We start from the raw sequence: 57,671 nt of genomic DNA, 5'->3' as shown, positions 1-57,671 counted from the left end.
TCGAGAACGATCATCCATAATGCTCCGATCATATTGAATGAAACTAACAGCAAAGTTAGACAGACGATGGCATAGGACATCCACTTTTCGATATTCATGAGTTTTAAAAATGACTCATCCTGTCTAAACCTATCTTTGACAGAATATTTTGGACCCATGATCTTTTCAATATTCGTCTGTATAGCTTTAAGGTTCTTTGTTGAATCAAGCTTTATCTCTAAAGCGCTGATCTCATGAGTATAATCGAATAATTCCCGGGCGAATGGAAGCGAGGTAATCGTATATTCCTGATCAAATTCTTGTTGTATAGCAAAAACGCCTACAGGATCCATGAATTTTGTAATAAATGGGGCTTCCATTAAAGAGGTTTTTTGCCTTTTTGGGGTATACACCCGCAATAAAGATAACTTATCTTCTACATCAACGGCTAGCCTTTGAGCCAATCCTGCCCCCAGAACTATCGGTGGAGGCTCTGAATTTCTAAGATCAAATCGGCCTTCTATGATAGAGCTATTGATAGAGGTGACATTTTTATAGTTGTCATCTACACCTTTGACCACACCAAAAGTCTGGCTATTTTGATATTCAAATAATGCAAGATCTTCAAGTGTCTTACTTACCTTTTTCACACCACTTAATTTGTACAATTCACTAATTAAAAGTGTATCCTCTCTGAAAGTTTTACCTTCCACTGGCGTAATCTTAACATCAGGATTGAACTTCTGAAATAAGCCTGAAATAAGGTCTTCAAATCCATTGAAAACTGACAATACTAAAATCAATGCTGCAGTCCCAATAGCGATACCAAAGACAGCAATGGCAGAAATGATATTGATGACATTGGAAGATTTTTTACCGAATATATATCTCGTTGCTAATTTTGCAGAAATATTCAACTTTAAGGATTTGGCGTAAAGATGGTAAAAAAGGTCATTATATTGAAGAAAGGTTTTTACCTTGAAATGGTAGATGTTGAATATAATTATCAAAAACGATCAAATAAATACAATAGATGCCATTAGAATTATTAATTTTCGACTTGTAAAAAGTTTATATGGATGACTTAATATTTTATTTCAATGAAGGTTGGCATCACATAGTCAGTATGGATGCGCTGGACCACCAACTCTTCATCATTGCTATGGCAGCTTTATTCTTGTTGAAGGATTGGAGAAAGGTGCTTTGGCTGGTGACTGCATTTACAGTAGGACATTCACTTACCTTAGCACTCAGCGTTTATGATTTGATAAGATTTGACAGTAAGTGGGTTGAATTTTTAATTCCATGTACTATTGTTTTGACATCATTAAATAACTTCAGATATGTCCGAATGAAGCAAATCAACGTGACCCATATTTACTACAATTATGTTACTGCGCTATTATTTGGACTGATCCACGGTATGGGTTTTGCGAACAGCATCAGGATGATGCTTGCAAGTGACCAAAGGATAGCCGGGCCACTATTCAGTTTCAATGTAGGGCTTGAAGTAGGACAGATTGTTTTGATCCTGATTTTGTTATTTCTAAGTCAATTAATAGTAGTCAAATTGAAATTCAGTAGAAATTATTGGATAATTATTTTGAGTTCAATTACCTTAATTATTTCTTTGAAAATGGCAATAGAGAGGATTCCATGATGTAGTAGAGTTAATTCAACCCACTCCGGGGTTGGGAGCAACCCTTATCTTTCCCCGGGTTACACCCAGGGCTATTTTTATTCAACCCCTACCAGGGTTTTGTTTAGAATCACGATTGGGGGTTAAAAGTGTAATTAATCTCGATTTAATTATAAATTAGTTAACCTGGAATTCTTTGCTTCCAAAATCAAAATAGATAACTTGATGAAAATGGAACGGAGATGACACTAATTTTTATAATAGATTAAAACTCCATATATTTTAGCCACTACCGCGAATCAGCATCGCAGATAATTTCACTAATTTTCACGAATAAATTAGTGTTAGATGCAAAGCATCATTCGTGAAATTAGTGGTTAATAATTCTTTTTTGGGCGAATGCTCAAATGAGCGTATAAAGTTTAAATCTAAACAACTTATGTCAAATACTTGAACTGTAAAAATTTAGTTTTAGTTATATAGAAGAATATAAGCATTCAATGAAGTGGCTATTAATAGCCAGATAAAGTATGGAAGTACAAAAAATACTTTAGCTTTCAACTCCTTATAATAACCAAACAGAAATACACCTATCAGAATGGTCAAAGATGTAATTAAAATCAAACCATTTGTCACCAAATGAAGCTTGAAAAAAGACAGGATTCCAGCTTACGTTGAGGATCCACTGAATGATAAATAATGTTATTAATCTACGTCTATTACCTACTATTTTATAAGCATATGCCATATAAAAGGCGAAAAATATCATGATGGATGTCCAGGCAGCTCCGAATACCCAACCAGGAGGCGTCCATGGTGCCTGATTCAAATTAGTATACCAATCACTGCTAACGCCTGCACTGGTAAATATGCTTCCTAATGCCAAGGCGGCGAAGTTGATCACCAAAAATATTATTACCCGGACAACCATAGCTTATTATTTTTTAGAGTTATTATAAAGTAAGATGACCAGAATACCGGCTAAAAAGCCAATTATAAATATTGACAGCATATCAACATTACGAATGTCAAGTGACGGATTGATGCGGAAAAAATTTCCGAGAGAGATGACTAATAATATTGCGGTTACAATAATTGCTTTGTTTTTCATGTTATTTTTATTTAAAACTAAGCAATATCATTCAAATTAAGATGAATATTTTTTAGACCCAGCTTAATTGTAAATAAACCTGGCTATAAAATTATATCAGAATCTAATGTTGTAACCAATATTGATATTTCTTTGAAGAAAGAAAAAGTGCTGTTTGGCTCTATCTCCATCACTTGCTGTGGTTAGAATGTCCGGCATGTTAATAAAACCTCCTTTCAGTTCACCTTGGATAAAAATGCACTTTAAGAAAGTGACATTTAATCCAAATAATACTGCTGTGCCATACCCAGCTAAATGCCACTGATCATTTCTATCAAAATTAATAAGGGTCACATCCGTCTTAGGATAAAGTATTCCACCGCCTACACCGGCTACTGAGTTTATTTCTAAATGATTATCGTAATATGATAATAGCCTGTCATGCCTTCTCAACTCCATATTCAGATAATTTAAGCCATTGGTATGCTCAAATAAAAGAAAGTTCTCAGTCAGTTTAATAGGCTGATGCTCATAAACACCGTCAAATTCAGTTTCAGAACTTGTTATGAACCCATCAATATCCACAGTTTGATTGTTCAGGACTACATACTTCATGTGATCAAATCCGAATGAAATGGAATATTTTGGATTGAGGAAGATGCCTACTCGGAAGTTATACTGAGGTTTTGTTGCTTCTGTGGGATCCACATATTTCCACCCTAATTGCGTCTGACGATCGTGGGACTTGACGTCGCTCAATGTAAAATCATAATCAGCTCCCTTAAAATGAATGTCTGACTTAGTATATGCAGCGCCATTCCAACCCCAACTGATGAAGAACCTGTTTTGTCTAGTCGTGCCGTATTCCTGAGCTTGCGCAATAGCAGGTAATAGAAAGAGTAGTACTAAAAATATATATTGAGTTGATCTCATAAAGCATGTTGAAAATGTGATGCCACTTTAACTATTGGCATTTAAAAGAGTTGCAAAAGTATAAAATTTAATGATTACAGTAAGTTTGGAAATCAAAGAAGTATGGAGTTATTGAGATAAGGGATAATTGTGGGGTAGTAGGGGTGTAAATTGTTCAACCCTTATCAGGGTTTGTGCCAAATTGATTATTAGCCACGAATTTTCACGAATAATTCGTGTTAGATGTGAAGCATCATTAGTGAAATTATCTGCGATGCTGCTGCGCGGTAGTGGCAAAAGAAAGTTAGATTTTGGCGAATACCGAAGCATAAGAAATCAAGTTGAACTAAACTTGATTTATTTAGAAAATTGTTCAACCCACTCCGGGGTTGGGAGCTTGAGCAATCTTCATCCCCGAGTTGCACACGGGGCTATTATTGTTCAACCCCTGCCGGGGTTTTAGGAGTTTTTAGCTACGACCGCATAAGCAAGATTGCAGATAATAAAACGAATTTGTACGAATAATTCGTGTTAGATGCGAAGCATCATTAGTGAAATTAGTGGCAAAAGAAAAATTCGCTTTGGAGGAATGAAGTTCAACCCTTATCAGGATTTCCAGGATTATTGAACTCTAAATAGACCATTGTAATAATTTAATTTTTAGCCACGAATTACACAAATTTTCACGAATTTTCACGAATAATTAGCGTTAGACACGCAGCAGCATCGAAGATAATTTCACGAATTTGTACGAATAATTCGTGTTAGATGCAAAGCATCATTAGTGAAATTAGTGGCAATAAAAAAATTGCTTTAGGGGAATGAAGTTCAACCCAATTTAGGGTTGGGGGGTGGCTTTTACTTCTTACCGAGTTGCACCCGGGGCTATTATTGTTCAACCCCTGCTGGGGTTTTATAGCAAATGATCATTCATTATGGAATTAATGGTCTGGCTAATAACTCTTTCAGAAATTACTATTTAAAGGAAGAAAGTATATCCCTTAACCTTTCATATTTCGTTCCATCTGTTATCACGGGTAACGTCACCGTCACATAAACTGTCATATCATCTTCACTGACACCACCCGCCATTTCCTGTCTGACATCTTTTTCTGAACCGAATTTGAATATAAAATCGGGAAGGCCTGAATTGCATGTGATTGATATCATACTCACTTTCATAGCCTCTTCCTGAACTTCTTTTAATTCTATATCGCCTATCACTTTTATAGGAAGTAAATACACGAATTCATTTTTCTCTGTTTCTGAAGACATCCATTTCATACAATGAATAACAACTGTATCCCGAACTATTGAAAACTCTACCGCTTCATTATAAGTATCTCCGTCTTGCTTCACAGAAGAAACAAAATTTTTTGATAGCGAGCGTAATTCTGCATTCTGTGCTGAATGTTGGCCAAATGTCATTGCACTTGCCATGCCCAGAAAAAACAAAACAATTATTATTCTCATGTTATTATTTAAAATTAGAAGTTAGAAGATAAAATTAGAAGTCAGAAGTCAGAAATTAGAAATTAGAAATTAGAATGGCGCTCCGTATGGTTATTGCCGATTACCGATTACCGATTACTGATAAGAAAGGTAGATGTTAGATGTTAGAAGGTAGATGGTCGTTATGTATATATCGTACATCACACATCACCCGATCACCCGATCACACATCACCTGATCACCCGATCACTCATTACCCATTACCTATTACTCATCACACATCAAAAATTAGAAGTTAGAAGTCAGAAATTAGAATGGCGTTCCGTATGATTTCATCGTTAGTATTAATCACACATCACTTATCGCTTATCCCACATAATTCGTCAATTATAATTCAATCAGGATTAAATCTAATTCTTCTATTTTAGTAAAACCTTTATCAGCGGTAACTAGGGGAATTTCATAAACCAAACCACTTGCAGCAATAATAGCATCAGGAATTTTTATACTATATTTTCTTTTCAACAGGATTGTTTGCTCTTTGATTCTATTGTTCCAATCAATTTGAAAGCAATCATTCAAAAGTGATTTAAGTTTTGTTTCATCTGAGATCGTGATTCCGGGAAAACCTAGTAATTCTAATTCAGAAATAAACGAAACACCAAAATTATATTCTAAAAAGGGCTCTATTATCTTATTCCCTTCGTGAAGGTATATGAGAAAATTCGTATCAGCAATGAAATCAATCTTCATTTTCTCTTGCTAAAATTTGATATTCTAAACCATCAATATTTCTTTTAAGCTTTCCAAAATGCTTGGTTAAGTTACCAGATTTAGTAGACTTCTTCAGTTTTTCACTTAATATTTTTGAAGTACTTTTTACATTTGATTTATCTATTACAATAGTCATTTCGATGTATTTTTACCAAAATTAATAAATTAATTGTCAAGTTTGCACAGAAGCATAGAATGTTTTTGTTCTATTTGATAAACGTAAATTTATTGATCGACGATCTTTGATTTGATGTAATTTTCAAAAAATATACACCTTCTGCAATATCCAGCTCACTTAAAGATATTGTAAAATTATTTCCATTAGGAATGAGGTCTAATTTCTTTGAAAGAACCGTTCTTCCAGAAACATTCAAAATCGAATAACTTAGCTCCTTTTCTATTCCACTATTTTGAAGTTTCACATTCAAAATACTATTTGTCGGGTTCGGATAAATGGCAGTTATAGCATTCTTATCTATGCCTTGGGCACTCAAAGGCGATTTGTAATTAGCCACCAATGTATCTCTTCCGAACAGCTCAATTTTGGTAGACAGCAATGACGAATCAGCAATAGTTATTTTCGAACCCTTCGATGACCAATGTGAAAATTCGTACGCATCATTGGTTCTTTTAGTTGAAATCAATTGATTCATATTGTCATAATAAGTCCCGGACCAAGGTAGTGAGGTGTGGTTCAAGGTATTTAGTTTGATTTCACCCACGTCAGGAGGATCTGTCATTATGGTTAATAAATAAGAATTCTCAGGTTCGTAGCATTCGGCAAGATTGTCAGCCAACTTAGTACATCTTATTTCAATAAAATCTTTCAATCTTTTAAGATTTTTATGCCATTCCGTCATATTGCCACCCCATCTTTCGACGTGTCTCGGCATATCAGGCTCTATATCGGCAATCATCCGGTCAAGGGTAGAAATCATGTTATCGCAACTAAATACGGTATTCATCAGATCGGCATATCTGCTATAATAGAGTTGGCGGAAATCTGCATTTTGATCCAACAATCTCAGCAGTATTTTCTCATGTTTTCCTAAATCATTTCCATTGAAAAAATTGTTTATAAATGTTGCTATCTGATTGATATCACAAGGTTCCGCATATGGAGAAATATCAGGAACACCACTGTAATTGATGTAGTAATCGAATGTTGCATCATTGTCCCACAGCGTATATCCCCACTTTTTATGTGTTCCTTTTTCGTTCAATCCTCTCCACCAACCTGTATTATAATTGAGCCAGTCAGAAGCGACTACATTAAGGTTCATGATAAAATAATCACTTAGGCTTACTAGGTCTATTGCTGCATCTACTTTTACATAATTAGAATCTATGCTCATATCTTTCTGAAGTACGAAATTCCTGATTTTAGTCCAATCTGAAAATGCTTTTCCTTCTCCATATTCAGCCCAACTGCCGCCCCATGTAGCGAGATATTGCAGGTCGTATTTGTCTTGCTTATAGTAAAAATCTGTATAATCATGATCATCAGGACGCTCTCTGACAGCATATACACCCCAATACTGACCATTCAGGAATACGATGCATCTTTGAGCTGTCCTTACATCCAGGCTCATATTTCCTTCTTTTGCGAGTGTATGCACATATTCATCTCTTAAGTGCGTACTTCCTTCATGGGCACCATCGTTGATGGCAGGATAATTATCATCGCCGGAAGCACGGAAGATGAATCTCTGGAACTCTTCTCTTTCTGATAGGTCAAAAATAGGTTGGTAAATTGCCGCAGAATAGCCCATTTCATCTCTGGTGATCCAGTCCAAACTTCTTTGGTTCAAGACCCATGAATCCTGTCCATGGCTATTTAGTTCACCATAGCCAATTGATTTCCTAGTCCTGGACTTATCAAAATACTCGATTGAACCGACTGGTCTCAATTCCTTCTCTCCTTCTGCCAGATCAGTTAATTTATCTGCGGCAACAGAAAATACCGGAACCGAAAATTCTTCATTAATAAAATAAGTGTTGAACTCACAGAAGCTGTGGAATATCGTAGTATCATCATCGAATGCGATGAGCTTCAATACGGTAGTAGCAGCAATTTCGATGCTATCCGGAAATAATGCTGATGTCTGGGATGGTGCATAACCATTCAGTGTATATCTAACTTTTACATTGTCCGGAAAGCTGTTTAATAACCGAACGACGACCGTATTATCGAAGTTGCCTGAAGTCACAGTCACTTGTGGCTTGGCGCTGTAAGCACTGAATTGATAACCTTCGGTAGATTGGTTATTGGCACCGGGTGTAGCGATGGTGCTGTAGACCCATGCTGCGCCGCCATCCATCGAACGGCAAACACTTTGTTCGACTTGTGTGATGGGCAGTTTTATTTTGTCAACAAGAGATTTGTCAGGTTTGGACAGAATGACATAATCTTTTTGTTCTGTTTGATTCAATTTGAAATCAGTGTGCACCTTACCATTTTTGAATTCGTCTCTGCCGGATGCGAATACGACCAGGTAGTCGTGTGCTGATATTTTGACACCTGTGGGAAAGGACCATTTGGTCGGCTTGGCGTCATTATCGGAGAGGTACCATCCTTCCAGATTCACTTCAGAATCGCTTGTATTGTATAGTTCTATCCAGTCTTCAGCTTTGGTATAATTGTCCATGTAGCTTGCCAGATTGGAGGCGGAGAACTCATTGACCACGACCTGGGCCTTGAGCATAGAAAAATTTAAAAGAAGAAAAAGGCATGTAAATCTGACTATCATCGAATGTTATTTAAAAATTTCGATAAATATAGTATTTTTTGGTTTGAAGATTGGAGATTGTTTGAGATTGAAATTTGATTTTTGAGGATGAAATTATAAATTAAGGGATATAAATGTGCACGATGAATAGACGCCAGCTTTAGCTGACGGATCACAAATGACAAGTGAATGGACTTTAGTCTCTGGAGAAAAATAAATCTTAGTAAAAATTGGATTGTATTATTAATTAATTACTTTTAAATTCATTCACCCATCAACCCCATCACCCGCCTCCCATCTTCACCATCGTCGCATGATTCCTGGTAGTCGCTTCTACCTTCAGCACTTTTTCGATGAGGTTGTTGGAGAATTTGGAATCACTGTACTTCGTGTTGACCAGAATGTAGATGATCTTTTCATGGACAGTGTATAAGTCGATGTCATTGGCGAGTGCCATGAGTTTTTCTACATTTTCTTTTGTTGGCTTTTCTGAAAGTAAGGTATAATAAAGTCTACCTTCTTCCGGCTTTTTAGATAGATATGGATTGGATTTCAGGTATTCATTGATCAAGGAAGTAGGCCAGACGAGCACCGGAACGACGAAATTAAACGTATCGAGAATGCCTTTTTTGATCTTAGCCTGCAACTTTCCCTCCTCTTTTTCCTTACTTTTAAAGAATATATTTCCACTCTGGATGTAGGTCTGCACTTCCTCAAATCCCAGATCTTCCATCATCGCCTTCAATTCGACCATCTTGATCGACTTCTGTCCTGCGACATTGATACCCCTCAGAAATGCTGCAAATGTCTGCATCTTATTTTTTTGTAAATTTATTCATCGCTTCTGTAATACCGATCGTCCCGAATGCAAAAACACCACCTGCCGCATGTTTGATGATGTCAGGAAGCGTTTCCTGTTCTTTTTTATCCCATTTACCCAGCACATAATCCACTTGTCGACCTCGGGAAAAATTGTCTCCGATACCGACGCGCATACGGGCATAAACATGATTGCCAAAGGTTTCATTGATATGTTTTAGGCCATTGTGTCCGCCATCAGATCCATTAGGACGGATGCGCACGCTACCAAATTTAATATTCAGGTCATCCGTCACTACGAGCAAACTTTCCTGCTTGAGTGACAATTTTTGCAACCAATATCGCACCGCCTTGCCACTGAGATTCATATAAGTGGATGGTTTGAGCAAATAAAATGTTCTTCCTTTATGTTTGACGATGGCGACATCACCCAGATGCTCATGTTTGAAGGCCGCTCCCGCCTCTGCGGCCATGTAATCCAACACTTCAAAACCTACATTGTGACGTGTACCATCATAATCAGCGCCCATATTGCCGAGTCCGGCGATCAGATATTTCATTTCGGCTTCCCCTTCTTTTTCCTTTTTTCTGAATAGATCAAATAATCCCATAATGGCTGCAAAAATAGGTGAGTACCGGCACATAATGACATTGAAATATATGTTTTTTATCATTTACAAATATCTTGTTATATGTTTGTGGTGTTTTTATGAGCGATCAGATGGACTTTTTATTGGTTGGAATCGTATGTTTTCAAGTAAAAAGTGAATTATCAAATGCGCTAATCACCAATGTCAGCAGCGAAAATGTGGCAAGATTGAAAGTGACATTGGCACCATTTTTCATTATTTCTAAAGGTACAAACCAAGATGGGTCAAAAATTATTAATCGTAGAGTCCCCCGCCAAAGCAAAAACAATTGAAAAATTTCTGGGAAAGATTTTGTCGTAAAATCTAGTTTCGGTCATGTTCGCGATCTGGATAAAGGCAACAATGGTATAGATATACAGAACAACTTCAAGCCAAACTATGTCGTCACTCCCGACAAAGCCCGCGTAGTCAAAGACCTCAAAGACACTATGAAGAAGTCTGAAGAAGTCTGGCTCGCTACGGATGAGGATCGCGAAGGGGAGGCAATTAGCTGGCACCTTTGCGAAGTTTTAGGCCTGGATCCACGCACCACAAAACGCATCGTATTCCGAGAGATCACAAAGAGCGCAATACAAAGTGCAGTGGCATCTCCCAGGAATCTGGATCTGGATCTCGTCAATGCCCAGCAAGCGAGAAGAGTCCTGGATAGACTCGTAGGTTTCGAACTTTCAGAGGTATTGTGGCGTAAGATCAAGGCATCTTTGTCGGCAGGAAGAGTTCAGTCAGTGGCTGTGCGACTCGTGGTGGACAGAGAAAGAGAGATCACAAAATTCGAAGTAGAGACTTTTTTCAAGGTCAAAGCATCCTTCCCTGTGGAAATGGGCAATGAGAAAAAGACCTTACTAATCGCTGAATCTGACAAAAGATTCGCAGTAGAAAGTGACGCACAGGCATTTTTAGAGAAATGTATCGGCACCACTTATAAAGTACACAACATCACTGTCAAACCGGGCAGCAGAAAACCGGCTCCCCCTTTCACTACTTCAACGCTACAGCAGGAAGCCAGTCGCAAGATGGGTTTTGGGGTAAAGCGCACGATGATCGCGGCACAAAGACTTTACGAGGCCGGTCTTATCACTTATATGAGAACGGATTCAACCAATTTGAGTGAAACAGCTCTTACAGAAATCGCACAAAATATCGAACAGACATTCGGTGCAAAATATGTAGAGACCAGAAGATACAAAACGAAGAATGATTCTGCACAAGAGGCGCACGAGGCCATCAGACCTTCGTATATAGAAAATAAATCCATCCACAACCAGGACAAGGACCAGGAAAAACTGTACGAACTGATTTGGAAGAGAACGATTGCTTCACAGATGGCAAATGCTATTCTTGAAAAAACAGATATTGATATCGCCATCGCTGCGCATCCGGGACAATTCCTGAGAGCATCCGGTGAAGTAGTTAAATTCGACGGATTCTTGAGAGTATATTTCGAATCTGTGGATGATGAAGAAGATGATACACTAGATACCTTGCTACCACCAGTGACTGTCGGTCAACCGCTTAAACTGAACGAGATGACGGCTACACAAAGATTTACTAAACCTGCTGCAAGATATACGGAGGCTAGTTTGGTAAAGAAAATGGAAGAATTGGGCATCGGTAGGCCATCTACATATGCACCAACCATCTCTAAGATCATGGAGGAAAACAGGGGCTATGTGGTGAAAGAATCCAGAGATGGCGTCAAACGAAATTATAAATTACTGACCCTCAAGGCTGATAAAATCACCGGTGATGTAATGTCTGAAAATACCGGAGCAAGCAAAAATCAGCTGTTTCCAACGGATATGGGTATGCTCGTGACAGACTTTCTGAATGAGCATTTCGATAAGGTCATGGACTATCATTTTACTGCGGAGATCGAAAAAGAATTTGATATCATCGCTGATGGCAATCTTGAATGGACGAAGATGATCAGTAGTTTCTATAATCCATTTCATCAAACTGTTGAAGAAACCAAAGAAAATGCTGCAAGGGCAAGCGGAGAGCGTGTTCTGGGAATAGACCCTGCATCAGGCAGATCTATACTAGTGAGACTGAGCAGATATGGTAAGCCAATCGTTCAGATCGGTAAAACGGAAGAATTGGGTGAAGACGAAAAACCCCAATATGCCAACCTTAAGCCAGGGCAGTCTTTGGAAACCATTGAATTGGAAGAGGCATTCGCATTATTTGCATTGCCGATGGATCTGGGGGAATATGAAGGTCTTGCTGTTTCAGTCAATATCGGAAGGTTCGGTCCCTATGTGAAATTTGGTGATGCTTTTGTGAGCTTGCCGAAAGGAGAAGATGCATATAGTGTAGATCTCGATCGTGCAATTGAAGTCATAGAAGCTAAAAGAAAGTCTGAAGCAGCTGTAGGAATGTTTGAAGGAAAAGGCATCACAAAAGGAACAGGAAGATTCGGACCATTCATTAAGTGGAATGACCTGTATATCAACGTTCCTCGTAGATATAATCTGGAAACAATTAGTCAGGCAGAAATGGAAGAATTGATCGAAATGAAGGTCAATAAAGAAGCCAACAGATACATCAGACAGTGGGAAAGTGAGAAAATATCCATCGAGAATGGCCGTTGGGGTCCGTTCATAAAATTTGGCAAAACAATGCTGAAGTTGGGTAAAAATAAAGATGGACAAAACTTTACTGATGACCAATTGGCAAATATCTCTCTTGAGGAAGTAATGGCCATCATCGAAACTCAGGAACCTGGCGCATTTGCAAAAAAAGCAAAAGCTCCTGCAAAGAAAGCTCCGATAAAGAAAGCACCTGCTAAAAAGGCACCGATAAAAAAATAATCATGCAGGCTATCATTCTAGCTGCAGGTTTTGGGACTCGTCTCAGGCCATTGACAGATCATACACCAAAGGCATTGGTCAAATGTGCCGGCAAATGTATGATCGATCATGCCATAGCCTACCTGGAGTCATATGGTTTCGATAGGATCATCATCAATGTGCATCATTTTGGAGAGCAGATCATTGAACATATTAACAATCATCATTACAAGGCTGAAATTCTAATTTCGGACGAAATGGCAGAACTAAAAGACACCGGTGGAGCGCTTGTAGCTGCTTTGCCATTGATGAATGAGGAAGACAGCATTTTAATCTTCAACACGGATGTGATAACGGATCTCGATCTTCAGGAACTTGCTTCAGCACACGAATCTTCAGACAGTTCAGCGACATTAATCGTACAGGAGCGGGAAAGCACCAGAAAACTTGTTTTTAATGCGGAAAACCATCTTAATGGTTGGTATAATTATAAGACAGAAGAAAGTATTGGCGACATAGAAAACGCACCAAACTCCTCTTTTTTCGCATTCAGTGGAATTCATATGATCGACAGGTCATTGGTGGAGAGATTTGCTGAAATGTATGGTGACAAACCTTTTCCAATGATACCTGCTTATTTGTCCTGTATAAATGAGGTCAATATTCAGGCTTATAAAGCGGGAAAGGATACGGTCTGGTTGGAGACGGGGAGTCAGGAGCGGTTGAAGGAGGCAGAGGAGTGGGTGAAGAATGGTAGATGGTAAATGTTAGATGGGTGTTTCGTAAAAAACTGTATTTATATCTTTTTAAGAAAATTAGAAATTAGTTAACCTGGAATTCTTTGCTTCCAAAATCAAAATAGATAACTTGATGAAAATGGAACGGAGGTGACACTAATTTTTATAATAGATTAAAACTCCATATATTTTAGCCACTACCTCGAAGCAGCATCGCAGATAATTTCACTAATTTTCACGAATAAATTCGTGTTAGATGCAAAGCATCATTCGTGCAATTAGTGGCTAATAATTCTTTTTTGGGCGAATGCTCAAATGAGAGTATAAAGTTTAAATCTAAACAACTTATGTCAAATACTCGGACTGTAAAAATTTAGTTTTAGTTATATAGAAGAAGCTAGAAATTAGTTAACCTGGAATTCTTTGCTTCCAAAATCAAAATAGATAACTTGATGAAAACGTAACGGAGATGACACTAATTTTTATAATAGATTAAAACTCCACATATTTTAGCCACTACCGCGAAGCAACATCGCAGATAATTTCACTAATTTTCACGAATAAATTCGTGTTAGATGCAAAGCATCATTCGTGCAATTAGTGGCTAATAATTCTTTTTTGGGCGAATGCTAAAATGAGCGTATAAAGTTTAAATCTAAACAACTTATGTCAAATACTTGAACTGTAAAAATTTAGTTTTAGTTATATAGAAAAATGAGTTCTTTCTTAACTAAATTACCCATTACCCATCACCCATTACCCATTACCCATTACCCATTACCTATTATAAAATTTCTAAATCAGCTCCGTAAATTCAGTGTACAAATTCCTGCTACTCCACCTTCTTCAAATCCTTTTCTACAATCGGCCATTTTAAGATCGCAGATTCTTTTTTAGCATGAAACTCCGCGGTTTTGGTTTTACCGGTCTCTGCAGCCGCATCAATTAGTTGGCCAGCTTTGGTTTGTGTCTCTCCTTGAATTTCTCTACTTAAATCTGTATAAATTTTACGTTCGTCTTTTTTGTGCTCTTCTTCATGAGCATTCAGACTGGCATATACTTTATCCCATGCTGCAATGATCCGAGTTTTGTAATCCTTTTCTTTTTCATCTTTTTCTCCAGCGATCGAGGCTTTGATTGTGGAATATTCTGTCCATCGTGGCATAGTTTTGACTATCTTAACGGTGAATGTCGTTGAAACAGTCTTTTTATCAGCGTTTTCAACAAAGTTGATGTTGGCAGGAACAACAGGCAGAATACCTCCAGATTCTGTCTTATTCGACAGCTGAGCCACTATCTCATCGTATGTGCCACTATAATCAATAAATTTATTGTCGTCAATTACGGTGATTATTCCACCTTTAACTTTTGGGCTTTCATCTTTGGGTTCTTCCTTTGTTTCCGGTTCATCTCTTTGAATAGGTTTTGTGCTATCGGCTTTTAATTGAAAGGGTGGTGAGTGAAAGCGGTTATTTTCCTTTTTATTGTTCTCATCCGCACTTCCACCGGAATCCATTATATGGTCTCCAAGACCAGGAAGCAGGTCGCTTTTCTTTTCTGATTCCCCTTCTGCCTTTTTTTGGATTGGTTGAGTGGTTACATTTGTGATCAAATTAAACACAGCAGCTTTTCTCTGCACGGTGACATTATTCTCTTGGACAAGATCATTTGAGGCATTGTCATAAGCTGCATTTATAACTGATTTTTCAGAATGGTCCGCTTCCTTAATGTAACTCATGATTTAAATTGTGTCCACATATTCAACAGATTTCTATGATGACTTTTGAATGGAATTTTCGGATAATTTTTTAGTTCTATCTCTGCACTTCTCAAGAACATTTTGTGTTTATATCACCATTATTCATTTTATATTGAGTGTCGCAATTATTGAGGATGTTACCGGGTAACTTCATCCTAATTTCAATACATAGAGGATGTATTTTACTTGAAAAGCGTTGGTTAAACGCAAAAAAAATCCAAACACACAGACTTGTATGTTTGGATATGTAACTTTCTATGAAGTAATGCTATACGGGTTCCTTCACTAACAACTGAAATCCATTTCCATGAATGTTTACGATCTCGATGTTTTCATCTTTTTTAAGATATTTTCTTAGTTTGGTGACAAATACATCCATACTGCGCGCAGTGAAATAATTGTCCTCACCCCATATCTTGGTTAATGCATCTGATCGCTGAAGTACAAAATTTTGTTTTTGGCAAAACATTTTTAACAACATTGCTTCCTTTGGAGAGAGTTTCTCCTCATCGCCTATTTCTGGTGTATAAGTCAGGATACGCAATGGAAAATTGAATTCATATTTTCCAATTGTGTAATCTGTAATTTCGTCGGCGACGTCCACTTTGGGTGCACTTCTTTTTAATAGCGCTTGTATTCTTAGCAACAATTCTTCAGAAGAAAAAGGTTTTGTCATATAATCATCTGCTCCAACTTTGAAACCCTGGATGATGTCTTCTTTCATGTTTTTAGCAGTGAGAAAGATGATGGGCAGTTCCTTATCCTTTTCCCTGATTTCCTTTGCTAATGTCAACCCATCTTTTCTGGGCATCATGACATCAAATATACCAAGATCATACTTCGCTTTACGATAATATTCCATGCCGGAGACACCATCCTTGGCTAGTTCTACCTCATAGTCATTCATCTCCAGATAACTTTTTAATACATCCCCAAAATTCTGATCATCCTCAACTAATAATATCCTTTGTGCACTTGAACCCATTCTTCTAAATTTTAACTTTTGTTAAGAGTATTTACATTTAACGTATTTTAATCGTCGTTTTGTTGCTTGTAAGGAAAAGAAAGTGTAAAAGTACTTCCTTTGCCTAGTTCTGTCTTGACATCTACACTTCCTTTATGAGCTGCCATCATGGCCTTTACATAACTTAAACCTAATCCGAAACCCTTGACGTCATGCAGGTTTCCACTGGTTGCCCTATAAAATTTATCAAATATATGTTTTTTCTGATCTTTAGACATTCCAATACCTTTATCTGAAACAATAATATCAATACCTTCAGCAGTATTTTTAGTAGTTACCGTAAGTTCCGGATATTCAGGAGAGTATTTATTAGCATTGTCAAGTAGATTATGGACCATACTTGATATATGAGTGACGTCGCCTTGAATTACGTCTGGATCTGCTTCATAGAAGGTTTCAATGTAACCATTTTTCTGTTCTACCTGAAGGTTTATATGCTCCACAGCTGTTTTTATGATGTCATGAAGGTGTAGATCAGAAATATTTAATTTCAGTTTCTGACGATCGATCAGTGCCATCTGCAAAACCTTCTCCACTTGATTCAGCATTCTATTGTTCTCCTGTTTTATGATCCCCAGGAAGCGCATGATCTTATCCGGGTTCGATATTATATTGACATTCTTAATACTATCTGTGGCTAGTGAAATAGTAGCAATGGGTGTTTTAAATTCATGAGTCATATTATTGATGAAATCATTCTTCATATTGGACAATTTCTTTTGTCTCAATATCTCATAAATAGTAAATATAAAAGTGAAGAGAATGATTGCGGTGAATATTGCTGAACTAATAATGATCCACCAAATCGGTTCAAAGTAAGACCTATTTGGAAAATAGATCATCAGCAGCCCATGTTCCAGACTTCCGCTATCGTTGAATATCGAAACTTTAAAATTAGTGTTAAATAAGCCCTTGTCCATTGAGCTGTGATATACGTTTTTATTGAAGCTTTCTACTGCATAATAACCGTTTAGAATAACAAAACTCTTAGCTGTCAGTGAATAGACGCCGTATGTAAATTCATCTTTAATGTCCTTATCGGCAAGACCGACCTTTATAAAGTTGTTTAGTTGATTTACTTTAATTCGTTCTGCAAGGCTAGTCTCATTGAACATACGACGAAGACTTTCATATTCAAATTCATCGGCCATAGTCTGACTGCTGGATTTAGACCCAAATGTCTGCTGGTAAATCCTGAATCTTTCTGCATTCCTTAATTGATCGGCCACTTTATTGAGCACATCGAATACATCTGTTTTGAATTTATCTTCAGAAGTTTTGATGGCACTGGCGATCCAATAGTACTGTATCGCACCGAGACCAATGAGTGCGATACTCATCAGGGTGATCAATAACCATATCGTTCGTCTGCTCATGGAGTAAATGTATAAAAATTATATTGGCAAGTCATTATTTCTATATTACCGGCAACGACTTTTTCCAAACTAAATATTTAAACGAATTTGCAAGTAAAGGTTTAATTTTTAAATGATAATATTTTCTTAAAATAAATCACCTCATTTTAGACATCATAATATTAGCAATTTTTAGGTGAGGTCAGAGATAATCTAAAATTTTAGTTTGTAATTAATTTGCTGAATTAAATCAAAGTAAACTAACAGATGTTCGCTAAGTATTATATTTAACTATATTTGCAAAAAAATCATAAACGTGAGTTATCAATTTTATCCATTGACAGTAGATTATCTTCATAAAGAAACGGAGGATAGCGTCATAATTGGATTTAACACAAATGGAGCAGCTAATTTTAAATTCGTCGCGGGTCAAAATATTACCATTAAATTATTTCATGAAGGGGAAGAGCTACGTCGGACTTATTCGATTTGCACGAGCCCTTCAGAAGGACGACTTCAGATAGGAGGGCCATTAAGGATGTTTTTTCACATTTTGCACTCAATAAGTTAAAAGTGGGAGATGTGCTTGAAGTCATGCCGCCCATTGGTAATTTTGTTGTCAATAATAAAGAGGCTGCATCCGGTCAGTTTGTTTTTTTTGCGACAGGAAGTGGTATTACACCTGTTATTTCTATGATAAAAGAAAAACTGGAAAGTGACCCGAATGCTCAATGTTTATTGTTCTACAGCAATAAGAACATTGGTTCTATGATGTTCAGAGATGAGTTAGATGGTTTGAAAAATAAAAATCTCACAAGGCTCCAAGTGGTAAATATTTTCAGCAGAGAGCAACTAGACAATGAGCTGTTCTACGGAAGAATGTCCTCCCAGAAATGTAATTCATTGATCGACCAGTTCATTAATGAACCAAAGTTGGCACAATATTTTATTTGTGGACCTGAAGATCTTACCTTGGTAATTAAAGACCTATTACTACAGACTTACGGTATACCTGCACCACAAGTTCATTTTGAATTGTTCCATACCGGAGCCGTCAAGGCAGTTGAACAGGCAACTGTTTCGACTACAGGACTAGCTAAAGTGACAGTTCGTCTGGATGGGAAGGAGACCACATTCGATCTGGCATATGATAAGCAAAGCATATTGGATGCGGGTATAAAAAATGGCCTTGATCTTCCATATGCTTGTAAGGGTGGCGTATGCAGTACGTGTAAAGCGCATTTGGGAAGAGGAAAAGTGCATATGGACCTAAACTATTCATTGGAGGAGGACGAATTGCAGGATGGATTTATATTGACTTGTCAATCACATCCAAGAGAAGATGAGCTGTTTGTGGATTACGATTATTGATGTCAGTGGTCAGTGGTCAGTGGTCAGTGGTCAGTGGTCAGTGGTCAGTGGTCAGAAACTAGAAATAAAGTGTAAAGGATGCTAAAATTAAAATTTAAGACAGGAACTTTGCAAAAGAAAAATAACTAAGCCTAAAGCTTAAACCCAACCAAATGAACCGAAGAGACCACATACTTTCAGAGGCAGCCAAGATCATCAAAGCTCATGGTTATGCCGGAGCAACGATGCGAGATATAGCTGAGGCTGTTGGCGTGGAGGTAAGTAGCCTATACAACCATATTTCTTCCAAACAGGAAATTCTTTCATCTATTTGTTTCTCTATTGGGCAGGAATATATTGAAGGGTTGACAATCCTATTGAACAATAAACTTTCTTACAAGAAGCAACTCAAAGGCATCATTCATCTGCATGTTGATTTGGCAGCTAAGCATCAGGCGAGTATGCAGGTATTTGAGGAAGAGTGGAAGCACTTGAAAGATGGGGAGATGGAGCACTTTAAAGAAATGCGCCAAAATTATGAAAATAAATTATTAGTTTTCTTTCAACAAGGTATAGAATCGCGCAAGTTCAAGTCCATTGATCAGAAAGTATTATTGTACCACTTTCTATCCTCATTAAAATGGTTGAATTTCTATTTTAAAGAAAATAAAACATTGGATATTGATCTATTAAAAAAACAGGTCAATCAGTTGATTTGCAATGGATTGATACTATAAACAATTAAAGCCGAACAACTGTTAGTTAACAATAATATTAAATCGAAGCATCATGAATGAATTAGAGGTTAAATTTGAAGCACGCATAGCAAAGGACGAGAAGATTGAGCCTAATGATTTTATGCCGGATCACTATCGGAAGACTTTAATTCGACAGATTGCACAACATGCTCATTCAGAATTGGTGGGAATGTTGCCTGAGGGAAATTGGATTACGCGTGCACCATCACTGAAAAGAAAAGCTATTTTACTTGCCAAAGTACAGGATGAAGCGGGTCACGGACTTTATCTTTATAGTGCTTGCGAAACGCTGGGCGTGGAGCGAGATGATTTATTCGAGCAATTACATGACGGCAGAGCTAAATATTCAAGTATTTTCAATTACCCTACACTTACCTGGGCGGACATGGGCGCAGTTGGTTGGTTGGTAGATGGAGCTGCTATCATGAATCAAGTGCCTCTTTGCAGAGCATCTTATGGCCCTTATGCCAGAGCGATGGTGCGCGTCTGCAAGGAAGAATCCTTTCATCAGCGTCAAGGCTTTGAAATAATGCTTACACTATCCAAGGGTTCTGCTGAACAAAAAGCTATGGCTCAAGATGCGTTGAACAGGTGGTGGTGGCCATCTCTTATGATGTTCGGCCCGGAAGATAAGGACTCAACACATACGGAACAAAGTATGCGTTGGAAGATTAAACGATTTAGTAACGATGAACTTCGTCAACGTTTCGTAGACATGACAAAACCACAGGCTGATCTTTTAGGTTTGACAATTCCTGATCCAGATCTGAAGTGGAACGAAGAAAAACAAGGTTACGATTTTGGAGAGATAGACTGGGAAGAATTCTGGCAAGTTGTCAAAGGCAACGGTCCATGTAATGAAGAGCGTGTAGAGGCAAGGAGAAAGGCATGGGATGACGGACAGTGGGTGAGGGAAGCTGCGATGGCGCACGCTGTTAAAATGAATAATTTACATTTTACAATGAATAATGAATAATGAATAATGAACAATGAATAATATTGCGAAGAATGGAAATTGTAAAGTAATTTGTTCTAAATTTCGCAGAAATAAATATTTAAAAAAAATAATATAAATAATAAAACTCAAATACCCATGAAAGAGAATATTTTAATTGAAAAATCATATAATTTTTCTAAGGAAATAATAATGGTTTACAAAATTCTTACAACTGACAAAAAGGAATATGTCCTAAGCAGACAATTGCTAAAGAGTGGCACTTCTATTGGAGCTCTAATTAGAGAGGGGCAATATGGTCAGTCAAAACCTGATTTCATAAATAAGTTTTCGATTGCTTTAAAGGAGGCAAACGAAACAGAATATTGGTTGATGTTAATGAAAGATACAGACTATGTCTCACCGCAATTATTTGAAAAATTAATTATACCATGTCAGGAATTATTAAAATTACTAACAGCAAGCATCAATACAGCAAAAGCAAACTTAAATAGAAAATAAAATAGCAATCAATGCCGAAATTATCAATATTCTACAAACCCAATTATTCATTATTCATTATTCATTATTCATTCCTTACAATATGAGTACGTGGCCATTATACGAAGTCTTCATCCGAAGTAAAAACGGATTGCAGCACAAGCATGTGGGAAGTCTCCATGCACCAGACGCATCAACTGCAATAGAAAATGCAAGAGATGTATACACGAGGCGAATGGAAGGAAATAGCATTTGGGTGGTGCCGTCCAAAGAAATTGTCGCTTCTGATCCGGAACAAAATGAAGAGTTTTTTGAGCCGGCAGAAAGTAAGATTTATCGACATCCGACATTTTATGATTTGCCGGATGAAGTGAAGCATATGTAGTCTTTAAAGAGCAAAGTATTATAGCAGATAGTAAAATAGTTCTAGAAGATATCTTTTTCTAACTTCTAACTTCTAACTTCTAACTTCTGACTTCTGACCACTGACCACTGACCACTGACCACTGACTCCTGACCGCTGACCACTGACCACTGACCACTAATTTCTAATTTCTAATTTCTAATTTTCTATGATAGCAAATGAAAGTCCTTTGTTTCAATACTTGATCCAATTGGGCGATGATGCATTGATATTGAGTCATCGGCTTTCCGAATGGTGTGGTCATGGACCGGTTCTAGAACAAGATATTGCATTGACCAATATTGCTTTAGATATATTGGGACAATCACGACTTTGGTATCAGTATGCTGCAGAACAAACAAGTGCTGAACTCGATGAAGACAAGTTGGCTTATCTTCGAAGTGATACTGAATACAGAAATGTCATCCTTGTAGAACAACCAAACGGAGATTGGGGGCAGACAGTGGCAAGGCAATTTTTACATGATAATTTTAAATTACTTTTATTTAAAGAACTAGCTAAAAGTAGTCAGCCTGTGGTTGCAGAGATTGCCCACAAATGTCAAATTGAAACTACCTATCATGTAAAATGGGCAAATGAATGGCTCGTCAGATTGGGGGATGGTACAGTAGAAAGTAACAAAAGAGTGCAGCAAGGACTTAATAAAATGTGGCGTTTTCATCTAGAACTAATACAACCAAGCGGAGTTGATCTTGAAATGCATGGACTGGGAATAGCTCCTGACCTCAATGAACTGAAAGGTCAATATGCATTTAATTTGGAGCAAATAATTAAAAGAGCAAACCTCCAAATTCCAAAAAGCCAGAATATCATTACCGGAGGAAAAAAGGGAATCCACAGCGAACATCTTGGTTTTATTCTTGCGGAAATGCAACACCTACAGAGGTCTTATCCCGGTCAAAACTGGTAATTATGCATTCAATAAAGCTCTCTGAAAAGGAATATATTTTAAATCTATTACATGAAGTAAAAGATCCTGAAATTCCTGTGTTAAGCATAGTGGACCTAGGAATTGTGGAAAAAATTGAAATAAAACAGGACAAAATATACATTGGTTTATTACCTACATATAATGGTTGCCCGGCGATGGACATCATCCAATTATTAGTCAGAGAGAAATTATACGATGCTGGTTACAGAGAAATTAAATTGGAATTATTACGTCAACCACATTGGAGCACAGACAGGATAAGTCAGCAAGGCATGGATGCCATCCTGGCTTATGGGATGGCAGCACCTGATATCTCAACCAGAATATCTGAATTAATCGACGGAGTTAGTCATTTGTCTTGTCCTAGATGCGGTTCAAAAAATACTTCCTTAATTTCAGCTTTTGGATCCACTCCCTGCAAGGCGATGATGCGCTGTGATGATTGTAAGGAGCCATTTGAGTACTTTAAATGCAATGGATTTAGGTGATAGGGTGATAGGGTGATAGGGTGAGAAGGTTAAAAGAACGCTCATATTTAAAATTTACCATTCACAATTTATCATCGAACAGCTTTCGCAATTCGCTGGATGGAAACGACCTTTCACGCCTCTCTATACCTGTGAAATTTTGGAATACAAGGAACTGTACTTATAATTCTAGACTTTTAATTACTGATTACTGATTACTGATTACTGATTACTGATTACTGATTACTGATTACTGATTACTGATTACTGACCACTGACCACTGACCACTGACCACTGATCACTGATACTGCACATACATCGGCTTAGGCCACAAGGTCAGCACTTCTTTAGGAGTCAACAGTTTCTTGCCGTATTTTGTATCATTATTATAGAATAATTTGAATCCTGTGTATTGAACAGGTTCTTTTTGAATATAAGCTCTATATGAGTGAAATTTCAGTTCTTTAGCACCCCAGCCATCCATATCCATTACAACTTGAACATAAGGTGTCTTTTTTATTTGATCAGCATTGGACACCATAAGTGATTTGAATCTATGGATGATAAGTACCTTTGGAGGTAAGTTTAATCTTTTGACTTTTTCTTCAAGAAAATCTATTGCAACATTAATATCAGCGGCATCCATTCTTCCCATGATAGTCCCCGGTACCTTTTTAGTATGCATAGCGAATTCAGGATCCAAGCCAAGATGCACTGAAGGCAAGCTTAACAAACTGTCCCAGGGTACAAGTTCTCTTGCTACGCTGCTATGGCCGATCTGCAGATCCAGAAAAGTCAATCCGTCAATTGAATCAGCCATTTTTTTAACTTTAAATACCATATCCTTACTCATGCGCAATCTGTACATCTTATCTCGTCCTGGCAGCCTTTGAGCAGTGGTAACTATCACATGTAAAGCGGGCACTAGGGGAGTTAATGGATCGGCTGCTTCCCAATTTTTCATCTCTTTTTTAAGTTGGGCGATCATTTCTTTCTCAGGCAATTCACCTAAAATACCCATGCGTTTACTGAATAGATTTCCGTAAAAAGCGATGATTCGATTTCGTGGTAAAATGGCACCGGGTAATACTTCAGGCATAGAAGTCCAAGCGCTGTCATATCGATATCTACGCATTAAGGAATCTATTGAAACACCAGAAGGATCTTCGGATTCTCCTTTACTTATTTGTGGCGAGGTATCTTTTCCGGCGACAACTTTTGAATCAGTAATGGTTGACGCATTTGCATTGGCATCATCCATTTTACATTGTGTAAAACTGAAGATTGCAAAAACTAAAGCATAAATCCAGATCTTATTTTTCATTCTGTAAGATCAAAAAATATTCTGAGATCATAAAAAATATTTTAACCAATTATGTTAGGCTGTCCTCTTAAAAGAAATATCATCCTTATTTCCAATATATAATAACAAATATTATCCTAATATTTAACTTCTAATATTTGACTTCTAATTTCTAATTTCTGACTTCTAATTTCTAATTTCAGAATTCTGCCTTCAGATTGAGTACTTACCAAACTTTTCAAGTTCATTTATAACTCCTGAATTTTTAATTAATAAAAAAAGGCAGCTGATTAGGCTGCCCAAATAAGTGTGTATAAAAGCTTAATATAAAATGTGGTACTAATATTCTTGTAACTTGTACAAGGACATTAATTAAATATGGGATTATTTATATTCTATTCAATGAATGTTTAGTTATTTTGATTAATTGCTACTTTTAGACAACACTTTATATTATTAGTCACATATTGGATCAAATTATTTTAGAACTATGAAGAAGAAACGAACTTTACTCATAATCTGATTTAACTCTTTATTACTTTACAAAAGTTTTTTAGTTTATTAATGCATTGGTAATCAATAATATAAATATTTAATAATTTGTAAATAAAATTATTTAAAACAATGTTTGTCATATAGTTAGCTCGGTTCCTAAATTTCTATCAGTATTTTCATTTGCTATTCTCAATCATCGAAGTCTGATTCTAACTTCTAATTTCTAATTTCTGCCTTTGATTGATTAATTGCAATACTTTTAGAGTTTATTCATAACGCCGTAACTTCAGTTACTTTATTAACCTTACTTTTCATGATACTATTGAATCCTAATTGTCTGCCCAATCTTTATACCTTCATCCCCAAGATTGTTTATAGTTTTTATTGAATCAACTGAAGTATTGTATTTTTTTGAAAGATTGTAGAGTGTGTCTCCTTTCTCTATTTGATGATATTGGAAAGCATTGCTATTTTTAGAAGTTGGATTTCCATCAGCGATAGTAACTGTCACTTCTCTTTTAGGTGTATGTGTCACATTCGGTTGAGCTTTTCCTGCTGAGTTATGATCTTCATCCTGCTTTATTGGCTTGCTCGGCTGCTTTGGAAGGATTGTTTTTTTCTCTTTACTCAAAACTGGTTTTTTATGAAATATAGCCCAACCTCTAAGTGCCAACCTTGAACCAATTGCCGGTTCTTCCTTCTTCTTCAAATTATTTTTTCGCAAAAGGTATGACTCCTTAATTGCATATTCCTTGGCAATAGAAGCGATGTCTTCTCCCTTTTTGACATAATGCCACTTTGTTTTTTCCCCTGTATGAGCCTCTTCTTGGAGAAAGAAATATCATGGTTTGTTTGTCGAGTTCAATAGTCTTGGACTTGATGTCTGAATTATAAGCCATTAGACTCTTTAATAGAAACATCATATTGCTCTGCAATTTCTGATAGACTAGAACCATCATTGACCATCAATACTTTGACATCATTTATGGAAGAAAGTTTGTTTATGTTCCGCTGTTTCTTTTGATCAGTTTTATTGTATATCGGAGGTTCCGGATTGGCAGGGTTGACATTGGCAGCGACGTCAAATGACGTCAATACATCGTATTCGTATAATTTATTCTCTTCTATGGATTTTATGAGCATATGAGCATACTTTGGATTAGTAGCGTAACCCGCTTTCTTTAATCCGTAAGCCCATTCTTTATAATCCCTTGGATCTAGTGCGAAAAAGAAACCCATATCTTGAATTCTTAGCAGGATTCCTTAGAAATTCCGAATGCGCGATATAACTTTCTGTAGCATCATTATAAACTCTGAAGCAACTTTTGGTCAAAACACCAACTGTGTCAAAATCATCATCTTCTAATGAGTAGCTTTGACCATTCCAATCTTTACCACACTTGATTCCAAAATGATTATTTGCATTGACAGATAGTTCACTTTTTCCTGCACCGGATTCGAGGATGCCTTGAGCAAGTTTTATGCTGGCAGGGATACCTGTTCTCTCCATTTCCTTCACTGCTATGTCCCTGTAGGTAAGGATATAGTTAGCTACATCTTGTTTGTATTGACCGATGGAACTGCCAGTGAGCGACAGCATAATAGCTAGACTAAAAAATATTTTTCTGAATATGTTATGTCTCATGTACAAATAATAAAGCATTTTAAAAACTCAAAAACCAGTATTAAAATTATTCCAACCTCTTTTTATTGGTTGAAAAAATTAAATAAAAGTAGAAATGCAAAACGAGCACAAACATATATAAAATAAATTTAATATGACAGAAATTAACATAACATTTATGTAAAAAATTACTTTATTTGAGTATAATTGTAACTTTTCGAATAGAAAACGTCTTAACATAACTCACCTTATTACTAACTATAAAAAAGAATTTAACATGAGTAACTTAATGGAAATACTCCAAAGCCAATTAGGTGGCGCCTTGATCCCTGAGCTAAGCAAGCAGGTGAATGCACCTGAAGATCAAACATCAGCTGCTACCAATGGCATTCTGTCAACTCTGATCGGAGCGTTGTCAAAAAATGCATCCACACCGGAAGGCGCGGCTTCATTGAATAATGCCCTTGAGCAGGACCATGATGGCGGAATACTTGACAATATTATGGGTTTGTTAGGTGGTGATGATGGAGGAAACCAAAAGGCTAGTAATGGTGCAGGAATCATTGGACATATCTTTGGAGATAAAGTAGGTGGAGTGGTAGAAGGCCTTAGCAAAAGTACTGGTATGGATACAAGCTCCATTGGTATGATGCTCATTAAACTAGCTCCTGTGGTTATGGGTGCTTTAGGTAAAGTTAAATCTCAACAAGGTCTGGATCAAAACGGACTAAGCGATTTACTACAAGGTACAGTTTCTGACAATTCAGATCAAAATCCTTTACTAGCTATGGCAGGTAGATTTTTGGATAAGGATGGAGACGGATCAGTTATGGATGATCTTGGAAATATGGGTATGGGCCTTTTGGGCGGTCTTTTTAAAAAATAAAAAGTACTTATATCGAAGGGCCGGTAGGATTACAGCAATCATTGTAGTAATTTTACCGGCTCTTTTATTTTATAACCAATCTCCTCAATAAATAATGGTCTTTGCTGAAATCGTATTACCACTTCCGATCAAAGACACATTTACGTTCTCTGTTCCGGACGAATTTATTGATAAAATAGAAATAGGTCACAGAGTAGAAGTTCAGTTTGGTCCCAGAAAAAAATATGCCGGTATTGTATTTTCATTGCATAAAAATGCCCCTGATAATTACAAAACGAAGCCTATCGTCCGAATGCTGGATGAAGCCCCAATTATCCGACCTAAACAGCTGGAACTATGGGTCAAAGTAGCTGATTATTATGCCTCGACACTGGGAGAAGTAATGAATGCAGCACTTCCCGCAGGTATTAAGTTAAATTCCGAAACTACTTATCTCGGACACGAGGATCTTAACAACTTTATACACGAGCTCACCGGAGATGAACAGCTTCTTGCCTCAGCGGTGCTATATCAAAAGGAGATCAAACACAGCGATCTTGAAAATATCCTGAGTAAAAAAAATATCTATCCTGTCATTAGTTCCCTTTTGGCAAAGGGCTTCATCGAACTTAAAGAAGAATTAAAATATACCTATAAAGCTAAAACTGAAAGGATCATTATTCCTAACTTCGATAAAAGCAATGAATCTCTTTCGTCGGTGCTTGAACAGGTTAAAAAGGCCGCCAAGCAGGCACAAGTTGTCATGTATTGTATTCAGCATTTACATTCCGGAGAAAAAATCAGAGCCAAAGCACTCGAAACTGCATTCCCGGGAAGCAATGCTGCCATCAATTCACTTCGAAAAAAAGGAATCATCACTGTAGAAAATCAAGTGATATCCAGATATGACGCTGATAATGATCTTGATCTGAAAGACATTGAATTATCAGCAATTCAAAGTAGAGCAAAGGCTGAAATTGAAAATCACCTAAAAGAAAAGGATATTGCCTTGCTTCACGGTATCACAGGCTCAGGCAAAACGCTGATCTATCTTAAACTCATGGAAGAAGCCATGTCAAAAGGTCATCAGGTGTTATTTCTGGTTCCTGAGATAGCGCTGACTACACAGTTAGTCCAGCGCATGGCTGCTTATTTTGGAAATGAAGTGAGCGTTTACCATTCGTCGATTGGTAGTAATCATAAGATAGATCTATGGCATGAAATAAAGAATGGCAAACCATTGGTCATAGGAGCAAGATCGAGTGTTTTCCTTCCTTTCAAAGACTTGAAACTCATCATCATCGATGAAGAACATGACTATTCATATAAACAGAATGAACCCACACCTAAATATCATGCTCGTGAAACTGCAATGTTTTTGGCTCAATTACATCAGGCAAAAGTCATTCTTGGATCTGCGACACCATCCTTTGAAAGTTATTACAACGCACTTCATGGAAAATATGGCTTAGTCAATTTATTGGAGCGTTATGGCAATGCAGTACTTCCACATGTCGAACTAATCAACAGAAACACTATTGAACATTCTAAAAATAAGGGAAGCCATTTCTCTCCGGTTCTGGTGAATGAAATGTTAGACCAATTAAAAAGGAGTAAACAAAGTATAGTATTTATCAACAGGCGCGGGTACAGCTCGATGTTAGTTTGCACCATGTGTGAATGGACTAAACGTTGCAAGAACTGTGACGTTGCCATGACATACCATAAGTATAACAATAGTTTTCTGTGTCATTACTGCGGCTGGCATAAGGAGGCGGACCCTGCATGTCCCGAATGTGGCAATGTGGATTTGAGTCATAAAGGCCTTGGAACTCAGCAGATAGAGGAGGAGTTAGTGGTATTATTTCCAGAGGCGACCATCGCTCGAATGGATTTCGATACAGTGCGCGGAAAGGCAGCTATGTCGGATATGATCCATCGACTGGAAACAGGTAAAATAGATATTCTGATAGGTACACAGATGGTCAGTAAAGGACTAGACTTTGAGAATATTGGATTAGTAGCCATAGTGAGTGCAGATCAATTAGCCAGATTTCCTGATTTTAGATCGCATGAGAGAGCCTTCCAGCTCATGGTTCAGGTAAGTGGACGATCCGGTAGATCGGAAGAGCAAGGAAAGGTATTTATACAATATGGAAGCATAAGACAAAGCTTGTTGGAAGATGTAACAAAGGCTGATTATGTCGGATTTTATACAAAAGAATTAGCAGAAAGAAAAGGCTTTATCTATCCTCCATTTTGCAGATTAATCAAAGTCGTCATTGGTCATAGAGACCCTCAAAAGGCTGCCGCAGCTATGGAGCAATTTGCCGCTATTATGAAGCAGCATTGGGGGGCAAGGGTCGTAGGTCCGGCTCCTGGATTGATACCGCGTATAAACAATCAGTACTTATTCGAATTAATGTTGAAGATCGAACGCAAAAATGAAATATTGTCAAAGATCAAGTCGGATGTCCGCGATCTTGCATTATTGATCAAAAGTCAATCAGATTATAAGGGCATCAGCTGTGTGGTAGATGTGGACCCGTATTAATGAGTAATGAGTAATGGGTAATGAGTAATCAGAGCGGGCATTTTCTCTTGATCCTAAGTACAGGCTATTTTTGAGCATTCCAAATCAATCCAATAATAAACGGAATTATGATGAGGAGCAGCTGTCCCTCTTTGGAGAGGGCCAAGGGAGTGGACTTTAATAATGAAGAATGAAGAATGAAAAATGAAGAATAAACGAGCCGGCATTTTCTCTTGATTCTAAGTACAGGCTATTTTTGAGCATTTCAGATCAATCCAATAATAAACGAAATTATGATGAGGGAGCTGCTGTCCCTCTTGGAGAGGGCCAAGGGAGTGGACTTTAATAATGAAGAATGAAAATGAAAAATGAAGAAAAAACGAGCCGGCATTTTCTCTTGATCCTAAGTACAGGCTATTTTTGAGCATTTCAGATCAATCCAATAATAAACGAAAGTATGATGAGGAGCAGTTGTCCCTCTTTGGAGAGGGCCGAGGGAGTGGACTTTAATAATGAAGAATGAAAAATGAAAAACGAAGAATAAACGAGCCGGCATTTTCTCTTGATTCTAAGTACAGGCTATTTTTGAGCATTTCAGATCAATCCAATAATAAACGGAATTATGATGAGGAGCAGTTGTCCCTCTTTGGATAGGGCCGAGGGAGTGGACTTTTGTAATGAATAACGAGTAATGAATAATGAATAATGAATAATGCGAGCGGGCATTTTCTCTTGATCCTAAGTGCAGGCTATTTCCAAACATTTCAGATCAATCCAATAATAAACGAAATTATGATGAGGAGCAGCTGTCCCTCTTTGGAGAGGGCCAAGGGAGTGGACTTTTGTAATGAATAACGAGTAATGAATAATGAATAATGCGAGCGGGCATTTTCTCTTGATCTTAACTTCAGGCTATTTTTGAGCATTTCAGATCAAACCAATAATAAACGGAATTATGATGAGGAGCAGCTGTCCCTCTTTGGAGAGGGCCAAGGGAGTGGACTTTTTTAATGAATAACGAGTAATGAACAATGAATAATGCGAGCGTGCATTTTCTCTTGATCCTAAGTATAGGCTATTTTTGATCGTTTAGAAGCAATTTAAAAAACAAAAAAGCTCTTTCAGCATGTTGAATTACTGAAAGAGCTTTTGGTACTAAGCCATAAAGTGTGTAAGTTATAAAAATGAATAAATTTATAACGAAAAACAAAAAAGCAAATGGATTCAAAAGATTTTATCAGTGATGAGATTTTAAAGCAATTTAAGACAGGAGATGAATTGATGAGTTTTCTAACATCGATTCAAAAACGAGGGATAGAAAAGATACTAGAGGGCGAAATGGATAGCCACCTTGGATATGAAAAGCACGATAAAACCGGTGCACCAAACTCAAGAAATGGGTTTAGTAATAAGAAGATTAAAACTAGTTTTGGAGAGGATAGTATTCAGGTGCCAAGAGATAGGGATGGTAGCTTTTCGCCGATGCTTGTTCCCAAGCGAAAGGGAATGGCTGAAGGTATAGAAAACATCATTATTTCATTGTATTCAAGGGGCATGAGTAATAGCGATATAGAAAACCAGATCAGGGATCTATACAATGTAGAAGTATCAACTTCAACGATTTCAAGAATAACAAATGCCATAACAGAGGATATTGTAGCATGGCAAAATAGACCGCTGGAAGATGTTTATTTGATTGTCTGGTTAGATGGAATTGTATTTAAGGTAAGAGAACAATCCAAGGTAATAAACAAGACGATTTATATAGCGATCGGCCTGAGGCAAGATGGTATAAAGGAAGTGTTGGGTTTGTGGCTAGGGAGGAAAGAGAGCTCCAGCTTTTGGATGAGTGTATTGACAGACATGAAAGCACGTGGTGTAAATGATATACTCATAACAGCTACAGACAATTTAAATGGTTTTACGGAAACAATCAAAACGGTTTTCCCACAATCAAACACTCAAATATGCATTGTCCATCAGATCAGAAATGCATGCAAATTTGTGTCATATAAAGACCGAAAGCCATTTACAGCTGATATGAAGAAAATATATGGAGCGCCAACGAAACAATCAGCAGAGGCAGCATTTAAGGACTTTGCAATGACTTGGGAAGATAAGTATCCGTATTCAGTACAATCATGGAGGACTAACTGGGATGAATTGACAACGTTTTTTGGCTTCCCTGTGGAGATCAGGAAGATCATGTATACAACTAATTTAATAGAGAATCTGAATGGAAAAATTAGAAAATATACAAAAAACAAGCTTTCTTTTCCAACTGATGAATCTGTTATGAAATCGGTCTATCTAGCAGTCCAGGAAGCCACAAGGAAATGGTCAATGCCTATTCATAACTGGGGCGTAATAACAAATCAATTTATTATTATCTTTGGAGCGAGATTAACCAAATATATGAAAGCTTAGGGGAGCCCAAAAAAACAACTTACACACTTTGTGGGACAGTGTCGAGCTTTTTTTAATAAACTCAAAAAGAAGGTTAAAATCCCCTACCTTCTCGAATATAATGTATTTAAGAAAGTTCTGATTCCTAGTTCACCGAATATTTTTTTACTTTCAAGCATATATCCACCTGAGAGATAATACTCAGAGTTCTTGTGCATATCCTTGATGAAAAATAATCCAAGTTCAGCGCCAACAAAGTAATCAAAATTCGCCTTCCTTTCGGCGATCAAATTTTCAGGATCAGCTTTTTTAGTGCCAAAATTATAGACCAGTCCACCCTTTGCCAACAAAGTATATGCATTAGAATTGGTCTTGGCGCATTTCTGTCCATTCGATCTCCATTTACCTAAACCGACCTCCAGCCTTCCGAAAGGATTTACGAAAATAGTTTTGTCAATTTTTTCTGCATCAAAATCAGCTGTTGCATTAACACCGGCAGAAATCTTTGTCATAAAAAAATGAGTTCCTATGGCATAGCCAAAGTCCAACCCCAGACCTTCCTGACTCAAGGCGTTTTCAATGTCTCGTGAAGTAAGATATACACTCGGTGCATCTATCATAGATCTTATTTGGGCATGTGTTGAGAATGCCATTAAAGAGCAAAAAATTAATGTTAAAAGTTTCATGATAAAAGAATTTAAAAGATTGACTAATTTTCCTCGGATTCTTCCTCTCCAACTTCGGCAGGAATACCTTTTTTCGATATAAATATAGAATAAAAAATCGAACCGGAAATACAAACAAGAATTACACCAAGTGAAATAAATACTTGTTCATTTTTAGTCAATATCATATTTATCCAATGTTCAGCCAGCATCTTGGCTCCGATAAAAACAAGAACGATAGCAATACCTTGCTGCAAATAATCGAATTTGGTCACCGCTCCTCTGAGCAGAAAGAAAAGAGATCTCAAACCCAGGACCGCAAAGATATTTGATGTATAAATGACTAGTTTGGCCACATCCTCATTTCCAGGTGAATTATCCACGATACCCATTACAGCAGGAATAGAATCCATAGCGAAAACAATGTCTATAATGGCAAGCATAATTACTACGAAGAAGAGAGTGGTATAATATTTTTTGCCGTTTTCAATCACTGTATATTTGCCCTCGCCATCGTGCGGCACCATGGGTATGAACTTTTTAATGATCTTGTAAATTTTTGAATCCTGCGGGTCATATGCCTCTTCATCATCTGAAGTGAACATTTTAATTCCAGTGACCAAAAGAAAAACTCCAAAAATATAAAGTACCCAGTGGAATTTTGCTACGAGGGCAACACCTACTGAAATAAAAATTATTCTAAAAACGATGGCCATTATGATACCCGCAAGTAAGACCCTTCCAAAATATTTCTCTTTGACACCAAAGGAAGAAAATATAAGAATAAATACGAATATGTTATCAATGCTCAGACTCCATTCCATAAGATAAGCACTTAGATATTCAAGTGCAGGTTTCTGACCTTCGGCTGACCACATGTAGACAAAGAATGCTAGAGCGAGACCTACCCAAAAGAATGTCTGATACAATGCATTTTTAATAGTAACTTTTTTATTTTTCTTGCTCATGAGACCCAGATCGAATGTCAAAGCCAAAACTAAAACTGCCCCAAAGACAGTATATGTTATGGTTTCCGTTGTCATAAGGAGAATCGTAGTAATAAAATCCATTTATATAATATGTTTATTATTTGCATTGCTTTAGTGCCGCTAATCAAAGGTAACAAAACTAAATAAATGTGGTTTTAAAGCTTTTTTCAGGTGTGTATAACAAATCGCACAAAAAGTTATATTTTTTGATAAATAATTTATAAAAAGATGGATGCGAATAAAGTAGTTGATTTTTATTTGGCAGATTCCTCCTTTCAGTCGGAATGACAGAATCTTTGTTCTGAGGGGGTATAAAATGGGGTGGCGCAGCCACCCCATTTTATACCCCCTCATCCCATCGACATAATGTCATTCCGAGCGAAGCGAGGAATCTATATGCTCTTAGTCATTTCTTTTTCGTCTTCGTGCAATTTGTTATACACACTTTTTTAGTAAAGAAATTTTCAGAATATTTCGAATAGCTTAGCTCCGAATTAAATTAAAATTATTGCGATTTATACTGCAAATCAGTAAATAGAAATATTTTTAGGTAATAATTTAAGAAAACACTTTTTTTAATTAAAAATTTGCACATTTGCAAAGGATATTATGTAGTCATGCCAGGAAAAAACTTACAAAAGAAGGATATTATTTTTGAAAACGAATTGTTACCGCATATTAATGCATTAACAACTTTTGCTTTTCATTTAACATATAATGAAGAAGATGCTCGTGATCTAGTTCAGGACACTTTTCTAAAGTCATACAAGTCAATTGATAGTTATACCGAAGGAACTAATTCTAAGGCATGGTTGTTTAAAATCTTGAAAAACGCTTACATTAATGAGTACAGGAAGAAGAGTAAGCGTCCGACTGAGGTTGATTTTGAGGATTTCCTCGCATATTTGGAAAAGGATGACTTGACCAATGCAGGAGCTCAAGATTTTAGAATGGATATGTATCAGAATTTGATTGGTGATGAAGTCACCATAGCAATAAATTCTCTACCTGTCGATTTTAAGACTGTAATTTTACTTTGCGATATTGAAGGATTCACATACGAAGAGATTTCTAAAATTACCGATATTCCAATTGGAACCGTAAGGTCCAGACTTCACCGAGGAAGGCGTATGTTAAGAGAAAAACTTAAAAAATATGCCACTAAGCTCGGTTACAAAGATACCAAAGAGAAAGCAGGGGAAGCAAACAATCCTCAACAATCATAATCCTTTTTATTAAATTTACTTTGTCATGCAACACAAAATAGACCAAAATTTAAATCATCTTGGCTCAAAAGGGGAACAAAAGAAAATAACTGAGAATAAAATTCAATCACCGGCTGAATTCAAGTTGCCTCAAAGTCATTTCAAAGATTACCTAAAAAGTAAGGTTCACAGACCTCATGTGACTCCTGAGTTTATCCAGAACATCAAGAACTTTATCACGAAGGACTAATTCCTTTTTCTTTTCCCCATATTAAGTAAGGGAGGAAGGATTTGAGTATCTTTGCGCTTTATTTAAAAAAATACTGTCCAAATGCTCGATAAGCTCAGTGCTATTGAAGATAAGTTTCATGTGCTAGAAGAACAACTTTCCGATCCTGGTATTACTTCGGACCTTTCCAGATTTAAAAAAGTCAATAAGGAATATAAGGATCTGACGGTGATCATGAAGGAATTTCAGGTCTATAAAAACGTGCTTTCTAGTATTGACACTGCCCGTGAGATGATGGCCGATCCCGATCCCGAACTGCAGGAAATGGGTAAATCAGAGATCTATGCGTTGGAAGATAAAAGAGAGGAACTCGAAGCCCAACTTAAAGTCCTCCTAATTCCAACAGATCCGGAAGATTCCAAAGATGTATTATTCGAGATCCGCTCAGGTACCGGTGGTGATGAAGCTTCAATTTTTGTAGGCGACCTGTATCGCATGTACACCAGGTATTTCGACCTTCAAGGTTGGAAACATGAAACCATTGAAGCTAACGATGGTGATTCAGGTGGATACAGCAAACTGATCATGGAAGTTAGTGGGGAAGATGTTTATGGCAAACTAAAATTTGAATCAGGCGGGCACCGTGTTCAAAGAGTTCCCAAAACTGAATCTCAAGGTCGTGTCCATACTTCCGCAGCTACTGTGGCGGTCATCCCCAAACTCGAAGAAGAAGACGTCGATATCAAAAAGTCTGACCTTAAGGTAGATACCTTTCGCGCCAGCGGTGCCGGTGGACAGCACGTAAATAAGACGGAATCCGGTGTGCGATTTACCCACTTACCCACAGGTTTAATTACTGAAAGTACAGAAGCCAGATCACAGATCAAGAACAGGGATATTGCTCTGCAAAGACTCTATCAATTGATTCTGGAGAAGAACAGGAATGAAGTGCAAAGCACCATGTCTGCTCAACGAAAGTCAATGGTGGGTAGTGGTGACAGAAGTGATAAAGTCCGAACATACAATTTTCCACAAAACCGACTGACAGATCACAGGATCAATCTTACCCTTTATAACCTGGATTCCGTCATAGAAGGCAATATCGGTGACATCATCGAGGCCTTGAGAGTCTATGAGAATACGGAGAAATTGAAGGAGATAGAGACGATTTAGACACTAGACGCTAGATTTTGATGAGTTTCAGGGTTGTATTGGCCTTTTCACCAGTTATCTGTATGAGGTATATGCCAGCGTTCATATGACTTAGATCTATCTCGGAGGGATTTCTTTCTTTATTACTGACAATAAGTCTTCCATCAATACTGTATATTCTAATATTGTAGGTTTCATTCAGAGGAATACCTGAAAGAGAGACTTTTCCTGTGGTGGGATTGGGAAAGCACTTTATCACGGAAGGTTCTGGAAGTATAACATCATGATCTCCAAGCGTAAACTGATAACAACTGTCCGTTCCGAAACATCCCTCACTATTGACGCGGAATACCCATACCTCGTTTTTACCCCCTATGGGTGCGATCGAACCCAGTACCGTCAGGTCGCCATTGTCCTCTTCGATGAGGTCATTGATATAATGGAAATAATCTTCCTGATTATATGACGGATGTCGGTAAGTATGTGTCCAGATCGTATCACCGTTGTTGGCATATTTGGTGATGAATCCATATAAGTTGTTAGCCTGATCAACTCTGGAAGAAACTTGACCATAAACAAAAAAATAGTCGCCTTTGCCAGCTTCAATTTCTGATATATAAATATCATGCTTCCGGTCCATCCTAATTACATGTTCTTTCATTTTTTACCATTTTTATCCAACCAGATAAAGGTAGGTGGATAAGGATGCAGGTCAAAGAACTCAGGATCGAAAAATTTATTTACTTTGTAGGTAAGGAAAATATTGGAGTCTGAAAGTTCTGTCATCTAGACAGGGTCATCATTGTCATTGACACCTCGCAATGTATCTGATTTCCAAATTTCCTGACCTGAAGTGTCAATCTTTATTACTCTGACACTTGAATTGAAATCATTCGTATATGTCACATTATAACTTCCCAAAATATAATTCCCATTCCTGCTGTCAAGGTCCCACAAAGTTGCGTACTTTAGATTATTGTCATAAACTTTATTCCATTTGATTGTACCATCTGGTTTTATATTAAATATCCCAAACTTCCTTATATTGCCTGTTTCAAAAATATATGTCGCAAATACATTTCGCCCAAGGGATATACTTGAAAGTGGAAAATTAAAATCGCCTGCTGTATGTATTTCTTTTTTCCAGTTGTAAGTAAAATCATTATTTAACCGAGCAAATTGCAAATCATTGGAAAAATTCCTATCCTTTGCATAAAGATACATTTCATTGTCTACGATAGTCATGGCCGATAACGAAAAAACAAAATCTACATAATGGTAATAAGTTTCTGTATTAAGATCAGTGACTATCAGCGTAGATGAATCGCTTGGATAAACTACAGGTATAACATATTTGCCATTGAAATATTCTATATTCTTAAAATTGGGGTTGCCAAAGGGAAAAGGTATTATTTTATTGACATAATGCTGTGCGTATGTCATCTGAGGAATGAGGAAAATCAGAAATATTAAACATTTATTCATAATTAAGGCCTAATAAATTACTATTGCTTGACCACCTTTAGCGTATAGGTGATCTTTTTATCCGATATCTGTATGACATATACACCACTGTCGAGATGACCAAGGTCTATGTTTGACGGGTTTCTCTCCTTATAGCTGTCCATAAGCCAGCCACCTATGCTGTATATATGGATAGTGTAGGTGCCTGAGACCGCCAGGCCAGTGAGTGTCACTATTCCGTTAGTAGGATTGGGATAACAACTTATTTCTATAGCATCTGGCAGTATAACATCATGATCTGCTAGCGTAAACTGATCACAACTGTCGGTTCCGAAACATCCTTCACTATTGACACGGAAAACCCATACTTCGTTTTTGCCCCCTATGGGTGCGATGGACCCAAGTACCGTGAGGTCGCCATTGTCTTCTTCGATGAGGTCATTGATATAATGGAAATAATCTTCCTGATTATATGACGGATGTCGGTAAGTATGCGACCAGATGGTATCTCCGTTATTGGCATATTTGGTTATGAATCCATATAAGTTGGTAGTCTGATCAACTCTAGAAGAAACTTGACCATAAACAAAAAAATAGTCGCCTTTACCTGCATCCATTTCAGATATGAGAATATCATGTTTTAGATCAATTTTTAGAATAGTTTCTTTTGTTTTCTTTCCGTATTTATCTAGCCAAATAAATGAAGGTGGGTAAGGTTTATAGTTAACAAACTCTGGATCCAGAAATACGTTTTTTTCATAAATAAAAAAAATATTCAAATCTGAAAGTTCTACCAATGAAATTCGTGAGTTAATATTAAAAACATCAGGGATTATATCTGATTTCCATATTTCATTTCCTAAAGAATCAATTTTTAAAACTCTAGCCTTTGCGCCAATTTCTCCAATATAACCTACGGAATAGGGACACAATAAATGCTTTGATTTAGATATAAGTATTTTCCATAAAATGGATTTTTTTATATTATTGTCAAATGCTTTGTTCCAGATAATACTTCCATATTTAGTGGCAGCAAAAATTCCGAATTTGCTATATTCTCCGTCATCATAATTATAAGACCCATAAATATTTTGTCCGGAATCAATAGTACTACTTGAAGAGGGGAAATTGAAATTGCCGGAAGTGGATACTTTGCACAGTTCCTCAGTTTCAAAATTTGCATTAAGCATAAGAAGTTTTAAGTCTTTACTTAAATGTCTACTTTTACCATACAGGATTTTTTCATCTTCAAATAGTGTTAAAGGTCGGTATGAAAAAGAAAATGAATCAAAACTATAAAATTGATATTGATCAAGGCTTTTGTCTAATGTGATGATAGTCGATTTATTATCTCCAAAAATACCAGAAATCCAATATTGATTGTCAACTTCAAAAATATTAAAAGCGTTTATATTCCAAAATGCTGTAGGTACTATTTTATTTACATAATGCTGTGAATATGTCATCTGAGGAATGAGGAAAATCAGAAATATTAAACATTTATTCATAATTAAGGCCTAATAAATTACTATTGCTTGACTACCTTTAGCGTATAGGTGATCTTTTTATCCGATATCTGTATTACATATACACCACTGTCGAGATGACCAAGGTCTATGTTTGACGGGTTTCTCTCCTTATAGCTGTCCATAAGCCAGCCACCTATGCTGTATATTTGGATATTGTATGTAACTGAGACCGCAGGCCGGTGAGTGTCACTATTCCTTTAGTTGGATTGGGATAACAACTTATTTCTATAGCATCTGGCTTTATAACATCATGATCTCCAAGCGTAAACTGATAACAACTGTCCGTTCCGAAACATCCCTCACTATTGACTCTGAAAACCCATACTTCGTTTTTACCTCCTATGGGTGCGATCGAACCCAATACCGTCAGGTCGCCATTGTCCTCTTCGATGAGGTCATTGATATAATGGAAATAATCTTCCTGATTATATGACGGATGTCGGTAAGTATGTGTCCAGATGGTATCACCATTGTTGGCATATTTGGTGATGAATCCATAAAAATCGTTAAAATGGTCATCATTATAAATAGTTAATTGTCCATAAACGTAAAAATAGTCCCCCTTTCCTGATTTTAATTCAGAAATATAAACCTCATTGTCATGGTCTATTTTTAAAACAAGCTCCTTCACTTTTTTACCATTTTTATCCAGCCAGATATAGGTAGGCGGATAAGGGTGCAGGTTAAAAAACTCCGGATCAAAGAACTTATTTACTTTGTAGGTAAGGAAAATATTGGAGTCTGAAAGTTCTGTCATCCAGACAGCAGCACCACCGCTCTCCACATTCATTAAAGTATCTGATTTCCAAACTTCTATTCCCATTGTATCTACTTTCAAAACCCTTGCGAAAGTGCCAAAAATACCCTCGTATGCTATGGAATAACTTGTTAGAATGTGGTGGTTAAGTGAATAATTAATATCCCACGGATATATATATTTAGACTGTGTTTCAAAAGATCTTGTCCATTGTGTTTGCCCATCCAAACTGATTTTGTTCAAACCAAACTTATAAACATTATTCTGCAAATAGAAAAACGAGTTGTATAAAAAACTTCCATTATTTATACTTGAGGTAGGGAAATTGTAATCACCAAGTGTTTCAATGTTCTTTTTGCTGATTATCTCATATTTATTATTGAAATTGAGTATTTCAAGACCTTTACCTAAAAACCTGTTTTTTGAAAATGCAAATATTTTATTATCAATAATATTAAAAGGCGCTCTTGAAAAAACCGTGGAGTCATAAATGTAATGTTGGGAGGTGCTGAGATCTTGGCTGATGTCAAAAATGCACGATTGGTTATTTCCAAAAATACCCTGCACTACATATTGGCCATTGAATAAATAAATATTTGTTGCGTTTATATTCCCAAATGTCGTAGGTATTATTTTATTGACATAATGCTGTGAATATGTCATCTGAGGAATGAGGAAAAACAGAAATATTAAATACTTTTTCATAATTCTGGATTTGAAGAATGGATCATAAAACTAACTTCATTTAAAGCTATTTTTCTCTGAAATTGCCTTTCTCTCCATAACCATCTATGATCTTCCTTTTATATTTCCCAAACATTCAGGATTTCTAACTCAAATAATATAAATTGTTTATGATCAAACGGTATAGATGAAAGTGATAGAAACAATATGAAACAGAAATCAAGATCCAAATACTACCCTCTAGAATCTAGTAACTAGTGTCTAGTATCTGTCTTACTTCCTACTTCCAAACAATCTCAATAAATAAATAAACAAATTTATAAAGTCAAGATAAAGTGCCAATGCTCCAAGTATAGCACCTTTCTTACGCTGTTCTTCTGTCTCTAATAAGGCATATCCTTTGATCTTCTGAGTATCATAAGCAATTAATCCTACAAATACTGCGACTCCTACATAGGATATGATCCAGTACAACATCTCACTCTGCATGAAGAAGTTCACGACAGAGGCGACGATAACTCCTATCAAGCCGAAGAGCATAATCTGTCCAAAACCGGTTAAGTCCTGCTTAGTGTAATATCCAACGGCGCTCATGATACCAAATGTTCCTGCTGTGATGCCGAAAACACCCATTAAGGATGCCGGAGTATACATTAGTAGCAATACTGCGAAAGTAAGTCCATTCAATGCGGCATACAAGAAGAAGATAGTTGTCGCCATATTGACATTCATCTTTTGAAGGCGCATAGTTAAAAATCCTACTAAGAATAATTGTCCGATCAATAGTCCAAAGAATAAGAATCTACTTGACAACAGCATTGATAGAATTGCCTCACTCTGAGAAACATATCCAGCCACAACGGCAGTAACTGATAATGCCAAAAACATCCATCCGTAAACTTTACTGATATATCTGGCGACATAAGCTTTCTTTTCCTCTTCACCGTAAAAAGGAAGGGCTTCTGAGTATTGATCGAAGTTGGTACTTCTTTGATTGATTTCCATGCTTTTAAATTTTTTATATTAAAGTGATAAAGTTATAAAATAGTTCTTAAAAATGTAATATTTGGATACAGAACTAATTATTTTCGACTCAAGTTACGTCAGTTAAGACAGAATGTTAGATGGCTGATGTTAGATGTTAGATGGACTTTAGTTATTAAATCATAATTTATCTTTTAAATTAGAAAATTTGACTACAGAAAATAGAGTTATCGATTAAATCTTTCGGAGATGACAGCTTCCTTGATACCATTGGCATAATTGTAAAAACCTTCTCCTGATTTCACGCCATTCTTACCGGCAGTGACCATATTGACCAATAATGGACAAGGGGCATATTTAGGATTTCCAAATCCGGATTGCAATACCTGAAGAATGGCCAGGCAAACATCCAAACCTATAAAATCAGCTAGTTGAAGTGGCCCCATCGGATGAGCCATACCAAGTTTCATGACAGTGTCTATCTCTCCTACGCCAGCCACGCCTTCATACAAGGAATAAATAGCTTCGTTGATCATCGGCATCAATATTCTGTTTGCAATAAATCCCGGATAGTCATTGACTTCCACGGGTGATTTACCTAATTTTCTTGACAAGTCCATGATCGTAGTAGTAGTTTCATCCGAAGTCGCATATCCACGGATCACTTCCACGAGTTTCATGACAGGAACAGGATTCATAAAGTGCATGCCAATGATCTTATCAGGACGGCGCGAAGCAGAAGCGATCTTTGTGATGGAAATCGAACTGGTATTTGACGCGAGAATAGCGTGAGCAGGAAGGATCTGATCAGCTTCCATAAAGATCTTTAATTTAATATCCATACGTTCGCTTGCTGCCTCTACCATCATATCGGCATCAGCACCTGAATCAGCAAGTGAGGTCGAAATAGATATATTTGCGAGGGTAGCTTGTTTGGTTTCTTCATTGATGGCTTCCTTCTTTACCATCCTGTCAAGATTGGATGCGATGGTGTTTTTGGCTTTTTCGAGAGCCTCCATAGATATATCGATCATGGTGACCTTGAACCCGTTTTGAGCAAATACATGTGTAATGCCATTGCCCATAGTTCCTGCACCTATTACTACAATCTTTTTCATTAATTCAGATATTTATTGAGCTGCGAAACTAATAAAATGATTTAAACAAACATGACAATTTGACGTTTTTAAAGGTTTTGGAAGCCATATTGCATTACCAACAACTAAGTAAAACAAATATAAATAATGGAAGAAAATAATATAAATAACGAAGAGTTGAGCGACAAAGATCTTCAAGATAATCTTGACGAGGCTTTTGATTCTCACAAGGAACAAGATCAAGGTGACCCAATAGATGAAATAACTGCACTTAAAAACAAGGTTAGTGAGCTAGAAGATAAGAATCTACGTTTGTTTGCTGAATTTGAAAATTTCAGAAAGCGCACACAAAAAGAAAGGTATGACCTATTGAAAACAGCGTCACAGGACACATTGTCAGCATTGCTTCCTGTTTTGGACGATTTTGACAGGGCGAAGAAGATCGCTGATGCACTTCCAGAAATGGACGCTTTCACAGAAGGTGTTTTGTTGGTCTATAATAAACTCTATAGTATTGTTAAAAGCAAAGGTCTCGTAGAGTTGGAGTCGAATGGTAAGCCTTTCGATGCTGATCTTTATGAAGCAATAACAAATATACCGGCGCCAACAGAAGCTTTGAAGGGTGCTGTAGTTGATACAATTGAAAAAGGTTACTTGTTGAACGACAAATTAATTAGACACGCTAAAGTAGTAGTAGGCATATAATGTCTATCATTGTGCCCAATTTAAATCACTATTGAACCACCCCGATAATTTTTAAAAAATATACGATGTCCAAACGTGACTATTACGAGATACTTGGAGTGTCCAAGAGTGTAGAAGAGGGAGAGCTGAAAAAGGCGTACCGGAAGGTGGCAATGCAATATCACCCTGATAGAAATCCGGGAGATAAAGATTCTGAAGAGAAGTTTAAGGAGGCTGCAGAAGCATATGAAATATTAAGTAACGGGGACAAGCGGGCCCGATATGATAGAATGGGGCATGCAGGTGTAGATCCAAACTATGGCGGTGGCGGCGGATTTGGTGGACAAGGCATGAGCATGGATGATATCTATGCTAATTTCGGAAATATTTTTGAAGACTCACCTTTTGGTTCATTTTTTGGAGGCGGCGGTGGCGGTCAGAGAAGAAGTCAGGGTGGCGGGCAGAGAGGTTCTAATCTTAGGATAAAGATCAAAATGACCCTTGAAGAAGTCCACTCCGGTGTAAAGAAAAAGATCCGAGTCAATAAACAGGTTAGTTGTCAGACTTGTGGTGGCTCAGGTGCTAAAGATAAGTCATCTGTTAAAACGTGTGGCACTTGTCATGGTGCAGGAGCTGTACGCGAGGTAAGAAATACATTTCTCGGTCAGATGCAGACTACTTCGACTTGTCCTAGCTGCAATGGTGCAGGAAAGACAGTAACTGCAAACTGTACCAATTGTAAAGGAGATGGAAGAGTTCAAGCTGAAGAGACGATAGAGTTTGAAATACCGGCAGGTGTTTCTGATGGCATGCAATTGTCTATGTCAGGGAAAGGTAATGCAGGACAAAGGGGCGGACCATCAGGAGATCTAATTATTACTATAGAAGAATTGGCTCATGAGGTTTTAGAGCGCGATGGCAATAATTTATTATTTGATCTGAATATTAATCTTGCGGATGCGGCTGTAGGAGCTTCTATCGAGGTACCTACTATTGATGGAAAGGCAAGGATCAAAGTACCACCAGGTACCCAATCAGGTAAAATATTCAGACTGAGAGGAAAAGGACTTCCAGGATTGCAGAGTTATGGAAAGGGCGATCAGTTAATACAAGTTAATGTATGGACGCCACAGAAATTATCTGATGAAGAAAAGCAATTACTTGAGAAATTGAGAACAATGCCCAATTTCAATCCGGATCCTAATAAGCAGGAGAAAGGATTTTTTCAGAGGATGAAGGAGATGTTTAATGATTAAGAGAATATTAGGTTTTAATTCAATTTTGGAGTCTTTTTATTAAAAAATAATAAATATATATAGCTATTAGATTATGTATACTTACTTTTTTTTCTTTGCAAAAAAAGTAACAAAAAAACTCAAGGCTAGACACCCCGCCTTCGGCACCCCTCTACCAGAGCTAGAGTTTATACACATCTTTTTTGTTTATTTCAAAGTAAACTTTGGTGACACCCCGACCTAGGTTAACCTACGCCGAACCTCACGATCAAAGTTTTTACTTTAAATTATTGTACATCATTTGCTATGAAGTGCTGAGCGTAGGTTAACCTACGTTCAGGTGTCTGCAAAATTAATTTTGCTCTTAAGTAACTCAATAACAAACAATTATATTAATATTCTAATTAATCCTTTTATTGAAAAAATACTTATGTATAAACCCTAGCTCTACCAGAGGGGAAGCAAAATTCTTAACGCTCACTCACTCCGAAAATACTCATAAAATTAAGCTAAACCCAATAAAGCTCCATACCTCCGCTGTATAGGGACTACGCTAAGGAATAAGTAGGGACTTATTCCAAGCTTCGTTTCGCTCCTTGTGATGACACCGTCCAGTTGGTGTCCTCCCTGCGTCGCTCACTATTTTATGGTATTTTCTCCATTCATTCACTAAATTTTATAAGGCCACAGCTACACCGTTCAGTCAGTATTTTAATGCTAAAAGATTACTTCATTGTCATTTCTCCAATTATTAGGCCATTAGAAAAGATGTGTATAAACCCTAGGTTGCAGAAGGGGATATTGTGCTAATCGACATTTTACATTTTACATATCACATTTTACCTTCTCAAGTTATATTTGTGATTTTGGAACCAAAGCATTTCATTTGCTGAAGATAATCATCGGAGTCTCATTCAAATTTTTCCTGTATAACCCATTGCAAAACATTGTTAATCAATAATTTACAAAAAATAGAAATTAGCGAATAAAAGACTCCCCCTTGGCATCACAGAAGCATCTTTTCGTTTACTGTCTCCATTCTTACGGCAGGTAAACTTAAGATGTTCTGACTACACTTTGTCCCTCTATCGTGGGACTTCGTTTCGTTTCACTTCCTTGAAAAGGTCGCTTTTGCACCTTTTCTTCGTCGTTCACCCTCTTGCAGAAGGGGATATTGTGCTAATCGACATTTTACATTTTACATATCACATTTTACCTTCTCAAGTTATCTTTGCGATTTTGGAACCAATGCCTTTCATTTGCAGAAGACAATCATCGGAGTGTCATTCTAATTTCTTCAGTATAACTCATCGCAAAACATTGTTAATCAATAATTTATAAAAAATAGAAATTGGCGAATCAAAGACTCCCCCTTTGAAGAGAATATTGTGCTACTCGACATTTTACATATCACATTTTACCTTCTCAAGTTATATTTGTGATTTTGGAACCAAAGCATTTCATTTGCGGAATAAATCATCGGAGTGTCCCCGCCGCCGTTTTACTTTGTCGGGCAAGCTTCAAATTTCTTCAGTATAACCCATTGCAAAACATTGTTAATCAATAATTTGCAAAAAATAGAAATTGGCGAATCAAAGACTCCCCCTTGGCATCACAGAAGCATCTTTTCGTTTACTGTCTCCATTCTTACGGCAGGTAAACTTAAGATGTTCTGACTACACTTTGTCCCTCTATCGTGGGACTTCGTTTCGTTTCACTTCCTTGAAAAGGTCGCTTTTGCACCTTTTCTTCGTCGTTCACCCTCTTGCAGAAGGGGATATTGTGCTAATCGACATTTTACATATCACATTTTACCTCATCATGTTATCTTTGTGATTTTGGAACCAATGCATTTCATTTGCGGAACACATTCATCGGAGTCTCATTCTAATTTCTAACTTCTAATTTCTAACTTCTAATTTCTAACTTCTAATTTCTAACTTCTAATTTCTAATTTCTAACTTCTAATTTCTAACTTTAACCCGAGTAATATCAATATTTCTATAAAATTTTATTTGCTCTGAAACTTCAGTGATTAATTCAACAATAGAGTATTACATTTACAGGATGATATTAAAAGCCAATATGTTCCGTATGAAATTGATTTATTTGTTTAGTATGGCGGTAATCATGACGTTGGTATCCTGCAATGGTGGCAACATTTATACTGAAAAAATTGAAATTAAGGATGATGTCTGGACTTATTCAGATTCATTAAAATACAGTTTTGAGATAAAGGACACTGCTCAATTGTACACCATGCAACTCAATGTGCGGCACAATGAAGAGTTTCCTTTTGAAAACTGTTATGTAAAAATTCACTCGATCTATCCTGACCAAACCAGTAAAAATGATGTGCTTTCACTTGAATTTGCAGATGACAGTGGTACCTGGATGGGAGAAAAGGACGGGAACTATTTAAAGGCGCCAATAGCTATACAGCCAATAGCTAAATTCAAAAAAGCAGGTAAGTATACAATGGTTTTTTATCAGAACTCCAGAGTGGATTCACTAAAAGGTATTAATTCGTTGGAATTGATTCTAAACAAAAAGGCTAGCTAGTCTTTTTTCTTGCGACCGGGACAGCTTTTACAGCGTTTTCCTTTTTTAAATTTCTTACAACATTCTTTTTTCCTATCCTTATTCAATGCGATAGGAAGTCCAAAATATAGTGTTTTGCTTGGTAGATCAAATGGAGAATTAACTTGCTGCCTCATGTGATATATTTAACGACACAAAGCTAATTATTATTTAGATTAAATATACATAAAATAAAAAATTTATTATTTAACACTTATTGTTATATTTACACCAAGTAAGAAAAAGGAATCAAATGATGACTTAAATACAATTTATGTAATATATAATTTTGCTAATCCTCTTTTTAATACATTTATATTATGGAAGATGTACAACCATATTTTCATTTCGGGCTATCAATAGATTGTGTGATTTTTGGATTTGACCAAGGTGAACTAAAGATTTTGTTGATTAAAAGGAGGGAAGCGCCATTTGATAATACTTGGGCACTTCCCGGCAACCTTGTTAGCCCAAAAGAAGAGCTGGAGCAGGCAGCCATCAGAATATTAAAAGAGATCACAGGTCTTGAATATTTATTCCTTGATCAGGTTAAGACTTTTGGTGAAGTTGACAGGCATCCTCTCGGTAGGGTCATAACAACAGCTTATTGCGCCTTGATTAATATCAACAATTTTAGTCTCGTACCAGGATCTTTGGCCGAACGTGCCGACTGGGTTTCTGTGACTCATGTAAAAAAGTTGGCATTCGACCATAATAACATCTTTAATGCGTGTTTTAATCATCTAAGAAATAGCATTAGAACTCGACCAATAGGATTTGAACTCTTACCTCAGAAATTTACATTGTCAGAACTGCAGGATCTTTATGAATCCATACTTCAGCAAAAATTGGACAAGCGCAATTTCAGAAAAAAGATCCTTGCTATGAACATTCTCATTGATAATAGAGAACAACAAAAGCATGTTGCGCATAGACCTGCCCGGTTGTATGAGTTTGATGAAAATAAATACAATACCTTTCTGAAGGAAGGGTTTACTTTTGATCTTTAAAACCTTAATTTTTCAAATTTCTTTAAATAATTTGAAGCAGAATATTGTTTATCTTTGCGTCCATAAGAACATCATTGGTCTTACTTCCTACATTTATATTCACCTGTAAAGACACAAGTCGGTGAGTGTAGGATCATTTATTAAAATAACATAATTTGACATTTTCAGAATTTGGTCTGCATGAACGATTGATCGAAGGAATCGATTCAATCGGATATATCAATGCGACTCCAGTCCAACAACAAGTAATTCCTTCCATTCTCGCAGGAAGAGATGTAATAGCTTCAGCTCAGACGGGCACAGGTAAGACAGCGGCTTTTCTGCTACCTGTTATCCATAAGCTACTTTCAGTGCCGCATGACGAAAGCAAGATCAACTGCATCATTATCGTCCCAACCAGAGAACTTGCTGTTCAGATAGCACAGACGATGGAAGGTATCTCCTATTTTACAGATATTTCGTGTATCGCAGTCTATGGGGGCGGTGATGGTCCATCCTTTGCAAATGAAAAGAAAGCATTGAGCACAGGAGTAGATATGGTAGTGTGTACACCGGGTAGAATGATCGCTCATTTAAATATGGGACACGTAGATCTCACACATGTCGGATATTTAGTCCTAGACGAAGCGGATAGAATGCTGGATATGGGATTCAGTGATGATATCAATAAGATCATTGAGACATTGCCAAAGAAAAGACAGAATTTGATGTTTTCAGCGACGATGCCGGCAAGAATAAGAGATATGGCAAAGACCATCCTTCATGATCCATTCGAACTAAATATTGCAATTTCCAAGCCACCTGAGAGAATAAAGCAGGAAGCATTTGTAGTCTATGAGAATCAAAAAATTCCACTTATTAAGGCGATCTTTAAATCAAATGATTTTGGAAGTATTATTGTTTTTTGTTCGAAGAAGCATAATGTAAAACAGCTCGCCGGAGATTTGCAGCGTTCAGGATTTTCTGTAGAAGAGATACATAGTGATCTTGACCAATCAAAAAGGGAACAAGTACTGCTAGATTTCAAGAATAAAAAATTAAAGGTGTTGGTTGCCACTGATATTCTGTCGAGAGGAATTGACATTGAAGACATCGACTTGGTAATCAATTATGATGTTCCAAATGATGGGGAAGACTATGTGCATAGAATTGGAAGGACTGCTCGTGCTGCAACAGATGGCACTGCCTTTACATTTGTCACTGAAAATGAGCAAAGAAAATTTGCTGAAATAGAAAAATTGCTAGGAAAGGAAGTTCTAAAAGCAAAAATCCCTGAGCATTTCGGACCTGTTCCAGAGTACAATCCGGGCTTGAAAAGAAAGTCATTCGGCGGACATGGGAATAATAAGAGAAAATTCCCGCCGAAGAGGAAGCCGAAGGCTAGTTAATGAATAATGAATAATGAACGATGAATAATGAGAGCTTGCTGAAGTTCCTTGTCTGAGCAGCAGGCGATCATTTGGAGATGTTGATTTTTGAATGTTAGATTTTGAATGAAACAATAGAAATTTAACTCCAATTTTTACTCTAACATCTTCGCGTTCAATTGCCCCTAGTTTTAACTAGGGGAGGATTAATCATTCAACCTCTCTCCACCAATAGTTTTCCTTCCCTTTTGATTCCAAATCGAATATAAGACCAAGAGAAGGGGTAACAACATCCAGATTCTTAATTTTAGCTTCAGCAATAAAGCGGTCTATCGGTTCTTTCCAGTGATGCATGGCAAGTGAGAATGCGCCCCAATGTACCGGCATGGCCACTTTTACACCTGCATCTATAGCAGCTTGGGCTGCCTCCTCTGGATACATATGGATGGCATGCCACAATTCATTATATTGCCCACATTCTATAAATCCAAAATCGAAAGGACCAAGTTGCTTGCCTATTTCTTTGAAATGACTACCATATCCGCCATCTCCACTGAAGTATATATTGTGTTTCGGTGTGGTGAAAACCCATCCACCCCACATGGATTTTGCACGATCACTGACGCCTCGACCTGAAAAGTGACGGGATGGGGTGAAAGTGATCTTTAAGTCACCAATTTCAGCATTTTGCCACCAATCAAATTCGGTGATCTTATCTGGATCGACGCCCCACTTTACTAAATGGCGACCTACACCAAGAGCCACAAAATACTTGTTGATTTTAGCCGATAATCGTTTAAAACTATCATAATCTATATGGTCGTAATGATCGTGACTGTACATTAAAATATCTATTGCCGGCAACTCGTCAATAATAGACAAAGTATTTTCACTGAAACGTTTTGTGGCAAAAGGAGCGATCGGTGAGGCATTTGGGCCAAGCATTGGGTCGATCAGAATAGTTTTATCATTAATTCTGAGACACAAAGCGGAGTGTCCATACCAAATTGCTTTTGGCACATCGCTGTGTGAAGTGAAGTTTTCGGGATCAATTTTTTCAACAGTTAAAGGTCCTTTAGGTGCTCTATCGGCCCTTCCGCACAGTTGTTTTCTCAGCAATCCCGGCATATCCTGGAAGCTGATATTCATAGTGGTTTCTTCCAAGTTAAAAAATTTGGCACCATCCCAATGCGAGGAAGTACTATATTTTTCTTTTAAGGACTTGGTTATTTTGCCGCCGAATTGTTTGAGAAAGGACATTTGATAATTGTTAGTTATTAATTGTTAATTTTTATTTTGCCGAAATATCCATTTAAATGGATAACGGGAAATATAGTTTTAAATCATCAGATAATATTCTTTTTAAATTTGAGTTTTAATAAAGAATCGGAATACTTTAAATGTGATAAATAACAATTAACAATTATTAAGATTAGGGGAGAATGCTTACACTTTGAAGAATAATAACTAATAAATAACAATTAACAATTGCTAAATGTGCGTCACCTTCGTCGTATTTATCGCCGGCCCTACCATATCCAGATTTTTACTATTTGGCGGTAGGAATTGCCACATATTAATCTCTTCCTGCCAGTCGTAAATGGTCTTTTCTTTATGCCGCTGACGGTATTCTAGAGGGGTACAGTTTTTATTTTTCTTGAAAAGACGGTTGAAGTTGGCGATGTTATTAAAGCCGGAACGATAGGCTATTTGGCTGATCGTTTCATCTGTACTCAATAACAATTTGCATGTATGACCTATGCGCACGTCAGTGAGGAATTCTGTAAAACTCTTATTAGTGTATTTTCTGAAAAAATGACTGAATGCAGATTCACTCATATTTATTAAGGCAGCGACATCATTTAGCTTGAATTTAGTCTCAGAGAAATTTTTGATGATGTAGTTGTATGCTTGTTGGATCCGCTTGCTTTCCCACTTTAGTGTCGCTGGCGTAAATCCTTCACTTGCCAGATACGTGATACTTTGGGTCTTAGATAGTAAATCCAAAAGATCAATGAACTCAAGTATATTCGTAAAACCTTTGTCTTTGGTCAGGCTAAGCATTTTAGTCATAGCGGTCTTAAATACATCTCCTTCGAATTTTATACCTCGGATAGAATTATCCAGCATTTTTCGAATTCTATAAAATCGCTCCTTTTGAAACATAGGGCCTTCAAATAGATCTATAGAAAATTGAATAGTTACAACCCGATATTTTTTAAGTTTACCATCTTCATATTCATCACCAGTCCATTTATGATAAAGATAGGGTCCAAGGAGTACAAGATCATATTCATTAAATCTTTCAGTATTGTCTCCAACCAATCTAACTCCTGAAACTCCCATAACCAGGTTAAGTTCATATTCGGGGTGGCTATGTATTGGGTAGTCAAAGCCATTACTATATGAATCTAAAAGAACATATACATCATTTTGACCAAGTGGAGTAATCTCCCTAAATATATTCAAACTCATCTACTACTTTCCTTTCAGGTAAAAAATTACTCTAAAATCTTATTTCACAAAAGTATCATATTTTCACGTTAAAGTATCAATATCTAAAGTATAATTGGTCATAACTTTACGATTATTGTAATTAAGCTCAATTTTAAAATATATTATATGGTAAATACATACTGTAAACAAAGAGTAGCCAACTTCTTACAAGGTAGACAAGCTTTTATTTTTTTAGCATTGATCATTTTTTCTATGTCAGGTCAATTATTTTCACAACAAATAACAGTGAGAGGAACTGTCGTTGCTGAAGCAGAAAATGAAACCCTAATAGGTGTTAATATTCTAGAGAAGAATGGAAAAGCATTAGCGGCTACCGATATAGATGGAAAATACTCCATCGTATGTGATATCAATTCTACATTAGTTTTTTCATATGTGGGATATACAACTCGGGAGATCAAAGTAGACAACCAGGCCATTCTGGATGTAGTGCTTGTCTCTGATTCCAAACTTTTGGATGCACTTGTAGTCACCGGTTATCGTTCAGAGATCAAATCTAATGTAAGTTCGGCGATTTCGACTGTCAAAGGAAAGGATGTTGAAAAATTGGTGGTGCTGGGTATCGATCAGGCACTTCAGGGACAGGCACCGGGCATTCAGGTGACTCAAACATCAGGTGCACCGGGTGATGACATAGCTGTTAGAATCAGAGGTGTCGGAACATTAGGCAACAGCAATCCTTTATATATCGTAGACGGTGTGCCTACAAATGCCAATATTAACATGTTTGCCACAGGAGATATCGAATCAATTGACATCCTTAAAGATGGAGCTGCGGCTGCGATCTATGGTTCACGAGCGGCGAATGGTGTCATAGTAATTACTACTAAAAAGGGTAAATCAGGAATTCCATCCTTTAATTTCAGTTCATCAATAGGTATGGCAAAAGCTTATAGATTGCCTAAGTTGCTGAACGCAAAGGATTTTCTAGATGTAAGGAATGCAGCTATTAAAAATGCCAATACCTTAAGAGATCCTGCAAGACAACTGGATACCATACCTAACAATGTATTGGATACATTACCAGATATTGACTGGCTCGATCAGGTGTTCCGAACAGCACCTATTCAAAAGTATGGGTTGAGCGCAAGTGGTGGAAGTGAGAATAGCAAATATTACATCACAGGTGAATATTTGAATCAGGATGGTACATATAAAGGACAGGGATTTAAAAAATATAGTCTTAGGTTTAATGGGGAGACCGGAAATAAATGGTTTAAAGTGGGAAATAATATCTCTTACGCATTCACAGAAAGACAAGTCAGTAATAGTACAGGTGACGGATTCGGCCCGGGAAATGAACTAAGTGGAATCAGGTATGCTTTGATAGCGGCTCCGGTTTTCAATCCTTACAAGCCTGATGGATCTTATTATAATGTATCATCAGAATTAGGCGATCCAACTCTCTTTGGTGATGGAAATGCCAATCCATTAGCACTAATTGATGCTACCAATTGGACAATACAAAGGTCGAGAATATTTGGAAACATATTTGCGGAATTGACTTTATTTAAAGCTGTAAAGATCCGGACAAATTTAGGGGGTGATTTTACTTTCGAAAATGAAAAGAAATTCAAGAGAAAATTATCTGAAGCTATCTACAATCCAACCTCATTAAATGAAGGAAGAGTGTTTAGCAGAAATTTAATCTGGACCAATACAGCAGACTATGAAAAGCGTTTTGGAAGGAGCAGAATATCGGGTGTGATTGGAATGGAAGCAATAGAGAATAGGGATAATTATCTTGGTGCTTCTGTGAATAATTTCTTCAGAACGGATGCTTTATTTCAGAATATTGACAATAGTGTCACTACAGACATCAAAAATATTGGAGCTTCAGGAATCACGACAGAGTGGGCATTATTGTCTTATTTCGCACAAGTCAATTATTCATTTGCAAATAAATATGTACTTGGTGCCACAGTTCGAAGGGATGGGTCCTCAAGATTTGGTGCTGATAATAGATGGGGTGTTTTTCCGGCAATCTCTGCAGCATGGAATGTGTCGAATGAAGAATTTTTCAAAAATTTTGAAGTTTTCTCTACGTTTAAGTTGAGAGCTAGTTATGGAATCCTAGGGAGCCAGGAAATAGGCAATTATCCTTATAGTTCATTAGTGGGATTGGGTCAACGAGTATATTCTTTTGGTGGAGGAGTCGTGACGGGTGCGCAATTACTCGAGACTGGTAATTCTCAGATCAAATGGGAATCCTGTACTCAATATGACTTTGGATTAGATTTCAGTTTGTTGAATGACAGATTATCTGTCTTTATGGACTATTATAATAAAACTTCCAATGATGTATTGGTCAGAGTTCCGATTCCTCAATCAGGAGGAGAGCAAAATCCGCCATATGTCAATGCAGGTTCAATTGAGAACAAGGGGTTTGAGTTGGGCATAATTTTTAATAATAAATTCAGAGACCTTAATTATTCTGTCGGAGGAAATATCTCTACAGTGAATAACAAAGTACTTAGTTTGTCAGATGGTGAACCTATTCTTGGTGGATTTGGTCTTTCAGATGGAGCCATCACCAAGACAGAAGTTGGTTATCCAATTGGTTCATTCTTCCTTTATCAGGCTGATGGTTTATTCCAAAGTCAGGAAGAGATCGAAGCAAGTGCATTTCAAACAAAAGATACAAGACCGGGCGATGTAAAATTTGCGGATCTTAATGGTGATAAAATAATAGATCAGAATGACAGAACGCATCTGGGAAGTCCATTTCCTAAATTTACCTATGGATTCAATCTGTCACTAAACTATAAAAACTTCGATTTATCGACCTTGATTCAGGGAGTTTATGGCAATGATGTTTACTTCCTTTACGGTAATTTCGCTTATGAAACTCAAAGTAGAGGGTTTAATTCTTATGATGAAATAAAAAACTATTGGACTCCTACCAATACTAACACAGATATTCCAAAGGTAAGTTTGGATGACAGAAATGGTAACAGAAGAGTTTCGACTCGTTTCTTGCAGGATGGTTCTTATCTTAAAGTTAGAAATATAACTTTAGGTTATGACTTCAAGCCAATGATCAAAACGAACAAGATCGGTAGTCTAAGGATGTATGTCACCGGACAAAATTTATTCACATTTACTAAATATACAGGGTTGGATCCTGAGATTCAGGCAAACAATAATGATACAGATGGGGCGGGTATTACTTCTGATTTTGCTGTAGGTATCGACTGGGGAACAGTTCCTGCACCTCGCACATTTATTGTTGGATTAAATCTTGGGTTTTAAAAATTAGAAAAATGAAATCAATACAATATATCATTTTAAGTTTCTGTCTTATACTTTGCTCATGCAGTGGCATTTTAGACAAAGAACCTATCGGAATCCTGGATGCAGGATCATTTTTTAAGACCTCCAACGATGCTATTCAGGCTGTCAATGCGGCTTATGAACCATTAATGTTCAATAGTTCGAACAACAATTTTTATTGGGGTTTTGGTGAGTTAACTTCAGATGAAGCAGTGACAGGTGGTGATGGTTCCAGGGCTGGCTTGACAGAATTAGATTTCTTTACATATACTTCGAGAACATCGGAATTTAATGATTTCTGGAAGCTACAATATAAAGGAATCAATCAATGTAATACTGTCATAGACAAAGTTCCGGCCATAGATATGGATGCTGCTTTGAAAGATAGAATAATTGGTGAGGCTAAATTTTTGCGTGCCTTCTATTATTTTCAATTGACTCAGGTATTTGGTGATGTGCAATTGTTGACTAAGTTAACTCCACCATCAGAATTAAAGACGGCAAAATCTCCAAAAAGTGAAATCTATAAAGCAATAATTGCTGATTGCGATGCAGCCGCACTTTCACTACCCGATACTTATGATGCTGGTCAAGCTGGACGTGCAACAAGAGGTGCCGCATTGGCGCTGGCTGCTAAGACACATTTGTATGCGAAGGAATATGATCAGGTATTGATATATGTAAATAAGGTTAAAGAATTAGGTATTTATTCACTAATGCCGGATTATGAAGATAATTTCAGAGAAAATACACAAAACAATATGGAATCTGTATGGGAGATACAGCACACCAATCTAGAATTGGGAGTCGGTAATTCCCTTAATCAATGGTGGGCATCCAAAAAGGTTCCAGGTGGATATGGATTTGCAGAAGTGACGCCTAGTTACGTTAGCGAATTTGAAGTGGGAGATCCTCGACACAAATTTACAGTAGCGTCCAATAATGAAGATTATTTTGGATATGTTTACAAGAATTCTTATTCCTCTACAAAATTTAGCCCGAGAAAATACCTTCAAATAGATAGCACTGCAACACAAAAAGCTGATGGAGATATTAATGTGACACCTATTAGATACGCAGAAGTGCTACTTTGGGAAGCAGAAGCATTAGCAGAATTGGGAAGAGCAGCTGAAGCTCAAGCGCCATTAGAATTGGTCAGAGCGCGTGCGAGAGCTCAAGCAGCTGACCCGCTAACTGCGTTACCTCCTGTTACTACCACGAATCAAGCCGATATGATACAGGCAGTTCGCCATGAAAGAAGTGTAGAATTGGGTTTTGAAATGCATCGCTTTTTTGATCTTGTTAGATGGGGTATTGCTAAAGATAAGTTGCCGGACTTCCAAGTAGGTAAACATGAAGTATTTCCTTTGCCTCAGGTTGAACTGGATTTGAATCCGCAATTGGTGCAGAATGCTAATTATTAATTGTTAGTTATTAATTGTTAATTATTATTAAGATTATCAATTAATAACTAATAATTTTCTTCTAATTTTCTTTACTCTTGACAACACAATCTAAATACAAATGAATTTATTTATACGATCGATTTTCTTTTTAATTTTCTTCTTATTTTCTTTAAATAACTTTGCTCAAGTCGCCCAGGTCAATATCCCACGAATAGACCAAATGCCCAATGAGCCGAGTCCTTACAGCATGCGCGATTGGAAAACGGTGGCAATGAAATACGATTCATTCGTGTACGATGTGACTAAAACCGGGCAATACCTTCCTATTATTTCCATCAGAAATAGCGGAAATAATTATCCGGAAAATAAATTCTTTAACATGCAAACTTATGTCGGTGGTTCAATGGGAGGAAATGAAGGAATTAATTCACTGCCTTCTTTGGTAGGTGCATCTTTGGTAGGGATCGATAAAACCAATCAATATGGACAGAATTGGATATTAATGAGTCAAGACTTTTTTAATAAAAAAAATGGAGAGAACTTA

Annotated in this window: 56 protein-coding genes (2 of these 56 cut by a window edge); 25 read left to right on the top strand and 31 right to left on the bottom strand. The window is 37.0% G+C overall.

Annotated features, from left to right (window positions below):
* Positions 1 to 896, bottom strand: the 5' portion of a protein-coding gene (locus IPI15_RS14275; RefSeq protein ID WP_287405618.1) for an ABC transporter permease. The gene continues 319 nt to the left of window position 1, outside the view; 896 of the gene's 1,215 nt are visible here — the first part of the coding sequence; the start codon lies at positions 894 to 896; its stop codon lies off the left edge, out of view.
* Between the two features lie 158 nt (positions 897 to 1,054).
* Here IPI15_RS14275 and IPI15_RS14270 point away from each other — a divergent pair, with 158 nt between their 5' ends.
* Positions 1,055 to 1,639 (top strand): HupE/UreJ family protein, encoded by a 585-nt coding sequence (locus IPI15_RS14270; protein WP_287405619.1) that lies wholly within the window; start codon positions 1,055 to 1,057, stop codon positions 1,637 to 1,639.
* A gap of 450 nt (positions 1,640 to 2,089) precedes the next feature.
* Here the strand turns inward: IPI15_RS14270 and IPI15_RS19875 are convergent, their stop codons facing one another.
* The 10 genes from IPI15_RS19875 to pth form a co-directional block, all read right to left on the bottom strand.
* Positions 2,090 to 2,254: a tryptophan-rich sensory protein gene (locus IPI15_RS19875; protein ID WP_353845300.1), complete on the bottom strand. Its 165-nt coding sequence runs from the start codon at positions 2,252 to 2,254 to the stop codon at positions 2,090 to 2,092.
* Entirely contained in the window at positions 2,184 to 2,549 is a 366-nt protein-coding gene (locus IPI15_RS14265) for a TspO/MBR family protein (protein ID WP_287420824.1), read from the bottom strand. The genes IPI15_RS19875 and IPI15_RS14265 overlap by 71 nt, the downstream gene beginning before the upstream one ends.
* 6 nt (positions 2,550 to 2,555) lie before the next feature.
* Positions 2,556 to 2,729, bottom strand: coding sequence for a hypothetical protein (locus IPI15_RS14260; protein WP_287405621.1), 174 nt, complete (start codon positions 2,727 to 2,729; stop codon positions 2,556 to 2,558).
* A 96-nt stretch (positions 2,730 to 2,825) separates the two neighbouring features.
* On the bottom strand, positions 2,826 to 3,641 hold the full coding sequence (locus IPI15_RS14255; RefSeq protein WP_287405622.1) for a hypothetical protein: 816 nt from the start codon (positions 3,639 to 3,641) through the stop codon (positions 2,826 to 2,828).
* A 954-nt stretch (positions 3,642 to 4,595) separates the two neighbouring features.
* Positions 4,596 to 5,093 carry a hypothetical protein gene (locus IPI15_RS14250; RefSeq protein WP_287420822.1) on the bottom strand — a complete coding sequence of 166 codons (498 nt, stop codon included), beginning with the start codon at positions 5,091 to 5,093 and terminating at the stop codon, positions 4,596 to 4,598.
* 366 nt (positions 5,094 to 5,459) lie between these two features.
* The gene (locus IPI15_RS14245; protein ID WP_287420820.1) at positions 5,460 to 5,825 is read right to left on the bottom strand and encodes a type II toxin-antitoxin system VapC family toxin; all 366 of its coding nucleotides are present in this window, start codon (positions 5,823 to 5,825) and stop codon (positions 5,460 to 5,462) included.
* Positions 5,815 to 5,982, bottom strand: a complete 168-nt coding sequence (locus tag IPI15_RS14240; RefSeq protein WP_287420818.1) for a hypothetical protein — start codon at positions 5,980 to 5,982, stop codon at positions 5,815 to 5,817. Before IPI15_RS14240 ends, IPI15_RS14245 begins: the two co-directional genes overlap by 11 nt.
* A 70-nt stretch (positions 5,983 to 6,052) precedes the next feature.
* Positions 6,053 to 8,596: a CotH family protein gene (locus tag IPI15_RS14235; protein WP_287420816.1), complete on the bottom strand. Its 2,544-nt coding sequence runs from the start codon at positions 8,594 to 8,596 to the stop codon at positions 6,053 to 6,055.
* A gap of 262 nt (positions 8,597 to 8,858) precedes the next feature.
* Positions 8,859 to 9,389, bottom strand: coding sequence for a DUF1697 domain-containing protein (locus IPI15_RS14230; protein ID WP_287420814.1), 531 nt, complete (start codon positions 9,387 to 9,389; stop codon positions 8,859 to 8,861).
* Position 9,390: 1 nt separating this feature from the next.
* Positions 9,391 to 10,068 (bottom strand): aminoacyl-tRNA hydrolase, encoded by a 678-nt coding sequence (pth, locus tag IPI15_RS14225; RefSeq protein WP_287420812.1) that lies wholly within the window; start codon positions 10,066 to 10,068, stop codon positions 9,391 to 9,393.
* 251 nt (positions 10,069 to 10,319) lie between these two features.
* Here pth and topA point away from each other — a divergent pair, with 251 nt between their 5' ends.
* Together topA and IPI15_RS14215 are read left to right on the top strand one after the other, a co-directional pair.
* Complete coding sequence (topA, locus tag IPI15_RS14220; RefSeq protein ID WP_353845309.1) at positions 10,320 to 12,854, top strand: type I DNA topoisomerase; 2,535 nt, start codon at positions 10,320 to 10,322, stop codon at positions 12,852 to 12,854.
* A gap of 2 nt (positions 12,855 to 12,856) precedes the next feature.
* Positions 12,857 to 13,597, top strand: coding sequence for a nucleotidyltransferase family protein (locus IPI15_RS14215; protein ID WP_287420810.1), 741 nt, complete (start codon positions 12,857 to 12,859; stop codon positions 13,595 to 13,597).
* A gap of 805 nt (positions 13,598 to 14,402) precedes the next feature.
* Here IPI15_RS14215 and IPI15_RS14210 read toward each other — a convergent pair.
* The 3 genes from IPI15_RS14210 to IPI15_RS14200 form a co-directional block, all read right to left on the bottom strand.
* Entirely contained in the window at positions 14,403 to 15,308 is a 906-nt protein-coding gene (locus IPI15_RS14210) for a hypothetical protein (protein ID WP_287420809.1), read from the bottom strand.
* Between the two features lie 289 nt (positions 15,309 to 15,597).
* Entirely contained in the window at positions 15,598 to 16,314 is a 717-nt protein-coding gene (locus IPI15_RS14205) for a response regulator transcription factor (RefSeq protein ID WP_287405631.1), read from the bottom strand.
* A gap of 47 nt (positions 16,315 to 16,361) precedes the next feature.
* Positions 16,362 to 17,729: a sensor histidine kinase gene (locus IPI15_RS14200; protein WP_287405632.1), complete on the bottom strand. Its 1,368-nt coding sequence runs from the start codon at positions 17,727 to 17,729 to the stop codon at positions 16,362 to 16,364.
* A gap of 295 nt (positions 17,730 to 18,024) precedes the next feature.
* Between IPI15_RS14200 and IPI15_RS14195 the strand changes: the two genes are divergently transcribed.
* The 8 genes from IPI15_RS14195 to paaD all read left to right on the top strand — a co-directional run bounded on the left by IPI15_RS14195 (position 18,025) and on the right by paaD (position 23,094).
* The gene (locus tag IPI15_RS14195) at positions 18,025 to 18,279 is read left to right on the top strand and encodes a ferredoxin reductase domain-containing protein (protein WP_287420807.1); all 255 of its coding nucleotides are present in this window, start codon (positions 18,025 to 18,027) and stop codon (positions 18,277 to 18,279) included.
* A gap of 2 nt (positions 18,280 to 18,281) precedes the next feature.
* Entirely contained in the window at positions 18,282 to 19,079 is a 798-nt protein-coding gene (locus IPI15_RS14190) for a 2Fe-2S iron-sulfur cluster-binding protein (RefSeq protein ID WP_287420805.1), read from the top strand.
* Positions 19,080 to 19,231: 152 nt separating this feature from the next.
* Entirely contained in the window at positions 19,232 to 19,795 is a 564-nt protein-coding gene (locus IPI15_RS14185) for a TetR/AcrR family transcriptional regulator (protein WP_287420803.1), read from the top strand.
* A 52-nt stretch (positions 19,796 to 19,847) separates the two neighbouring features.
* Entirely contained in the window at positions 19,848 to 20,792 is a 945-nt protein-coding gene (paaA, locus tag IPI15_RS14180; protein WP_287420801.1) for a 1,2-phenylacetyl-CoA epoxidase subunit PaaA, read from the top strand.
* 117 nt (positions 20,793 to 20,909) lie between these two features.
* Positions 20,910 to 21,272 (top strand): four helix bundle protein, encoded by a 363-nt coding sequence (locus IPI15_RS14175; protein WP_287405636.1) that lies wholly within the window; start codon positions 20,910 to 20,912, stop codon positions 21,270 to 21,272.
* 82 nt (positions 21,273 to 21,354) lie between these two features.
* On the top strand, positions 21,355 to 21,636 hold the full coding sequence (gene paaB, locus IPI15_RS14170) for a 1,2-phenylacetyl-CoA epoxidase subunit PaaB (RefSeq protein WP_287405637.1): 282 nt from the start codon (positions 21,355 to 21,357) through the stop codon (positions 21,634 to 21,636).
* A 187-nt stretch (positions 21,637 to 21,823) separates the two neighbouring features.
* Positions 21,824 to 22,585, top strand: a complete 762-nt coding sequence (paaC, locus tag IPI15_RS14165) for a 1,2-phenylacetyl-CoA epoxidase subunit PaaC (protein ID WP_287420800.1) — start codon at positions 21,824 to 21,826, stop codon at positions 22,583 to 22,585.
* Positions 22,586 to 22,587: 2 nt separating this feature from the next.
* Positions 22,588 to 23,094: a 1,2-phenylacetyl-CoA epoxidase subunit PaaD gene (gene paaD, locus IPI15_RS14160; RefSeq protein WP_287420799.1), complete on the top strand. Its 507-nt coding sequence runs from the start codon at positions 22,588 to 22,590 to the stop codon at positions 23,092 to 23,094.
* A gap of 278 nt (positions 23,095 to 23,372) precedes the next feature.
* On the opposite strand, the gene IPI15_RS14155 is transcribed toward paaD, so the two are convergent.
* The 4 genes from IPI15_RS14155 to IPI15_RS14135 form a co-directional block, all read right to left on the bottom strand.
* Positions 23,373 to 24,398: a hypothetical protein gene (locus IPI15_RS14155; protein WP_287420797.1), complete on the bottom strand. Its 1,026-nt coding sequence runs from the start codon at positions 24,396 to 24,398 to the stop codon at positions 23,373 to 23,375.
* Between the two features lie 793 nt (positions 24,399 to 25,191).
* On the bottom strand, positions 25,192 to 25,581 hold the full coding sequence (locus IPI15_RS19870; protein WP_502711648.1) for a LysM peptidoglycan-binding domain-containing protein: 390 nt from the start codon (positions 25,579 to 25,581) through the stop codon (positions 25,192 to 25,194).
* Positions 25,582 to 25,760: 179 nt separating this feature from the next.
* Positions 25,761 to 26,111, bottom strand: a complete 351-nt coding sequence (locus IPI15_RS14140) for a glucosaminidase domain-containing protein (protein ID WP_287420795.1) — start codon at positions 26,109 to 26,111, stop codon at positions 25,761 to 25,763.
* Positions 26,074 to 26,517: a glycoside hydrolase family 73 protein gene (locus IPI15_RS14135; RefSeq protein WP_287420794.1), complete on the bottom strand. Its 444-nt coding sequence runs from the start codon at positions 26,515 to 26,517 to the stop codon at positions 26,074 to 26,076. Before IPI15_RS14135 ends, IPI15_RS14140 begins: the two co-directional genes overlap by 38 nt.
* Positions 26,518 to 26,773: 256 nt before the next feature.
* Here IPI15_RS14135 and IPI15_RS14130 point away from each other — a divergent pair, with 256 nt between their 5' ends.
* From IPI15_RS14130 to IPI15_RS14120, 3 genes are all read left to right on the top strand, one after another.
* Positions 26,774 to 27,382: a DUF937 domain-containing protein gene (locus IPI15_RS14130; RefSeq protein ID WP_287405643.1), complete on the top strand. Its 609-nt coding sequence runs from the start codon at positions 26,774 to 26,776 to the stop codon at positions 27,380 to 27,382.
* Positions 27,383 to 27,476: 94 nt separating this feature from the next.
* On the top strand, positions 27,477 to 29,915 hold the full coding sequence (gene priA, locus IPI15_RS14125; protein ID WP_287420792.1) for a replication restart helicase PriA: 2,439 nt from the start codon (positions 27,477 to 27,479) through the stop codon (positions 29,913 to 29,915).
* A gap of 1,197 nt (positions 29,916 to 31,112) precedes the next feature.
* Positions 31,113 to 32,321, top strand: a complete 1,209-nt coding sequence (locus IPI15_RS14120; protein WP_287420790.1) for an IS256 family transposase — start codon at positions 31,113 to 31,115, stop codon at positions 32,319 to 32,321.
* Between the two features lie 83 nt (positions 32,322 to 32,404).
* On the opposite strand, the gene IPI15_RS14115 is transcribed toward IPI15_RS14120, so the two are convergent.
* Both IPI15_RS14115 and IPI15_RS14110 read right to left on the bottom strand, forming a co-directional pair.
* A complete protein-coding gene (locus tag IPI15_RS14115; protein WP_287420788.1) occupies positions 32,405 to 32,986 on the bottom strand; it encodes a hypothetical protein in 582 nt (193 codons plus the stop codon).
* A gap of 23 nt (positions 32,987 to 33,009) precedes the next feature.
* Entirely contained in the window at positions 33,010 to 34,035 is a 1,026-nt protein-coding gene (locus IPI15_RS14110; protein ID WP_287420786.1) for a TerC/Alx family metal homeostasis membrane protein, read from the bottom strand.
* A gap of 536 nt (positions 34,036 to 34,571) precedes the next feature.
* Between IPI15_RS14110 and IPI15_RS14105 the strand changes: the two genes are divergently transcribed.
* The 3 genes from IPI15_RS14105 to prfA all read left to right on the top strand — a co-directional run bounded on the left by IPI15_RS14105 (position 34,572) and on the right by prfA (position 36,561).
* The gene (locus IPI15_RS14105) at positions 34,572 to 35,180 is read left to right on the top strand and encodes a sigma-70 family RNA polymerase sigma factor (RefSeq protein ID WP_287403079.1); all 609 of its coding nucleotides are present in this window, start codon (positions 34,572 to 34,574) and stop codon (positions 35,178 to 35,180) included.
* A gap of 25 nt (positions 35,181 to 35,205) precedes the next feature.
* A complete protein-coding gene (locus tag IPI15_RS14100; protein WP_287420784.1) occupies positions 35,206 to 35,409 on the top strand; it encodes a hypothetical protein in 204 nt (67 codons plus the stop codon).
* 81 nt (positions 35,410 to 35,490) lie between these two features.
* On the top strand, positions 35,491 to 36,561 hold the full coding sequence (gene prfA / locus IPI15_RS14095; protein WP_287403083.1) for a peptide chain release factor 1: 1,071 nt from the start codon (positions 35,491 to 35,493) through the stop codon (positions 36,559 to 36,561).
* Between the two features lie 10 nt (positions 36,562 to 36,571).
* Here prfA and IPI15_RS14090 read toward each other — a convergent pair whose 3' ends face one another.
* From IPI15_RS14090 to IPI15_RS14060, 8 genes are all read right to left on the bottom strand, one after another.
* The gene (locus IPI15_RS14090; RefSeq protein ID WP_287420782.1) at positions 36,572 to 37,201 is read right to left on the bottom strand and encodes a T9SS type A sorting domain-containing protein; all 630 of its coding nucleotides are present in this window, start codon (positions 37,199 to 37,201) and stop codon (positions 36,572 to 36,574) included.
* Entirely contained in the window at positions 37,198 to 37,326 is a 129-nt protein-coding gene (locus IPI15_RS14085) for a hypothetical protein (RefSeq protein ID WP_287420780.1), read from the bottom strand. Before IPI15_RS14085 ends, IPI15_RS14090 begins: the two co-directional genes overlap by 4 nt.
* A complete protein-coding gene (locus tag IPI15_RS14080) occupies positions 37,327 to 38,025 on the bottom strand; it encodes a hypothetical protein (RefSeq protein WP_287403087.1) in 699 nt (232 codons plus the stop codon).
* A 20-nt stretch (positions 38,026 to 38,045) separates the two neighbouring features.
* Positions 38,046 to 39,512, bottom strand: a complete 1,467-nt coding sequence (locus IPI15_RS14075; RefSeq protein WP_287403088.1) for a T9SS type A sorting domain-containing protein — start codon at positions 39,510 to 39,512, stop codon at positions 38,046 to 38,048.
* A 20-nt stretch (positions 39,513 to 39,532) separates the two neighbouring features.
* Positions 39,533 to 39,655 (bottom strand): T9SS type A sorting domain-containing protein, encoded by a 123-nt coding sequence (locus IPI15_RS19865; RefSeq protein ID WP_353845299.1) that lies wholly within the window; start codon positions 39,653 to 39,655, stop codon positions 39,533 to 39,535.
* Between the two features lie 11 nt (positions 39,656 to 39,666).
* Positions 39,667 to 40,995 (bottom strand): hypothetical protein, encoded by a 1,329-nt coding sequence (locus tag IPI15_RS14070; RefSeq protein WP_287420778.1) that lies wholly within the window; start codon positions 40,993 to 40,995, stop codon positions 39,667 to 39,669.
* Positions 40,996 to 41,247: 252 nt separating this feature from the next.
* Positions 41,248 to 41,979, bottom strand: a complete 732-nt coding sequence (locus IPI15_RS14065) for a Bax inhibitor-1/YccA family protein (protein WP_287403093.1) — start codon at positions 41,977 to 41,979, stop codon at positions 41,248 to 41,250.
* Positions 41,980 to 42,185: 206 nt separating this feature from the next.
* Positions 42,186 to 43,076: a 3-hydroxyacyl-CoA dehydrogenase family protein gene (locus IPI15_RS14060; RefSeq protein ID WP_287403095.1), complete on the bottom strand. Its 891-nt coding sequence runs from the start codon at positions 43,074 to 43,076 to the stop codon at positions 42,186 to 42,188.
* Positions 43,077 to 43,202: 126 nt separating this feature from the next.
* Here IPI15_RS14060 and IPI15_RS14055 point away from each other — a divergent pair, with 126 nt between their 5' ends.
* From IPI15_RS14055 to IPI15_RS14045, 3 genes are all read left to right on the top strand, one after another.
* Positions 43,203 to 43,760, top strand: coding sequence for a nucleotide exchange factor GrpE (locus tag IPI15_RS14055; protein ID WP_287420776.1), 558 nt, complete (start codon positions 43,203 to 43,205; stop codon positions 43,758 to 43,760).
* 65 nt (positions 43,761 to 43,825) lie between these two features.
* On the top strand, positions 43,826 to 44,995 hold the full coding sequence (gene dnaJ, locus IPI15_RS14050) for a molecular chaperone DnaJ (protein ID WP_287403098.1): 1,170 nt from the start codon (positions 43,826 to 43,828) through the stop codon (positions 44,993 to 44,995).
* A gap of 2,073 nt (positions 44,996 to 47,068) precedes the next feature.
* Complete coding sequence (locus tag IPI15_RS14045; RefSeq protein WP_287403099.1) at positions 47,069 to 47,536, top strand: gliding motility lipoprotein GldH; 468 nt, start codon at positions 47,069 to 47,071, stop codon at positions 47,534 to 47,536.
* Here IPI15_RS14045 and IPI15_RS14040 read toward each other — a convergent pair.
* Positions 47,533 to 47,691 carry a hypothetical protein gene (locus tag IPI15_RS14040; RefSeq protein WP_287403101.1) on the bottom strand — a complete coding sequence of 53 codons (159 nt, stop codon included), beginning with the start codon at positions 47,689 to 47,691 and terminating at the stop codon, positions 47,533 to 47,535. The two genes, IPI15_RS14045 and IPI15_RS14040, sit on opposite strands and share 4 nt — an antisense overlap.
* Positions 47,692 to 47,874: 183 nt before the next feature.
* Here IPI15_RS14040 and IPI15_RS14035 point away from each other — a divergent pair, with 183 nt between their 5' ends.
* Positions 47,875 to 48,564: an NUDIX hydrolase gene (locus IPI15_RS14035; protein ID WP_287403102.1), complete on the top strand. Its 690-nt coding sequence runs from the start codon at positions 47,875 to 47,877 to the stop codon at positions 48,562 to 48,564.
* A gap of 155 nt (positions 48,565 to 48,719) precedes the next feature.
* Complete coding sequence (locus IPI15_RS14030; RefSeq protein ID WP_287403104.1) at positions 48,720 to 49,952, top strand: DEAD/DEAH box helicase; 1,233 nt, start codon at positions 48,720 to 48,722, stop codon at positions 49,950 to 49,952.
* 189 nt (positions 49,953 to 50,141) lie between these two features.
* On the opposite strand, the gene IPI15_RS14025 is transcribed toward IPI15_RS14030, so the two are convergent.
* Positions 50,142 to 51,191 carry an MBL fold metallo-hydrolase gene (locus IPI15_RS14025; RefSeq protein ID WP_287420774.1) on the bottom strand — a complete coding sequence of 350 codons (1,050 nt, stop codon included), beginning with the start codon at positions 51,189 to 51,191 and terminating at the stop codon, positions 50,142 to 50,144.
* A gap of 231 nt (positions 51,192 to 51,422) precedes the next feature.
* Positions 51,423 to 52,406 carry an AraC family transcriptional regulator gene (locus IPI15_RS14020; RefSeq protein ID WP_287403108.1) on the bottom strand — a complete coding sequence of 328 codons (984 nt, stop codon included), beginning with the start codon at positions 52,404 to 52,406 and terminating at the stop codon, positions 51,423 to 51,425.
* Positions 52,407 to 52,553: 147 nt separating this feature from the next.
* On the opposite strand from IPI15_RS14020, the gene IPI15_RS14015 reads away from it, so the two are divergent.
* From IPI15_RS14015 to IPI15_RS14005, 3 genes are all read left to right on the top strand, one after another.
* Positions 52,554 to 55,700, top strand: coding sequence for a SusC/RagA family TonB-linked outer membrane protein (locus tag IPI15_RS14015; protein ID WP_287420773.1), 3,147 nt, complete (start codon positions 52,554 to 52,556; stop codon positions 55,698 to 55,700).
* Between the two features lie 11 nt (positions 55,701 to 55,711).
* A complete protein-coding gene (locus IPI15_RS14010) occupies positions 55,712 to 57,145 on the top strand; it encodes a RagB/SusD family nutrient uptake outer membrane protein (protein ID WP_287403111.1) in 1,434 nt (477 codons plus the stop codon).
* Between the two features lie 100 nt (positions 57,146 to 57,245).
* A protein-coding gene (locus IPI15_RS14005; protein WP_287420771.1) for a T9SS type A sorting domain-containing protein crosses the window boundary here: on the top strand, positions 57,246 to 57,671 show its 5' portion. The gene runs 2,691 nt beyond the window's last position; the window shows 426 of its 3,117 coding nt (coding positions 1–426); the start codon lies at positions 57,246 to 57,248; its stop codon lies beyond the right edge, outside the window.

This window comes from Candidatus Brachybacter algidus, from assembly GCF_016707225.1.
GTDB classification, from domain to species: Bacteria; Bacteroidota; Bacteroidia; order Chitinophagales; family Saprospiraceae; genus Parvibacillus; species Parvibacillus algidus.
This window is presented reverse-complemented; position numbering and strand designations above follow the sequence as displayed.

Excerpts from the sequence above, each read along its gene's own strand:
- IPI15_RS14115 (WP_287420788.1), bottom strand. The coding sequence starts at position 32,986 with ATGAAACTTTTAACATTAATTTTTTGCTCTTTAATGGCATTCTCAACA.
- IPI15_RS19865 (WP_353845299.1), bottom strand. The coding sequence starts at position 39,655 with ATGGACAGCTATAAGGAGAGAAACCCGTCAAACATAGACCTTGGTCAT.
- IPI15_RS14070 (WP_287420778.1), bottom strand. The coding sequence starts at position 40,995 with ATGAAAAAGTATTTAATATTTCTGTTTTTCCTCATTCCTCAGATGACA.
- IPI15_RS14200 (WP_287405632.1), bottom strand. The coding sequence starts at position 17,729 with ATGAGCAGACGAACGATATGGTTATTGATCACCCTGATGAGTATCGCA.
- IPI15_RS14215 (WP_287420810.1), top strand. The coding sequence starts at position 12,857 with ATGCAGGCTATCATTCTAGCTGCAGGTTTTGGGACTCGTCTCAGGCCA.
- IPI15_RS14235 (WP_287420816.1), bottom strand. The coding sequence starts at position 8,596 with ATGATAGTCAGATTTACATGCCTTTTTCTTCTTTTAAATTTTTCTATG.
- IPI15_RS14010 (WP_287403111.1), top strand. The coding sequence starts at position 55,712 with ATGAAATCAATACAATATATCATTTTAAGTTTCTGTCTTATACTTTGC.
- IPI15_RS14060 (WP_287403095.1), bottom strand. The coding sequence starts at position 43,076 with ATGAAAAAGATTGTAGTAATAGGTGCAGGAACTATGGGCAATGGCATT.
- IPI15_RS14270 (WP_287405619.1), top strand. The coding sequence starts at position 1,055 with ATGGATGACTTAATATTTTATTTCAATGAAGGTTGGCATCACATAGTC.
- IPI15_RS14260 (WP_287405621.1), bottom strand. The coding sequence starts at position 2,729 with ATGAAAAACAAAGCAATTATTGTAACCGCAATATTATTAGTCATCTCT.
- IPI15_RS14155 (WP_287420797.1), bottom strand. The coding sequence starts at position 24,398 with ATGAAAAATAAGATCTGGATTTATGCTTTAGTTTTTGCAATCTTCAGT.
- pth (WP_287420812.1), bottom strand. The coding sequence starts at position 10,068 with ATGATAAAAAACATATATTTCAATGTCATTATGTGCCGGTACTCACCT.
- IPI15_RS14040 (WP_287403101.1), bottom strand. The coding sequence starts at position 47,691 with ATGAGGCAGCAAGTTAATTCTCCATTTGATCTACCAAGCAAAACACTA.
- dnaJ (WP_287403098.1), top strand. The coding sequence starts at position 43,826 with ATGTCCAAACGTGACTATTACGAGATACTTGGAGTGTCCAAGAGTGTA.
- IPI15_RS14250 (WP_287420822.1), bottom strand. The coding sequence starts at position 5,093 with ATGAGAATAATAATTGTTTTGTTTTTTCTGGGCATGGCAAGTGCAATG.
- IPI15_RS14185 (WP_287420803.1), top strand. The coding sequence starts at position 19,232 with ATGAACCGAAGAGACCACATACTTTCAGAGGCAGCCAAGATCATCAAA.
- IPI15_RS14090 (WP_287420782.1), bottom strand. The coding sequence starts at position 37,201 with ATGAAAGAACATGTAATTAGGATGGACCGGAAGCATGATATTTATATA.
- IPI15_RS14045 (WP_287403099.1), top strand. The coding sequence starts at position 47,069 with ATGAAATTGATTTATTTGTTTAGTATGGCGGTAATCATGACGTTGGTA.
- IPI15_RS14210 (WP_287420809.1), bottom strand. The coding sequence starts at position 15,308 with ATGAGTTACATTAAGGAAGCGGACCATTCTGAAAAATCAGTTATAAAT.
- paaC (WP_287420800.1), top strand. The coding sequence starts at position 21,824 with ATGATAGCAAATGAAAGTCCTTTGTTTCAATACTTGATCCAATTGGGC.
- prfA (WP_287403083.1), top strand. The coding sequence starts at position 35,491 with ATGCTCGATAAGCTCAGTGCTATTGAAGATAAGTTTCATGTGCTAGAA.
- IPI15_RS14140 (WP_287420795.1), bottom strand. The coding sequence starts at position 26,111 with ATGGGTTTCTTTTTCGCACTAGATCCAAGGGATTATAAAGAATGGGCT.
- IPI15_RS14175 (WP_287405636.1), top strand. The coding sequence starts at position 20,910 with ATGAAAGAGAATATTTTAATTGAAAAATCATATAATTTTTCTAAGGAA.
- IPI15_RS14245 (WP_287420820.1), bottom strand. The coding sequence starts at position 5,825 with ATGAAGATTGATTTCATTGCTGATACGAATTTTCTCATATACCTTCAC.
- IPI15_RS14055 (WP_287420776.1), top strand. The coding sequence starts at position 43,203 with ATGGAAGAAAATAATATAAATAACGAAGAGTTGAGCGACAAAGATCTT.
- paaB (WP_287405637.1), top strand. The coding sequence starts at position 21,355 with ATGAGTACGTGGCCATTATACGAAGTCTTCATCCGAAGTAAAAACGGA.
- IPI15_RS14205 (WP_287405631.1), bottom strand. The coding sequence starts at position 16,314 with ATGGGTTCAAGTGCACAAAGGATATTATTAGTTGAGGATGATCAGAAT.
- IPI15_RS14130 (WP_287405643.1), top strand. The coding sequence starts at position 26,774 with ATGAGTAACTTAATGGAAATACTCCAAAGCCAATTAGGTGGCGCCTTG.
- IPI15_RS14240 (WP_287420818.1), bottom strand. The coding sequence starts at position 5,982 with ATGACTATTGTAATAGATAAATCAAATGTAAAAAGTACTTCAAAAATA.
- IPI15_RS14100 (WP_287420784.1), top strand. The coding sequence starts at position 35,206 with ATGCAACACAAAATAGACCAAAATTTAAATCATCTTGGCTCAAAAGGG.
- priA (WP_287420792.1), top strand. The coding sequence starts at position 27,477 with ATGGTCTTTGCTGAAATCGTATTACCACTTCCGATCAAAGACACATTT.
- IPI15_RS14265 (WP_287420824.1), bottom strand. The coding sequence starts at position 2,549 with ATGGTTGTCCGGGTAATAATATTTTTGGTGATCAACTTCGCCGCCTTG.
- paaD (WP_287420799.1), top strand. The coding sequence starts at position 22,588 with ATGCATTCAATAAAGCTCTCTGAAAAGGAATATATTTTAAATCTATTA.
- IPI15_RS14110 (WP_287420786.1), bottom strand. The coding sequence starts at position 34,035 with ATGGATTTTATTACTACGATTCTCCTTATGACAACGGAAACCATAACA.
- paaA (WP_287420801.1), top strand. The coding sequence starts at position 19,848 with ATGAATGAATTAGAGGTTAAATTTGAAGCACGCATAGCAAAGGACGAG.
- IPI15_RS14015 (WP_287420773.1), top strand. The coding sequence starts at position 52,554 with ATGGTAAATACATACTGTAAACAAAGAGTAGCCAACTTCTTACAAGGT.
- IPI15_RS14085 (WP_287420780.1), bottom strand. The coding sequence starts at position 37,326 with ATGACAGAACTTTCAGACTCCAATATTTTCCTTACCTACAAAGTAAAT.
- IPI15_RS14035 (WP_287403102.1), top strand. The coding sequence starts at position 47,875 with ATGGAAGATGTACAACCATATTTTCATTTCGGGCTATCAATAGATTGT.
- IPI15_RS14230 (WP_287420814.1), bottom strand. The coding sequence starts at position 9,389 with ATGCAGACATTTGCAGCATTTCTGAGGGGTATCAATGTCGCAGGACAG.
- IPI15_RS14105 (WP_287403079.1), top strand. The coding sequence starts at position 34,572 with ATGCCAGGAAAAAACTTACAAAAGAAGGATATTATTTTTGAAAACGAA.
- IPI15_RS14255 (WP_287405622.1), bottom strand. The coding sequence starts at position 3,641 with ATGAGATCAACTCAATATATATTTTTAGTACTACTCTTTCTATTACCT.
- IPI15_RS14135 (WP_287420794.1), bottom strand. The coding sequence starts at position 26,517 with ATGAGACATAACATATTCAGAAAAATATTTTTTAGTCTAGCTATTATG.
- IPI15_RS14080 (WP_287403087.1), bottom strand. The coding sequence starts at position 38,025 with ATGAATAAATGTTTAATATTTCTGATTTTCCTCATTCCTCAGATGACA.
- IPI15_RS14075 (WP_287403088.1), bottom strand. The coding sequence starts at position 39,512 with ATGAATAAATGTTTAATATTTCTGATTTTCCTCATTCCTCAGATGACA.
- IPI15_RS14020 (WP_287403108.1), bottom strand. The coding sequence starts at position 52,406 with ATGAGTTTGAATATATTTAGGGAGATTACTCCACTTGGTCAAAATGAT.
- IPI15_RS14065 (WP_287403093.1), bottom strand. The coding sequence starts at position 41,979 with ATGGAAATCAATCAAAGAAGTACCAACTTCGATCAATACTCAGAAGCC.
- IPI15_RS14120 (WP_287420790.1), top strand. The coding sequence starts at position 31,113 with ATGGATTCAAAAGATTTTATCAGTGATGAGATTTTAAAGCAATTTAAG.
- IPI15_RS14025 (WP_287420774.1), bottom strand. The coding sequence starts at position 51,191 with ATGTCCTTTCTCAAACAATTCGGCGGCAAAATAACCAAGTCCTTAAAA.